52 protein-coding genes (2 of these 52 cut by a window edge) are annotated in these 56,995 nt (G+C 63.7%); 28 read left to right on the top strand and 24 right to left on the bottom strand.

The window, feature by feature from the left end:
* Both ACEN8U_RS00770 and ACEN8U_RS00765 read left to right on the top strand, forming a co-directional pair.
* Positions 1–226 carry the final stretch of a BON domain-containing protein gene (locus tag ACEN8U_RS00770; RefSeq protein WP_013591473.1) on the top strand. Its footprint begins 425 nt before the window's first position, so the window shows 226 of its 651 coding nt (coding positions 426–651); its start codon lies beyond the left edge, outside the window; its stop codon occupies positions 224–226.
* A 90-nt stretch (positions 227–316) separates the two neighbouring features.
* Complete coding sequence (locus ACEN8U_RS00765) at positions 317–610, top strand: UDP-glucose 4-epimerase (protein ID WP_310111691.1); 294 nt, start codon at positions 317–319, stop codon at positions 608–610.
* A 90-nt stretch (positions 611–700) separates the two neighbouring features.
* On the opposite strand, the gene adhP is transcribed toward ACEN8U_RS00765, so the two are convergent.
* Complete coding sequence (adhP, locus tag ACEN8U_RS00760; protein WP_310111693.1) at positions 701–1,726, bottom strand: alcohol dehydrogenase AdhP; 1,026 nt, start codon at positions 1,724–1,726, stop codon at positions 701–703.
* A 230-nt stretch (positions 1,727–1,956) separates the two neighbouring features.
* On the opposite strand from adhP, the gene ACEN8U_RS00755 reads away from it, so the two are divergent.
* The 3 genes from ACEN8U_RS00755 (at position 1,957) to ACEN8U_RS00745 (ending at position 5,959) form a co-directional block, all read left to right on the top strand.
* Positions 1,957–2,646 (top strand): CBS domain-containing protein, encoded by a 690-nt coding sequence (locus ACEN8U_RS00755; RefSeq protein ID WP_310111696.1) that lies wholly within the window; start codon positions 1,957–1,959, stop codon positions 2,644–2,646.
* Between the two features lie 51 nt (positions 2,647–2,697).
* A complete protein-coding gene (locus tag ACEN8U_RS00750; protein WP_310111698.1) occupies positions 2,698–3,651 on the top strand; it encodes a universal stress protein in 954 nt (317 codons plus the stop codon).
* 211 nt (positions 3,652–3,862) lie between these two features.
* Positions 3,863–5,959, top strand: a complete 2,097-nt coding sequence (locus ACEN8U_RS00745; RefSeq protein WP_310111700.1) for a TonB-dependent receptor — start codon at positions 3,863–3,865, stop codon at positions 5,957–5,959.
* 37 nt (positions 5,960–5,996) lie between these two features.
* Here ACEN8U_RS00745 and ACEN8U_RS00740 read toward each other — a convergent pair whose 3' ends face one another.
* The 4 genes from ACEN8U_RS00740 to ACEN8U_RS00725 all read right to left on the bottom strand — a co-directional run bounded on the left by ACEN8U_RS00740 (position 5,997) and on the right by ACEN8U_RS00725 (position 7,809).
* Complete coding sequence (locus tag ACEN8U_RS00740; protein WP_309586588.1) at positions 5,997–6,200, bottom strand: CsbD family protein; 204 nt, start codon at positions 6,198–6,200, stop codon at positions 5,997–5,999.
* Between the two features lie 91 nt (positions 6,201–6,291).
* On the bottom strand, positions 6,292–6,528 hold the full coding sequence (locus ACEN8U_RS00735; protein WP_310111843.1) for a hypothetical protein: 237 nt from the start codon (positions 6,526–6,528) through the stop codon (positions 6,292–6,294).
* 5 nt (positions 6,529–6,533) lie between these two features.
* Positions 6,534–6,710, bottom strand: a complete 177-nt coding sequence (locus ACEN8U_RS00730; RefSeq protein WP_310111703.1) for a hypothetical protein — start codon at positions 6,708–6,710, stop codon at positions 6,534–6,536.
* A gap of 367 nt (positions 6,711–7,077) precedes the next feature.
* Positions 7,078–7,809: an IclR family transcriptional regulator gene (locus tag ACEN8U_RS00725; RefSeq protein WP_309586584.1), complete on the bottom strand. Its 732-nt coding sequence runs from the start codon at positions 7,807–7,809 to the stop codon at positions 7,078–7,080.
* Between the two features lie 149 nt (positions 7,810–7,958).
* Here ACEN8U_RS00725 and ACEN8U_RS00720 point away from each other — a divergent pair, with 149 nt between their 5' ends.
* The 9 genes from ACEN8U_RS00720 (at position 7,959) to ACEN8U_RS00680 (ending at position 20,785) form a co-directional block, all read left to right on the top strand.
* Positions 7,959–8,849: an aldo/keto reductase gene (locus tag ACEN8U_RS00720; RefSeq protein WP_368608517.1), complete on the top strand. Its 891-nt coding sequence runs from the start codon at positions 7,959–7,961 to the stop codon at positions 8,847–8,849.
* On the top strand, positions 8,846–10,327 hold the full coding sequence (locus ACEN8U_RS00715; protein WP_310111711.1) for an aminotransferase: 1,482 nt from the start codon (positions 8,846–8,848) through the stop codon (positions 10,325–10,327). The genes ACEN8U_RS00720 and ACEN8U_RS00715 overlap by 4 nt, the downstream gene beginning before the upstream one ends.
* A 72-nt stretch (positions 10,328–10,399) precedes the next feature.
* Positions 10,400–11,734, top strand: a complete 1,335-nt coding sequence (locus tag ACEN8U_RS00710) for an FAD-dependent oxidoreductase (RefSeq protein WP_310111713.1) — start codon at positions 10,400–10,402, stop codon at positions 11,732–11,734.
* 43 nt (positions 11,735–11,777) lie between these two features.
* Positions 11,778–13,817 (top strand): hydantoinase/oxoprolinase family protein, encoded by a 2,040-nt coding sequence (locus tag ACEN8U_RS00705; protein WP_310111715.1) that lies wholly within the window; start codon positions 11,778–11,780, stop codon positions 13,815–13,817.
* A 23-nt stretch (positions 13,818–13,840) separates the two neighbouring features.
* Positions 13,841–15,856, top strand: a complete 2,016-nt coding sequence (locus tag ACEN8U_RS00700) for a hydantoinase B/oxoprolinase family protein (RefSeq protein ID WP_310111716.1) — start codon at positions 13,841–13,843, stop codon at positions 15,854–15,856.
* Positions 15,857–16,073: 217 nt separating this feature from the next.
* The gene (locus ACEN8U_RS00695; protein ID WP_374725953.1) at positions 16,074–17,648 is read left to right on the top strand and encodes an ABC transporter substrate-binding protein; all 1,575 of its coding nucleotides are present in this window, start codon (positions 16,074–16,076) and stop codon (positions 17,646–17,648) included.
* Positions 17,649–17,744: 96 nt separating this feature from the next.
* Positions 17,745–19,022: an FAD-binding oxidoreductase gene (locus ACEN8U_RS00690; RefSeq protein ID WP_310111717.1), complete on the top strand. Its 1,278-nt coding sequence runs from the start codon at positions 17,745–17,747 to the stop codon at positions 19,020–19,022.
* Between the two features lie 84 nt (positions 19,023–19,106).
* Positions 19,107–19,529 (top strand): hypothetical protein, encoded by a 423-nt coding sequence (locus tag ACEN8U_RS00685; RefSeq protein WP_310111718.1) that lies wholly within the window; start codon positions 19,107–19,109, stop codon positions 19,527–19,529.
* Between the two features lie 47 nt (positions 19,530–19,576).
* Positions 19,577–20,785 (top strand): MFS transporter, encoded by a 1,209-nt coding sequence (locus tag ACEN8U_RS00680; protein ID WP_310111720.1) that lies wholly within the window; start codon positions 19,577–19,579, stop codon positions 20,783–20,785.
* A gap of 42 nt (positions 20,786–20,827) precedes the next feature.
* On the opposite strand, the gene ACEN8U_RS00675 is transcribed toward ACEN8U_RS00680, so the two are convergent.
* The 6 genes from ACEN8U_RS00675 to ACEN8U_RS00650 form a co-directional block, all read right to left on the bottom strand.
* A complete protein-coding gene (locus tag ACEN8U_RS00675) occupies positions 20,828–21,019 on the bottom strand; it encodes a hypothetical protein (RefSeq protein WP_013591492.1) in 192 nt (63 codons plus the stop codon).
* A gap of 895 nt (positions 21,020–21,914) precedes the next feature.
* Complete coding sequence (locus tag ACEN8U_RS00670; protein ID WP_310111722.1) at positions 21,915–22,640, bottom strand: aspartate/glutamate racemase family protein; 726 nt, start codon at positions 22,638–22,640, stop codon at positions 21,915–21,917.
* Entirely contained in the window at positions 22,637–23,839 is a 1,203-nt protein-coding gene (locus ACEN8U_RS00665; RefSeq protein WP_310111724.1) for a DUF917 domain-containing protein, read from the bottom strand. The genes ACEN8U_RS00670 and ACEN8U_RS00665 overlap by 4 nt, the downstream gene beginning before the upstream one ends.
* Positions 23,829–26,147 (bottom strand): sigma-54 dependent transcriptional regulator, encoded by a 2,319-nt coding sequence (locus tag ACEN8U_RS00660; RefSeq protein WP_310111725.1) that lies wholly within the window; start codon positions 26,145–26,147, stop codon positions 23,829–23,831. The genes ACEN8U_RS00665 and ACEN8U_RS00660 overlap by 11 nt, the downstream gene beginning before the upstream one ends.
* Before the next feature lie 511 nt (positions 26,148–26,658).
* A complete protein-coding gene (locus tag ACEN8U_RS00655; protein ID WP_310111726.1) occupies positions 26,659–27,066 on the bottom strand; it encodes an RcnB family protein in 408 nt (135 codons plus the stop codon).
* A 60-nt stretch (positions 27,067–27,126) separates the two neighbouring features.
* Positions 27,127–27,381 (bottom strand): hypothetical protein, encoded by a 255-nt coding sequence (locus tag ACEN8U_RS00650; protein ID WP_310111727.1) that lies wholly within the window; start codon positions 27,379–27,381, stop codon positions 27,127–27,129.
* Positions 27,382–27,671: 290 nt separating this feature from the next.
* On the opposite strand from ACEN8U_RS00650, the gene ACEN8U_RS00645 reads away from it, so the two are divergent.
* Positions 27,672–28,835, top strand: a complete 1,164-nt coding sequence (locus ACEN8U_RS00645; RefSeq protein WP_310111728.1) for a DUF4382 domain-containing protein — start codon at positions 27,672–27,674, stop codon at positions 28,833–28,835.
* Between the two features lie 51 nt (positions 28,836–28,886).
* Positions 28,887–29,054 carry a hypothetical protein gene (locus ACEN8U_RS00640; protein ID WP_013591499.1) on the top strand — a complete coding sequence of 56 codons (168 nt, stop codon included), beginning with the start codon at positions 28,887–28,889 and terminating at the stop codon, positions 29,052–29,054.
* Positions 29,055–29,182: 128 nt separating this feature from the next.
* On the opposite strand, the gene ACEN8U_RS00635 is transcribed toward ACEN8U_RS00640, so the two are convergent.
* Positions 29,183–30,103 carry a LysR family transcriptional regulator gene (locus ACEN8U_RS00635; RefSeq protein ID WP_310111730.1) on the bottom strand — a complete coding sequence of 307 codons (921 nt, stop codon included), beginning with the start codon at positions 30,101–30,103 and terminating at the stop codon, positions 29,183–29,185.
* Between the two features lie 151 nt (positions 30,104–30,254).
* Here ACEN8U_RS00635 and ACEN8U_RS00630 point away from each other — a divergent pair, with 151 nt between their 5' ends.
* From ACEN8U_RS00630 to ACEN8U_RS00610, 5 genes are all read left to right on the top strand, one after another.
* Positions 30,255–31,283, top strand: coding sequence for a DUF1338 domain-containing protein (locus ACEN8U_RS00630; RefSeq protein WP_310111732.1), 1,029 nt, complete (start codon positions 30,255–30,257; stop codon positions 31,281–31,283).
* A 25-nt stretch (positions 31,284–31,308) separates the two neighbouring features.
* Positions 31,309–34,305: an FAD-binding and (Fe-S)-binding domain-containing protein gene (locus ACEN8U_RS00625; RefSeq protein ID WP_310111734.1), complete on the top strand. Its 2,997-nt coding sequence runs from the start codon at positions 31,309–31,311 to the stop codon at positions 34,303–34,305.
* A gap of 161 nt (positions 34,306–34,466) precedes the next feature.
* Positions 34,467–35,966, top strand: coding sequence for an aldehyde dehydrogenase family protein (locus tag ACEN8U_RS00620; RefSeq protein WP_310111737.1), 1,500 nt, complete (start codon positions 34,467–34,469; stop codon positions 35,964–35,966).
* 72 nt (positions 35,967–36,038) lie between these two features.
* The gene (locus tag ACEN8U_RS00615) at positions 36,039–37,211 is read left to right on the top strand and encodes an FAD-binding oxidoreductase (RefSeq protein WP_310111739.1); all 1,173 of its coding nucleotides are present in this window, start codon (positions 36,039–36,041) and stop codon (positions 37,209–37,211) included.
* Positions 37,212–37,404: 193 nt separating this feature from the next.
* Entirely contained in the window at positions 37,405–38,613 is a 1,209-nt protein-coding gene (locus tag ACEN8U_RS00610) for a PLP-dependent aminotransferase family protein (protein WP_310111742.1), read from the top strand.
* On the opposite strand, the gene ACEN8U_RS00605 is transcribed toward ACEN8U_RS00610, so the two are convergent.
* The 3 genes from ACEN8U_RS00605 to ACEN8U_RS00595 all read right to left on the bottom strand — a co-directional run bounded on the left by ACEN8U_RS00605 (position 38,610) and on the right by ACEN8U_RS00595 (position 42,117).
* Positions 38,610–39,704, bottom strand: coding sequence for a LacI family DNA-binding transcriptional regulator (locus tag ACEN8U_RS00605; protein ID WP_310111744.1), 1,095 nt, complete (start codon positions 39,702–39,704; stop codon positions 38,610–38,612). The genes ACEN8U_RS00610 and ACEN8U_RS00605 overlap by 4 nt on opposite strands.
* A 93-nt stretch (positions 39,705–39,797) precedes the next feature.
* The gene (locus ACEN8U_RS00600) at positions 39,798–40,751 is read right to left on the bottom strand and encodes a dihydrodipicolinate synthase family protein (protein WP_310111748.1); all 954 of its coding nucleotides are present in this window, start codon (positions 40,749–40,751) and stop codon (positions 39,798–39,800) included.
* A 46-nt stretch (positions 40,752–40,797) separates the two neighbouring features.
* Positions 40,798–42,117, bottom strand: coding sequence for an MFS transporter (locus ACEN8U_RS00595; protein ID WP_310111750.1), 1,320 nt, complete (start codon positions 42,115–42,117; stop codon positions 40,798–40,800).
* Between the two features lie 789 nt (positions 42,118–42,906).
* Between ACEN8U_RS00595 and ACEN8U_RS00590 the strand changes: the two genes are divergently transcribed.
* The gene (locus ACEN8U_RS00590) at positions 42,907–43,077 is read left to right on the top strand and encodes a hypothetical protein (protein WP_309586541.1); all 171 of its coding nucleotides are present in this window, start codon (positions 42,907–42,909) and stop codon (positions 43,075–43,077) included.
* 355 nt (positions 43,078–43,432) lie between these two features.
* Here ACEN8U_RS00590 and ACEN8U_RS00585 read toward each other — a convergent pair whose 3' ends face one another.
* A complete protein-coding gene (locus ACEN8U_RS00585; protein WP_310111751.1) occupies positions 43,433–43,660 on the bottom strand; it encodes a hypothetical protein in 228 nt (75 codons plus the stop codon).
* Between the two features lie 206 nt (positions 43,661–43,866).
* On the opposite strand from ACEN8U_RS00585, the gene ACEN8U_RS00580 reads away from it, so the two are divergent.
* Positions 43,867–45,009, top strand: a complete 1,143-nt coding sequence (locus ACEN8U_RS00580; protein WP_013591511.1) for a porin — start codon at positions 43,867–43,869, stop codon at positions 45,007–45,009.
* 121 nt (positions 45,010–45,130) lie between these two features.
* Here ACEN8U_RS00580 and ACEN8U_RS00575 read toward each other — a convergent pair whose 3' ends face one another.
* From ACEN8U_RS00575 to ACEN8U_RS00560, 4 genes are all read right to left on the bottom strand, one after another.
* The gene (locus ACEN8U_RS00575; RefSeq protein ID WP_310111752.1) at positions 45,131–46,690 is read right to left on the bottom strand and encodes a methyl-accepting chemotaxis protein; all 1,560 of its coding nucleotides are present in this window, start codon (positions 46,688–46,690) and stop codon (positions 45,131–45,133) included.
* Positions 46,691–46,892: 202 nt separating this feature from the next.
* Positions 46,893–47,117 (bottom strand): hypothetical protein, encoded by a 225-nt coding sequence (locus ACEN8U_RS00570; protein ID WP_310111754.1) that lies wholly within the window; start codon positions 47,115–47,117, stop codon positions 46,893–46,895.
* Between the two features lie 290 nt (positions 47,118–47,407).
* Positions 47,408–47,611 carry a cold-shock protein gene (locus ACEN8U_RS00565; RefSeq protein ID WP_013591514.1) on the bottom strand — a complete coding sequence of 68 codons (204 nt, stop codon included), beginning with the start codon at positions 47,609–47,611 and terminating at the stop codon, positions 47,408–47,410.
* 274 nt (positions 47,612–47,885) lie between these two features.
* On the bottom strand, positions 47,886–48,521 hold the full coding sequence (locus ACEN8U_RS00560; RefSeq protein ID WP_310111755.1) for a LysE family translocator: 636 nt from the start codon (positions 48,519–48,521) through the stop codon (positions 47,886–47,888).
* Between the two features lie 487 nt (positions 48,522–49,008).
* Here ACEN8U_RS00560 and ACEN8U_RS00555 point away from each other — a divergent pair, with 487 nt between their 5' ends.
* Both ACEN8U_RS00555 and ACEN8U_RS00550 read left to right on the top strand, forming a co-directional pair.
* Positions 49,009–49,275, top strand: a complete 267-nt coding sequence (locus ACEN8U_RS00555; RefSeq protein ID WP_310111756.1) for an H-NS family nucleoid-associated regulatory protein — start codon at positions 49,009–49,011, stop codon at positions 49,273–49,275.
* Between the two features lie 164 nt (positions 49,276–49,439).
* Positions 49,440–50,684, top strand: a complete 1,245-nt coding sequence (locus tag ACEN8U_RS00550; protein WP_310111759.1) for a serine hydrolase — start codon at positions 49,440–49,442, stop codon at positions 50,682–50,684.
* A 136-nt stretch (positions 50,685–50,820) separates the two neighbouring features.
* On the opposite strand, the gene pcaG is transcribed toward ACEN8U_RS00550, so the two are convergent.
* Both pcaG and pcaH read right to left on the bottom strand, forming a co-directional pair.
* On the bottom strand, positions 50,821–51,408 hold the full coding sequence (gene pcaG / locus ACEN8U_RS00545) for a protocatechuate 3,4-dioxygenase subunit alpha (RefSeq protein ID WP_028361761.1): 588 nt from the start codon (positions 51,406–51,408) through the stop codon (positions 50,821–50,823).
* Between the two features lie 3 nt (positions 51,409–51,411).
* On the bottom strand, positions 51,412–52,116 hold the full coding sequence (pcaH, locus tag ACEN8U_RS00540) for a protocatechuate 3,4-dioxygenase subunit beta (protein WP_013591519.1): 705 nt from the start codon (positions 52,114–52,116) through the stop codon (positions 51,412–51,414).
* A 107-nt stretch (positions 52,117–52,223) separates the two neighbouring features.
* Here pcaH and pcaQ point away from each other — a divergent pair, with 107 nt between their 5' ends.
* Positions 52,224–53,222 carry a pca operon transcription factor PcaQ gene (pcaQ, locus tag ACEN8U_RS00535; protein WP_035483749.1) on the top strand — a complete coding sequence of 333 codons (999 nt, stop codon included), beginning with the start codon at positions 52,224–52,226 and terminating at the stop codon, positions 53,220–53,222.
* Positions 53,223–53,495: 273 nt separating this feature from the next.
* Positions 53,496–54,617 carry a 4-hydroxyphenylpyruvate dioxygenase family protein gene (locus ACEN8U_RS00530; RefSeq protein ID WP_013591521.1) on the top strand — a complete coding sequence of 374 codons (1,122 nt, stop codon included), beginning with the start codon at positions 53,496–53,498 and terminating at the stop codon, positions 54,615–54,617.
* A gap of 15 nt (positions 54,618–54,632) precedes the next feature.
* Here ACEN8U_RS00530 and ACEN8U_RS00525 read toward each other — a convergent pair whose 3' ends face one another.
* Positions 54,633–55,265: an XRE family transcriptional regulator gene (locus ACEN8U_RS00525; RefSeq protein ID WP_310111762.1), complete on the bottom strand. Its 633-nt coding sequence runs from the start codon at positions 55,263–55,265 to the stop codon at positions 54,633–54,635.
* 472 nt (positions 55,266–55,737) lie between these two features.
* On the opposite strand from ACEN8U_RS00525, the gene ACEN8U_RS00520 reads away from it, so the two are divergent.
* Positions 55,738–56,094, top strand: a complete 357-nt coding sequence (locus ACEN8U_RS00520; RefSeq protein ID WP_310111764.1) for a hypothetical protein — start codon at positions 55,738–55,740, stop codon at positions 56,092–56,094.
* A 13-nt stretch (positions 56,095–56,107) separates the two neighbouring features.
* Here ACEN8U_RS00520 and ACEN8U_RS00515 read toward each other — a convergent pair whose 3' ends face one another.
* Positions 56,108–56,995: the 3' portion of a methyl-accepting chemotaxis protein gene (locus ACEN8U_RS00515; protein WP_310111766.1), read on the bottom strand. Its footprint extends 912 nt past the window's final position; the window shows 888 of its 1,800 coding nt (coding positions 913–1,800); the start codon falls outside the window, past its right edge; its stop codon occupies positions 56,108–56,110.

Below are 56,995 nucleotides of genomic sequence, written 5' to 3'. Positions count from 1 at the left end.
CCGGATTGGTGGCGAGGCCGCTGCGCAGGACATCGGCGAGCAGATCGGCAAGGCGCTGCAGCGTCACGCGGAACGCGAAGCGAAGCACATCGAGGTCAAGGTGCACGAAGGAACGGTCACGCTGACGGGCAAGGTCGATTCGCTCGCCGAACGCTCGGCGGCGCGCGGCGCGGCGTGGTCGGCGCCGGGCGTGCACGCGGTCGTCGACAATCTGACGGTGGCCTAGCCGCGCGTTCGCCTGCCTGAGCACGGCCGGTGCCGCCCCTGCGGCGCCGGCCTGTCAGTTTGCGACGCGTGCGGCAACGAGGAGAGACTCATGACAATTTCGGGCAACGTGGGCGACGGCGACTGGTCGGTCGTCGCCACCACTCATCGCGCGGCGGGCGGATTTGACTGTCTGGTCAAGCTCAGTCATCACACGCCGCAAGGCGTGTTCAAACACGAGTTCATGCACAGCGGGACTTTTCCCACCGAACACCAGGCGATCCTCGCGGGTCTCGGCGAGGGAATGGACTGGGTTCGGCTCAAGATGTCGAATACGCTTTCCATCCAGCCTTGCGCGCTGCCGGCCGAGCCCGCTGCGCCTGGCCAGCCGGCTCAGCCTGATTGAATGAGCAGGGCGTGAGCCGGGCGGATTTCACATCCAGTCCCGGCTTCATTCGCCACATTCGCCACGCTCGACACGCCGCCGCTCAGTCGATCAGTCGAGCTTCAGCACGATGCGGCCATCCACCTGGCCGCTCTTCAGTTGCCCAAAGACATGGTTGATGTTCTCGAGCCGGTCGAGGTGAATGCGCGCCCGGACACGGCCTTGCGCGGCAAACTCGAGCGATTCCTGCAAGTCCCTGCGCGTGCCGACAATCGAACCGCGCACGGTGATGCCGTTGAGCACCGTCGAAAAAATCGGCAACGGAAAGTCGCCCGGCGGCAATCCGTTCAGCGCGACCGTGCCGCCACGGCGCACCATGCCGAGGGCCTGCGCAAACGCGCTGCGCGACACGGCGGTCACGAGCACACCGTGGGTGCCGCCGATTTCCTTCTGAATCGCGGCGGCCGGGTCGCCGTCCAGCGCGTTGAACGTGAGTTCGGCGCCGAGCTCACGCGCAAGCGCGAGCTTGTCGTCGGCTATGTCGACGGCCGCGACGCGCAGACCCATGGCAATCGCATATTGAACCGCGACATGACCCAGACCGCCGATTCCGGAGATGGTGATCCACTGGCCCGGCCGCGTATCCGTCACGCGAATGCCTTTGTAGACGGTCACGCCGGCGCAAAGAATCGGCGCGATAGCTTCGAATGACACGGAGGCAGGCAGATGACCGACATAGTTCGGGTCGGCCAGCACGTATTCGGCATAGGCCCCGTTGACCGAATAGCCTGTGTTCTGCTGCTCGTGGCAGAGCGTTTCCCAACCGCCGAGGCAATGCTCGCAGTGACCGCACGCCGTGTACAGCCACGGTACGCCGACGCGATCGCCTTCCTTGATATGCGTGACGCCTTCGCCGACTGCCGCGACATAGCCGACGCCTTCGTGCCCGGGAATGAACGGCAGCGCCGGTTTGACCGGCCAGTCGCCATCGGCGGCGTGCAAATCCGTATGACACACGCCGGACGCTTTCACGTTGACGAGAATCTGGCCGCGCCCAGGCCGCGGGACGGGGACTTCCTCGATCTGCAGCGGCGCGCCGAATTCGCGAACGACAGCGGCTTTCATCATTTGAGCCATGAGCTTTCTCCAGACGATGGTTGGACCGCGATCAGTATCGGCTGCATGCCACGCGCGGAATTGACCTGAGTCAGCCAGGGCCCACGCCGGCGGCGCACAGTGGCCGCGTCGGGGTCGTGCGCGGGTCCCAGTTGCGCCCAACCCGCGCCGGCATGATCCACGTCAAACGGGCGTGCGCGGCGCCGCCTAATCTGAAATCACGCCATCACCTAACAGCCAGGAGGCTTGCCATGCGCGCATCCGATGTCATGACCGGCAAGGTCATTTCGGTCACACCCGACATGACCATTCGCGAGGTCGCCAGACTATTCGTCGAGAACCATATAAGCGGCGCGCCGGTGCTCGATTCGGACGGCAGCGTCGCCGGCATGATCAGCGAGGGTGACCTGCTTCGCCGCAGCGAGATCGGCACCGACGAGCGCAAGCGCACGTCGTGGCTCGATTTCTGGTCCGCGAGCCATGAGGCGCGCGATTACGTCAAGACCCATGCGGCAAAAGTGGGCGACGTGATGACCACGGACGTGGTCACCGTCGGCCCCGACACGCCGCTCGGCGAAGTGGCCGGTGTTCTCGAGACGCGGCATATCAAGCGCGTGCCCGTGACGAAGGCGGGACGGCTCGTCGGCATTGTGAGCCGCGCCAATCTCGTGCAGGCGCTCGCGAGCGTGCCGGATGAGCCGGTATCGGACGCCACGCTCTCGGACGCCGAAATTCGCGCGATCCTGATGGGTGAACTGGCGGGGCGCAAATGGGCGTTCGCCGGCCGCAACATCGTCGTGACCGACGGCGTCGTGCATCTGTGGGGTGTGTTTCAGTCCGCCGAGGCCGTGGATGCGCTCCGCGTGGCGGCGCAGAACATACCCGGCGTCAAACGGGTGGAGGACCACACCGAGCCGTATCAGGTCATGCCGGGCATCTGAAGACCGACGGGCGGCGCGGCGGCGCGATCGGAACCCAATGGAGACGGGATCATGAATTCAACGGAGCGCGGTGCCCACGCCGCGGACGCGATCAGGCGGATTCTCGTTGCCGTGGATGCTTCGCCCGAGTCGGCGCGCGCAGCGGACTACGTGTGTCACTTGACGTTGCCCGGCGCGCTGATTCGCATTGTGAGCGTGGCGGAAAATCCTCGCGTCCTTCTGCCGCTCGGATCCATGACGGACGCCGAGTTGCAGCTTGCGCGCGACGAGCTGGCCCGCGATGCCGAACAGGCCGTGGCGCGTGCAAGAAAGATGTTCGCCGACGTGGGCATCGAGGTGGAGTCCGGCGTCATCGACATTTCGAGGCAAGGCGGCTACACGGCCAATGCGCTGATCGACGCTGCGGCCGAATGGAAGGCGGATCTGCTCGTCCTCGGCGCGCGTCAGCATCACGGCATGTTGCGCTGGGTGGAAGGCACCGTGTCCGAGTTCGTCACCACGCGCGCGCTCTGTTCGATCCTGATCGTGCCTGCCGGTTATGAAGCCGACATCGGGCCCTCTCCGCAGCGGATTCTTTTTGCACTCGACGGCAGCACGGCGTCGCTGGATGCGCTGCGTGCAGGTCTTCGGCTGGCTCTGCCGGAATCGCGCTTGCGCGCCATCTATGTGATCGACCGTGCCGTGCGTTTGACGGACTTCGTGCCGATTCATGTTCTCGAAGAGGCTTTCGTCGAAGAGGGGCACGTCGCTCTGGCGCGCGCCGCGGACGCCTTCGCGGAGGTCGCGAACCGGGCCGAGACGGCACTCGTCAAGACCGAGCCCGTTAGCGATGACGTGCCGCACGCCATCGTGCGCGAGGCCGGGCGGTGGCACGCGGACCTGCTCGTTGTCGGCACGCATGGCCGGCGCGGCGTCGCGCGCTGGTTGCTCGGCAGTGTCGCCGCGCGCACGGCGCGGCTGGGCTGCACGCCCGTGTTGCTCGCGCGGCCGGCGCGCGATGCGTGAACCGGCGGACGGCATCGCGCCGTCGCTTTACCGAGTCAATGTTACGTTATATCATTGCGTCGTCATTGAGCGGATGAGGCGTTTGCCGGCACGTATCGGCAATGGTTTCGATCGTCGATGCGAGCCCGGGTTGGTTTGTTTGCTGCGTGAGACGTTATAACATTGCGCTCATAGAACAAAACCGGCATTACAGCGAATCCTATAAAAGACCGTGAATAAAAATCCTCCGCGCACGTCCGCGCGCGCGCTTCGGCTGTCGCCACTTTCACTCGCGCTCGTCGCCGCATTGGCGCATGCGCAATCGGATAACGTTCGTCCTGCCGGGAATGCGACGCAGGCGCCGGGCGGCTCGCTCGCACCGGTTTTCGTCACCGCCAATCCGCTCGGCGATACCGACCTGATCGCGCCCGCCACCGCGCTGTACGGCGACGCCCTGACGCGCCGCCAGACCAACTCGCTCGGCGAGACGCTCAACGGTCTGCCCGGCGTGTCGACCACAACCTATGGCCCGATGGTCGGCCGCCCGATCATTCGCGGTATGGATGGCGACCGCATCCGCATTCTGCAGAACGGCGTGGCCGCCTGGGACGCCTCGTCGCTCTCCTACGATCACGCGGTGCCGCAAGAGCCGCTCACCATCGAGCGCGTCGAGATCGTGCGCGGACCGGCGGCGCTGCTGTACGGCGGCAACGCAATCGGCGGCGTGGTGAACACCATCGACAACCGGATTCCGCGCGAGCCGATCAACGGACTCACCGGCGGCGTCGATGCGAGCTACGGCGGCGCGAACGACGCGCGCGCCGGCGCGGCTCAGGTCGAAGGCGGCAACGGGCAATTTGCGTTTCATGTCGACGCGTTCGATCGCGAGACGAGCAAGGAGCGTATTCCCGGCTTTGCGCACTCGGAGCGCCAGCGCGCGCTCGACGGTCCGGATACCAGCGAAGCCTACGGCAGCCTGCCCAACAGCGACGGCCGCTGGCATGGCGGCGCGCTCGGCGGCGCCTATACGTGGGCCGACGGTTACGCGGGCCTCTCGTACAACGGCTACGAGGCGAACTACGGCTCGGTCGCCGAGGACGACGTGCGTCTGCGCATGCATCAGGACCACGCGGCGTTTGCATCCGAAGTGCGTAACCTGCGCGGACCCTTCTCCCAACTCAAATTCGACGTCGGCTATACGGACTACGAGCACAAGGAAATCGACAACGGCGAGACCAGCACCACGTTCCGCAATCATGGTTATGAGGCGCGTATCGAGGCACGTCATCGCAAGATGGGTCCGCTTGAAGGCGCGCTCGGCGTTCAGCTCAGTCAGAACACCTTCTCAGCGCTCGGCGACGAGGCGCTCGTGCCGACGACGCAAACCACCAACGTCGCGCTCTTCGGCCTCGAAGAGTGGAACGTCACGGATGCACTCAAGCTGAGCGCCGGCGCCCGCTACGAGCACGTCAAACAGCAGCCGGCGGCAACCGGCAACGGCAAGTTCGCAAGCGCGCGCGAGCGCGACTTCAATGCGGCGAGCGCGTCGCTCGGCGCGTTGTACAAGCTGACGCCGCTCTGGTCCGTGGCGGGCAACGCCGCCTACACGGAGCGCGCGCCCGCGCTGTACGAACTCTATGCAAACGGTCCGCATGACGCGACCGGTCAGTATCTGATCGGCAATCCCGATGCGCAGAAGGAAAAGGCGCTCTCGAGCGATCTCTCTCTGCGTTTCGCGAGCGGTCCGAACAAGGGCAGCGTCGGCGTGTTCTACAGCCGTTTCAAAAACTATCTGACGGAATTCAACACAGGGCGGCTCGTGGACGACGCGGACCAGCTCGTCGCGCCGGGCACCGACGGCGCGCTGAACGAAGCCGTGTATCGCGGCGTGCGAGCAGAGTTTTACGGCGTCGAACTCGACGGCAAGTGGCGCGTGTTGCAAAAGGGCGCGCATCGCGTGGACGTGGAACTCGGCGGCGACTACACGCATGCGCGCAACATGGACAACGATCAGCCGCTGCCGCGCATTGCGCCGCTGCGGGCCACGCTCGCGGTCGATTACGGCTATGGGCCCTTCGGCGCGCGTGCTCAACTGGAGCACGCGTGGGGCCAGCACCGCGTGCCCGAAAACGATCTGCCGACGGCGAGTTACACGAAGCTCGGCGTGCTTCTCACCTACGCGTTTCGCGTCGGCGCGACGAACTGGCTCGCCTATCTTCGCGGCGATAACCTGACGAACCAGGACATCCGCTACGCGAGCTCCGTGGTCCGCGACATTGCACCCGAGGGCGGCCGCAGCGTGATGGCCGGATTGCGCACGAGGTTCTGACGTGCAGCGGCGTCGGGCAACCGGGCGGGCAGCATATTCAAAGATTCGACGGATTGCCCGGGTCGACCTTGCCCTTCTCCGCATTTTCGCGCTGATCGCCGAGGTCTTTGCGGTTATCGCCTTCGGTGATTTGCGCTTCGCCTTCGGCCTTTTTCGCTTCGTTACCGGTGATCGAGCCGATGCCCTTGTTGACCATGCCCTTCAGTTCTTCCTTGATTCCTTCGGTCTTGTCGTTTGCCATCCATGCCTCCCAAAGTTGAGCGATGATTGCGCGACGCAGCCGCCGCCCTCTGCTGGGCCGCAATCGGCATGCCGGTGCAATGCCGGTCCAATCACGGACGGCGTTTTTTCCAGGCGTAGTCCGGACGCGGATCGGCAACGCCCGGCAGTCCTACGGAATTGGGATTTTCCGAGCAGAGCGTGACAAAGGACACGGATTCGCCGCTCGAGCGGCGCCGCCGCAAGGTTTCGGCGAACGAAAGCGCATCCGCCATAGCGCCGGCCGGAAAGGAAGCGGAGCGCGGCACCATGGCGTCGTCTACGGTCTCGCACCAATAGACCATGAACACCGGATTCACGGAGAAGGCGACGGACTGCCGGGTGCCCCCACGCCCGGTATGTCGCGCACCGCCTGCTGATCCGGCTGGAGATCCGTTTCGGGGAGCGACTCGGGCGTGCGGGCGGGCGGCGTTCCGCGACTGACTTCGGACTGCTGCGGATCGGGTTTTTGAGGCGCAGGCGTTTCGGTCATGGGTGGCTCCTGTGCGTGGCGGTGAATGAGGCGGCTATCGTATGCGCAGCATCGCCTGTGCCGACGGCAGTTCGGCTGGGCCGCCGTGCGTGCGAATCACGCCGCTTAGCCGTGCGCGCCGGTTATTACAACGGCTTGTAAATGGCGCGCCCGCCGCGGGGCGGGCACCGCGCACCGCGCGTGGCGCGAGCCAGGCCGGCAGCGCACGACAGGCCCGCAGCGCACGACAGGCCCGCAGCGCACGACAGGCCCGCAGCGCACGACAGGCCCGCAGCGCATGACAGGCCCGCAGCGCATGACAGGCCCGCAGCGCGAGCCAGGCCGGCAGCGCGTGACAGATTCCGCGCGGCCGAGCACGCACCGCTTGTCAGACGCTGATTGCCGCCGCCGCCTTCGCCACCGCCTTGCCCCATTCATCGAGACGTGCCGGGTCGTAGCGCGATTCCGGCATGGAGATGCAGATGCTCGCTGCGGGCGCGCCGTCCGAGTCGATGATCGGTGCGCCGATTGCGCACACCGCTTGACGATACTGCGAAAGATTCACCGAATAGCCGCGCTGACGGATGCGTTCGAGTTCCAGCCGGATCTCGGCGGGATCGCACGGCGTGGTCTCGCTGAACTTCGGCAGATCGCGGCTCAGGATTTCATCCACGTCCGCGTCTTTCATGTACGCCAGCACAGCGAGTCCCGTCGCGGTGGCGTGAAACGGGCTCAGGTCGCCGATGGGGCTGAACGTGCGCACGTTCTGCGTGCAGTCGGCGCGGTCGATCAGCACCATCGAATTGGTGCTGTCCGGGACCGATAGATGAACCGTTTCGTTGGTCAGGTCGCGTAACTCGCGCATCGGCTCGCGCGCGGCCGCGTACAGCGCGCCGCCGCGCAGCGCGGCGGGCCGCACGCCGAGAATGCGCGGACCCACTTCCCAGCGCGTCAGGTCGCCGCTCGTCTGACGCAGCCAGCCGGCCTCGTGAAACGTCAGCAGCACCCGCTGCACGCTCGACTTCGGCATGTCGAGCAGGCGCGCCAGCACGCCGACGCTGACGGGCTGGTTCTGCGAGACAGCCTCCAGAATCTCCAGGCTCTTCAGCAAACTTTTCATGCAGATCTCCGGAAGCGCGCACGGCGCACGAGCGCACACACGCCGCGCTTGCAACGCAAAAAAGCGCGTGTTACTTTTCATGCACTGGATTTGGAACGCCGTGCCGTATTGTGGCACACCTTGGTCAAGCTTGGCAAGCAGTGAGGACGATGACAGCAATGGGACTCTTTTTTCAGTCGTGCGACGCTTTGCCGGTGGTCGAGGCGCATGGCGCCCGCATACCGCGAATTGGCCTCGGCACCTGGCGGTCGACGCACGAAGGCGTGCAGGCGGTGCGCGCGGCGCTCGCGGCGGGTTATCGGCATATCGACACGGCCGCGCGCTACGAGAACGAAGAGGCGGTCGGCCAGGCACTCGCGGCGAGCGGTGTGCCCCGCGACGAGGTGTTCGTCACCACCAAGGTGTGGCACACCGAATTGCGCGCGGCCGATTTCCGGCGCGCCGCGCAGGCGAGCGTCGCGAGACTCGGGCTCGATCACGTCGACCTGTTGCTGGTGCATTGGCCGAATCCCGAAGTGCCGCTCGAGGAGACCATCGGCGCGCTGTGCGACGCGCAGCAGAGCGGCTTGACGCGGCACATCGGCGTCTCGAACTTTCCGGTCGCACTGCTCGATCGCGCGGTCGCACTCGCGTCGGTGCCGCTCGTCGCGAATCAGTGCGAATACCACCCGTATCTGGACCAGACCAAAGTACTCGCCGCGTGCCGGCGTCATGGCATGGCGCTAATCGCGCATACGCCGCTGGGCAGCGGCAAGCTGCTTGCCGATCCGGTTATCGCGGAGATCGCGCGCGAACACGGGCGCAAGCCGGCGCAGATCATCCTGCGCTGGCTCATGCAGCAGCCCGGCGTGGCAGCCATCCCCAAATCGTCGAATCCCGTGCGGATCGCCGAAAACCTGGCCGTATTCGATTTTCAACTGGATGCGGGCGAGATGGCGCGCATCGGCGCGCTGGCGCGTGCCGACGGCCGCGTGAGCCAGGCGGCGTGGCATCCCGAATGGGACGCGCCGGCACATGGACCAGCGGCAGACAAAACATGAACCTCATCGACACCGCCATGAAATCCCTCATGCAACAAGGCGAGCTGACGCTCGAAACCGACCGGCGACATCTGATGCATCCCGGCACGCATGCAGCCGATCACGCGTCCGGCCAGTTGGACGCGCGGCTCATGTCGCGCGCAAAAGGTATTCGTATAGAAGATCACGCGGGGCGCTCCTACATCGATGCATTCGCGGGACTGTATTGCGTGAACATCGGCTACGGACGCGAGGACATGGCAGACGCCATCGCGGAGCAGACGCGTCAGCTGTCGTTCTATCACACGTACGCGGGTTTCTCGAATGACCCTGCGGTTGAACTGTCGCGGCGTCTGATCGAAGACTGGGCCCCGCCTGGCATGAAGAAAGTGTTCTACGGCATGTCGGGCTCGGACGCCAACGAAACGCAGGTCAAGCTCGCCTGGTACTACAACAATGTGCTTGGCCGGCCGCGCAAGAAGAAGATCATCGCGCGGCAGCGCAGTTATCACGGCTCGGGCATCGCGACTGGCAGTTTGACGGGCCAGCCCAAATTTCACGCGGGTTTCGATTTGCCGATGCCGCAGGTGCTGCATACCGCAAGTCCCGACTTCTATCGCGACGCGCGTCGCGGCGCGAGCGAGGCGGAGTTTGTCGCGGATTGCGTCGAGGACCTGGAGCAACTGATCGCGCGTGAAGGCGCCGACACAATCGCCGCATTTTTCGGCGAACCGGTGATGGGCTCCGGCGGCATCGTGCCGCCGCCCGCCGGCTATTGGCCCGCGATCCAGGCGGTGCTCGCGCGCCACGACATCCTGTTCGTCGCCGACGAAGTGGTGTGCGGCTTCGGCCGCCTCGGCTCGCGCACAGGCAGCGAGCATTACGGGCTCAAGCCCGATCTGATGTCGCTGGCGAAGGGCTTGACGAGCGGCTATCTGCCCTTGTCGGCGGTGATGGTCAGCGAGTGCGTGTGGGACGTGATCGAGCGCGGTTCGCGCGCGCACGGCGCGATGAGTCACGGCTGGACCTATTCCGGGCATCCCGTGTGTGCGGCCGCGGCGCTGGCGAACCTCGACATCATCGAGCGCGAGCAACTCGTCGGGCGCGCCGCTGAAGTCGGCGCCTATTTGCAGGCATGTCTGCATGACGCGTTCGACGCGCACCCGCTCGTCGGCAATGTGAGGGGCGTGGGCATGCTCGCCGCGCTCGAATTAATGGCCGACGGCGGCGAGCGCCGGCCGTTTCCCGCCGCAGTCAAGGCGAGCCAGCGCGTCGCGCAGGCCGCACTCGCACGCGGCCTGATCGTGCGCGCGCTCGGCACGCACGACATTGTCGGCTTCGCGCCGCCGCTTGTCGCTACGCGGGCGGACGTCGACGAAATTGTTGCGATTACACGCGATGCCTTGCACGACGTGAGCGACGCGCTGCTTGCTTCGCTTGCTGAAGATCGCAGCGCGGTGACTGAAGAATCGCAGGAGACCGCTCCTTTAAATAGGTAAGCATAGCTAATAGTTTAGCGCCTTGACGCGTCTCGCGAGCAGGGCAGTTCCACTCTAACCAGGGACTCAACCGTGTCCACGCGCAATCAGGTTTTTTCCTCCGACTTCTTCGACACACCGTACTGGTGGAAAGACTGGCGTCCGCACGACGAACTCATGTCGGACGTGCCTCGCGAGGTCGACGTGGCCATCGTCGGCGCCGGGTATGCGGGCCTTTCGTGCGCGCTCGAACTGGCGAAGCAGGGGTTGCTGGTTGTCGTGCTGGAGGCCGATGTGCCGGGCATCGGCGCAAGCACGCTGAGCGGCGGTCAGGTATCCGGCGGCGTCAACGTGGGCAAGGCGCCGTCTGGAAAGAAGCTGGATAGTTCGGCATCCGAAGAAAGACAGCGCGCGTTGCTCACCGAAGCGTCGGTTTCGTATGACGTTTTCGAGAGCATCCTGCGCGAGAACGCCATCGAGTGCAGCTATGTGAAAGCAGGGCGCATCAACGCGATGTGGACCGACGCGCATATGGCCGCGTGGCGCAAGCGCATCGTCAATCTCAACACGTATGCGCGCGCCGGCGCGCACATGCTTTCGCGCGATGAACTGCGCGCCGAACTCGCGAGCGACATCTACACCGGCGGCGTACTGCTCGAACGCGCGGGCCAGGTGCATCCGTCGATGATGTTCGCAGGGCTCCTCGCCGCGGCACGCGGCGCGGGCGTCACCGTCTGCAGCCGCGCGGCGGTTAAAAGCGTCACGCGGGTAGGGGCGCAGTATGGCATCGAGACGTCGCGCGGCGCACTCGTCAGCCGGCATGTGGTGATCTGCACGAATGGCTACACGGGTGCCGCGATGCCCGATTTGCAACGCCGCGTGGTGCCGGTCGTATCACATCAGATCGCCACAGAAGAATTGCCCGCCGACCTGCAGCGCTCGCTGATACCGAAGCGGCGCGGCATTTCGGAAACACGCCGTGTCGTCAACTATTACCGCTATTCGCCGGACGGCAAGCGTCTGCTGTTCGGCGGCCGCGCGCGTTTCTACAACCTCGATCGCCGGCAGTCGGCCGCGATTCTGCATGCACAGATGGTCGAACGCTTTCCACAGATGGCCGACGTCAAGGTGGCGTATAGCTGGGGCGGTACGGTCGCGCTCACGCTCGACTTCCTCCCGCATCTCGGCCGTACCGCCGACGGCATGTACTACGCGCTCGGCTGCAACGGCAGCGGCGTCGTGATGATGACGTACCTCGGCTACAAGGTCGCGCGCCTGATCGTCGAAGGACAGGCACCGGAGACGAGCGCCTATGGCACGCCGATGGTCACGCATCCGCTTTACGCAGGCAAGCCGTGGTTCATGCCGGCGCTCGGCAGTTACTACCAGATTCGCGATGTCATCGACAAACGCAGACAGCACGCGTAAGCCGCCGACGCGCATCTCACTTTAGACAGGCAAGGACACGACAATGGGGTTGAGAATCGGAGTGGATATTGGCGGCTCGTTCACCGATTTCGCGGTGCTGGACGAGGACACGCGGAGTATCCGCACGCTGAAGGTTTTCTCGCGGCCTGACAGTCCCGGCAGCGAAGTGCTGGCGGGTGTCGAAGGATTGCGCGAACGCTATGGCATCGAGCCGCATGAGGTGACGTATTTCACGCATGGCACGACAGTGGGCGTGAATGCGGTTGTGCAGCGCCGTGGGCTCAAGCTCGGGCTCATCACCACGCGAAATTTCGAAGACGTGCTCGATATCGCGCGTCTGAAGATTCCGGACATGTATCACCTGATGTCGAGCCGTCCCGCACCGCTGATTCCGCGTGACCGCGTGTTCGGTGTGATCGGGCGTCTCGGCGCGGACGGCGAGGAAGAAACGCCCGTCGACGAAGAAAGCGTGCTGCACGCCGTGCGCGGTTTGCAGGCGGCGGGCTGCGAAGGCGCGGTGGTGTCGCTGCTGCACGCCTATCGCAACCCGGCGCATGAACAGCAGGTGAAGGCGCTGATCGAGGCCGCGCTGCCGGGCTTTTTCGTATCGTGTTCGCACGAGGTGTGGCCGATCATCCGCGAATACGAGCGGACGGTGACGGCGACCATCGGCGCATATGTGCAGCCGCGCGTGTCCAACTATCTGACGCAGTTGCAGGCCGCGCTGGCCGAAAGCGGCGTCGCCGCGGACCTGAAGGTGACGAAGTCGAATGGCGGCGTGATGAGCGCCGAACACGGCAAACAGAACTGCGTGCAAATGATTTTGTCCGGCACCGCCTCGGGCGTGATCGGCGCGGCCTATCTCGCGAAGCTGTGCAAGCTGAAAGACTGCATGAGCCTCGACATTGGCGGTACGACTGCGGATATCGCGCTGATTGTCGACGGCAAGCCGCAATACGCGACCGGCGAATACATCGGCGAATTTCAGATTCATATTCCTTCGGTGTCCGTATCGTCAGTCGGCGACGGCGGCGGATCGATTGCGTGGGTCGACGAATTCGGCGTGCTGAAGGTCGGACCCGAAAGTGCGGGATCGAGCCCGGGTCCTGTGTGTTACGGACGCGGCGGCACCCGCCCGACCATTACCGACGCTTTCGCCGTGATCGGCGTGCTTGGCAGCGCCGCGCTCGGCTACAACGCAGTGAAGGTGGATGTGGACGCGTCGCGCCGGGCAATCGAGCCGCTCGCACGACGTCTCGGCCTCGATGTCTATCAAACCGCCGCGGCCATTATCGAGGTGTCCATTTCCGGCATGTATGCAGGCGTGAGCCGGCTGAGTTCGCGCTTCGGGATCGATCCGCGCACCTTCGCGCTCATGCCGTTCGGCGGCGCGGGCCCGATGCTCGGCTGTTTTCTCGCGCGTGCGCTCAACGTGCGCAATCTGTTGGTGCCGACCACGCCCGGTGTGCTCAGCGCGCTCGGCGGGTTGATCGCGGATACAAAAAACGACTTTGTTCGGACGACATACTATCCGCTCAACCGCGCGTCGCTCGAACTGCTCGCGCAAGACCTCGCGCATCTGGAAGCGGACGCGCGCGCGTGGGTGATCCGCGAGCGCGGAACGGACGCGAGCGCCGACATTGTCGTGTCGGCCGATATGCGCTATCGCGGGCAATCGTTCGAGATCGACACGCCGCTGTCCACGCAGGCGATTACCGGCGGCGACATCGAGGCGATTGCGCAGGCGTTTCACCGCGAGCACGCGCGTCTTTTTGGACACAGCGACGAGAGGTCGCCGATCCAGGTGGTGGCGCTGCGGCTTGTCATCACCGCGCCTACACCGAAGCCGGAGCTGCCGCAGATTGCCGTGGGCGAGGGCGTGCCGCGCGTCGAGTCCGAGATCGACGTCTATCTGGACGGAGCGTGGCGGCGCGTGCCGCTTTACCGACGCTCCGCGCTGCTGGCGGGACACCGCTTTGTCGGGCCGGCAATTGTCGCGCAGGACGACACCACGACCTGCGTGCTGCCGGGCTTCGACGGACGCGTGGACGAGTACGGCAACCTCTTTCTCGAAGCCGTCTGACCGGCCGACCCAGGAAACGCACCATGACATTCGATAAAGCCGTCCTTCAGATCTTCGCGAACTATTGCGTCGCCGCCGCGGAAAGCATGGCATACACGCTCGTGCGAACTGCGCATTCCGCCTTCGTGAAAGAAACCGAAGACTTCTCCTGCACGCTGATGAACCCCCGCGGGCTGACCTTCGCGTCGCCGAAAACGCTCGGCGCCACGTGGTATCCGGGCCTCGATTTCGGCGCGGTGATCGACATGATCGATCACTACGAGCCCGGCGACATCTGCATGACGAACGACGCCTATAGCGGCTATGTGGCGACTCACACGCCGGACGTCATGATGTGGAAGCCGGTCTTTTACGAGGGCGAAGTCGTCTGCTATGTCGGCGGGCATATTCATAACACTGACATGGGCGGCGCGGTGCCGGCTTCGCTGTCGCGCACGCTCACCGAGATCTATCAGGAAGGCATTCGTTTCGCGCCGACCAAGATTGTCCGCGCGGGCGTGCTCGACGAAACGCTGCTCGAGCACATGGCGCTCAACGTGCGCGCGGCCGAACAGAATCGCGGTGACTTGAAAGCGCAAATCGCCATGTTGATGACCGGCGAGCGGCGCGTGCTCGAGATCATCGAACGCTTCGGCATCGAGCAGTTTCGCGCAGGCATGGACGCATTGCTCGACTATTCGGAAGAGCAGGCCCGCACGATCGTGCGGAGCATGCCGGACGGCGAATACTTCTTTGCGGAGTACGCCGACGAGGATTCCGTTAACGGCAAGCCGCTGCGTGTCGCGCTGACGCTGACTGTGAAGGACGACTCGCTCGTATTCGACTTCACCGGCAGCGACCCGCAGTTGAATTCGTCGCTGAATATGCCGACGGGCGGCAAGGAGCGGCATGTGCTTGCGCTCGTCGGCCTGAACTATGTGCTGTATTCGCTCAATCCCGATCTGCTGCTGAATGCGGGCATGCTGAAAGTGGCGCGCTGCATCCTGCCCGAAGGCACGATCATGAACTGCGTGCCGCCGGCAGCGGTCGGCATGCGCAGCCTGACCGCGAAGGTCGCACAGTATGTGAGCTTCGGTGCGTTCTCCATGGTTTGCCCCGAGCGCTTGCCGGCGTGTCCGGCCGGCGGCATGTCGATCCTCAACGTGAAGACGGTGGATCGCAACGGCCGCACGGTGATCGCGTCGATCGGACCCGTGGGTGGCGGCGCGGGCGGCATGGCGTCGGCCGACGGCTCGGACGCTTCGGGCGCGAACGTGGCATTCCTGCGCAATACGCCGGTTGAGATCAACGAAGCCGAAGTGCCGATTCGCATCACACGCTATGGCGTGGTACCGGGCAGCGCGGGCGCCGGCAAATACCGCGGGGGCCTCGGCACGGTGATGGAGTTTCGCGTGTCGTCGCCGGGCACGCTCGTGACGGCGCGCAATCGCGACCGCTCGCGCTTTGCTTCGTGGGGCGTGTTGGGCGGGAAAGCGGGTGCCGTATCGCGGTTTACCCGCAATCCCGGCACAGAGAGCGAAGAAAATCTCGGCGTGACGGACCTCGTGATCTGCGGTCCCGGCGACGTGATCCGCCTCGAGGGATGCGGCGGCGGCGGCTATGGGCATCCTTACGAACGGGATACACAGAAGGTGCTGGAAGATGTGCGGCGCGGCTACGTGTCCGTCGAGGAGGCGCGCGAGCTGTACAGCGTAGTGCTGACCGACGGCGCCGTCGATATGGACTCGACCGCGCGTCTGCGCGACGCCGCGAGAGAAGCGGCGCGGCAGAAGCCCGTCACTCACTTCGACTACGGCGCCGAGCGCAACGCATACGAAGCGAGATGGACGCGCGAGCGCTACGACGTGCTGACCGGCATTCTCGCGCGTGCGCCGGTGGTGTGGCGGCATTTCCTCAAGCACAAGATATTCGACGCGCTCGACGCAAAAGAAGCGGCCGGCACCTTGACGCCTGGGCCGCAGGTCATCGCGCAACTGTATGAGGAAGTGCTGCAACGCTATCCGCAGTTGCTCGAAAACACAGCGTCGGCGAGCGCCTGACATGGCTCGCGGGGACATGGTCGCGAGCCCAAAACCGGCGACCATGCAAATTGCCGCGTTAGCGGCGCAAGAACAGTCTGTTTATGCCGTCTGCCTTTTTTTGTCGGCGCTTTACGCGCTTTCTGCCGGCATACGATGCTGTTAACGAGACCTCGGAAATCGTCTCGCCGCATACGGCATGTTGCCTGGATCACTCACTTCTGCGGAGTCAATTGACGTGAACGACGATACGATTAACCGCGGCATCAGCCGCCGCGACATGATGCGCATGTTGGCCGGGACCGGCATGATGGTCGCGGGCGGAGGGCTTCTCACAGCCGCGCCCGCTGTGCTTGCCGCGGAGGTTCCGAAGAAGGGCGGCAGTATCCGCGTCGCCTACGACGCCGGTTCGGTGTCGGATACGCTCGACCCCGCGGCAGGTTCCACCGGCGGCGATTACATCCGCTTCTTCATGTTTTACAGCGGCCTGACGCAGCTCGACGAGAGCCTGACGCCGCGTATGAACATTGCGGAATCCGTGTCCAGCACGGACGCGAAGACGTGGATCATCAAGCTGCGTCAGGGCGTGACCTTTCACGACGGTAAGCCGCTTGCGCCGGCCGATGTCGTCTATTCGCTGATGCGTCACAAGAATCCGCAGACGGCATCGCGCGTGAAGACGCTCGCCGATCAGTTCGCGAGCGTGACGGCGAGCGGGCCTAACGAAGTGACGCTGACGCTGCAGGTGCCGAACGCGGACCTGCCGGTGATTCTCGCCACGCCGCAACTCGTCATCGTCAAGGACGGCACGACCAACTTCAATTCGGCGATCGGCACGGGTCCCTACAAGCTGAAGAGCTTCAAGCCGGGCGCGGGCACCGTCGGGGTGCGCAACGACAACTACTGGAAGTCGGGGCAGCCTTATCTCGATCAGATCGAGCTCATCAGCATCAGCGACAACGCGGCGCGCGTGAGCGCGCTGCTCGCGGGCGACGTGCACCTCATTAACTCGGTCGACCCGCGTGCCACGCGCCGCATTGCCGCAACGCCGGGCTACGAGGTCAAGGAAACCAAGTCGGGTCTCTACACCGACCTGATCATGCGCCGCGACAATACGCTGACAGGCAACCCGGATTTCGTGAAAGGCATGAAGTACATGTTCGATCGCGACCAGATCCGCTCGGCGGTCTTTCTCGGCTACGCGGTGATCGGCAACGATCAGCCGATTCCGCCGGGGCATCGGTACTTCAATGCTTCGCTGCCGCAACGCAAGTTCGACCTCGACAAGGCGAAGTTCTATCTGCAGAAGGCCGGCGCGGTCGGCACCGGCGCATTGCCGCCGATCTACGCGACTTCGGACGCGAACGGCTCGATCGAAATGGCGCAGCTGATCCAGCAAACGGCCGCGAAGATCGGTGTCAACCTGACTGTGAATCGCGTGCCGGCCGACGGCTACTGGTCCAATCACTGGATGAAGCATCCGCTGGGATTCGGCAGCATCAATCCGCGGCCGAGCGCCGATGTGCTGTTCACGCAGTTCTTCAAATCGGACGCGCCGTGGAACGAGTCCGCGTGGAAGGACCCGAAGTTCGATCAGCTGCTCGTCAGCGCACGTGCCGAGACCGACGACGCGAAGCGCAAGCAGATGTACGGCGAAATGCAGGCGCTCGTCGCCGACGAGGGCGGCATCGGCATTCCCGCGTTCATCAGCCTGCTCGATGCAAACGACAAGCGCCTGAAAGGCCTCGGTTCGATTCCGACCGGCGCGATGATGGGCTTTTCTTTTGCCGAGTATGCGTGGTGGTCCGCCTGACGTAAGCTGTACGCCGTCGAGCGTTCCGGTGACCGGCTCGTCGCGAGAACTTCGCGGCGAGGCCGGTCTTCGTCGTGGCAATCAATCGAAAAATCAATGAAGCTAGATTCGTACTGGCTGGACACGGCCCCCGAATTCAAGGACGGCGCGCAAGGACCGGTGGAGGGGCACAGTGATGTCGTGGTGATCGGCGGCGGTTTTACCGGTTTGTCCGCTGCGCTGGAGCTTGCAACGCGCGGCGTGTCGGTCACCGTGCTGGAGGCGGGCGGCATTGCGGCTCAGGCGTCGGGCAGAAACGGCGGGCAGTGCAACACCGGTGTGGCGCAAGACTTTGCTTCGCTCGCGGCTAGCGTCGGGCTCGAACAGGCTCGCGCGTTTTACCGCGCGTATGAAAGTGCGGTGCGGACGGTGGAATCGGTCGTGACGCAACATAAGATCGACTGTGATTTCATGCGTTGCGGCAAGCTGAAACTCGCGGCAAAGCAGAAGCACTTCGACAAGCTCGCGCGGACCTATGACGTACTGTATCGCGAAGTCGATCAGGACATCGAACTGATCGAGCCGGCCCGCGTGCGCAGCGAAGTCGGCTCGGATGGCTTTTATGGCGGGCTGCTGCAGCGCAACGGCGCGCAAATGCATATGGGCAAGTTCGGCGTGGGGCTCGCGCAGAGCGCCGCGCGTCACGGCGCGCGCATTTTCCCGAACGCGGCCGTGACGCAAATCAAGCGTATGGACGGCGGCCGCTACGAGATCACCTCGGCGCGCGGCGTTGTTCGGGCGGACAACGTGCTGGTGGCGACGGGCCCGTCGCGGCAAGGGCCGCTGCAATGGTTCCAGCAACGGATGGCGCCGGTCGGCAGTTTCATCGTCGTGACGGAGCCGCTATCGAAGGGGCAGCTCGACGCGCTTTTTCCGCATCGACGCAATTATGTGACGTCGCTCAATATCGGCAACTACTTTCGTGTGACGCCGGATAACCGGCTGCTGTGGGGCGGGCGAGCCCGGTTCGCGATGTCCGATCCGCGCTCGGACGCGAAGAGCGGGCAGGTGCTGCAGGCCAATCTCGCGAAGTACTTTCCCGAGCTGGGGGCGACGAGAATCGACTATTGCTGGGGCGGTCTTGTCGACATCACCGTGGACCGCCTTCCGCGCGCCGGGCAGCATGACGGGCTTTACTATTCCATGGGCTACAGCGGCCACGGCGTGCAGATGTCCACGCATATGGGGCGCGTGATGGCAGACGTCATGTATGGTTCCGCCGATGCCAACCCGTGGCGCGCGCTGCCCTGGCCTCCGGTGCCGGCCCATGCCGCGCGCCGCTGGATGCTGCCGCTCGTCGGCGCCTACTATCGCATGCAGGACATTCTCCATTGACATGCCGCGCGGCTCGCTGGCGAGCCGGTCGGGCGAGGTGCCTTTACAATTCAGCACTTCAGCCCGACAAACGTGACGTGCGCGATGAGATATCCCCCAGCATTGACCCTTGCATTGGCCGCTGCATTGACCCTTGCCGCTGCCCTCGCGGCGAGCACGGCCGCTCACGCTCAAACCTCCGCCAGCGGCGACACCGGCGCACTGCAATGTGCGATCGGCAAGGTGACCGGCGTGGGCGGCTCCGAACAAAGCGTTCGCGAATACCTCGCGACGCCTGCGCGGGACCAATATCGCTATCTGGCCGACAATCCGATCCAATGCCGGATCTCCGATGAAGGCCGCGCGTCCGCGTGCACCGGCATCACAACGCTCAGGCGCGAACAGGTCAGCGTGTACGACCAGATCGACAGCACGTTGACCGAGGTGGTGGCGCGCGTAGAGCTCGACCATGGCACCTACCCCGTGCTGATCGTCGTGCCGAGGAAGGACGTGCAGTGCCAGCAGTGAGTGGCCTCGGTCTTCCGTTCATCTTTCTCTTCTGAATGCGCCCACCCATGCGAGTCCGATCCCGCATCAACGTGCTCGAAAGTATTCCGCGCAGCGTCTGGATACTCGGCTGTGTGAGCCTCTTCATGGACGTCTCGTCGGAGATCATCCACAGCCTTTTGCCGATGTTCCTGATGGTCAGCCTCGGCGCGAGCGCGGCGACCATCGGTCTGATTGAAGGCATCGCCGAAGCGACCGCGCCGATCGTCAAGGTGTTTTCTGGCGCGCTCAGCGATTATCTCGGCAACAGGAAGTGGCTCGCCGTGGCCGGCTATGCGCTCGGCGCGCTGAGCAAGCCGCTCTTCGCGATTGCGCCGACGGTCGGCGTGGTGGTGAGCGCACGGGTGATCGACAGAGTGGGCAAGGGAATCCGCGGCGCGCCGCGCGACGCGCTCGTTGCGGACGTCACGCCCGTGCATCTGAGAGGCGCCGCATTCGGCTTGCGTCAGTCGCTCGATACGGTGGGCGCCGTGCTGGGGCCGCTCTTCGCGGTCATCATCATGTCGGTGTGGGCGGACAACTTCCGGCTGGCGTTCTGGCTCGCGGTCATACCGGGCTTGCTGGCCGTCGCGCTGTTGACGGTCGGCATCCACGAACCGGCGCGCGAGCCGGGCACGAAACGCGTCAATCCGATCCGGCTCGAGAACCTGAAGAAGCTCGGTGCGAGCTACTGGTGGGTCGTCGCAATTGGCGGCGTGTTTGCGCTCGCGCGCTTCAGCGAGGCATTCCTGGTGTTGCGCGCGATGGGCAGCGGCGTGCCCGTCGCGCTCGTGCCGCTCGTCATGGTGGCGATGAATGTCGTGTATACGTTGTCGGCGTATCCATTCGGCAAGCTCGCTGACACGATGAGCCACACCAGGCTGCTGATCGCGGGGCTTGTCGTGCTGATTGCCGCCGACCTCGTGCTTGCGCGAGGCAGCCACTGGAGCGTCGTGTTGCTGGGCGTCGCAGTGTGGGGCTTGCACATGGGAATGACGCAGGGTCTGCTTGCGACCATGGTCTCGTACACCGCGCCGGCGCAACTGCGCGGCACGGCATTCGGGTTTTTCAACCTGCTGAGCGGCGCCGTCACGCTGCTCTCGAGCGTGATTGCCGGCGAGCTATGGGACAAGCTGGGCGCCGCCACCACCTTCCATGCCGGGGCGGTGTTCTGCATCGCGACGATCGTGCTGCTCGTCGCCGGCAAGGCGCCCGACACGCGCGCTGGGACACGCTGACCACGTCGGGCTAACTACGCCACGCGGGCACCGACTGCGGCGTCACTCGTCCAGTTCGGCGACGAGGCGCGACAGCCGCGCAATGCGATTGAGGTACATGGTCGCTTGCGGCGAGGTTTTCAGATGTTCGACGCGGTCGCGCCAATAGGTTGGCGGAAAAGGCTTTTGCGATGCCGATGCGATGACGCGCTCGAGATGAACGAGCTCGCTTTCGAGAATGTGGCGATGCATCATTGAACCCCCGTAGGTGGCCAGTCTGGTCTGCTCGCAGCGTCGCTCACTGTCTGACGCCGCGTAGAACTGGTCATGCAGCTTGTTCTTTTGCGCCTCACTACAACGGACGAGCCGCCGTTGCCGCCCCGGCAAGGGCACGCAACGGCGGCCAGACCTACCCCGTAGCGGATCGTCTGGTACATAGCCAAAAGATTTTCCGCCATTCAGTGCCTCGCGCCGCGAGCCGCTTCTCTGTGGAAGCCTTCCCTCGCGACGTTCCGACACTGTCACTGCTACAGCACAGCCCTCTCTCAGTCTGCTGCCGGCAACATCTCGTCGTCGGCTTGATCGGCGCTTTCGCATTCGTTCGTATAACTAATCGAGGCATTGCGCTCATGAACGGCGATCGTTTGATCGGCGGCGTCGATTCAGGCAGACGCCGATGCCTCGAAAACGGTGCGGCGCACGATCGTTGTTTGGTCTCTCAGGCCCCCGGCATTTCGGACAGATTCGGTCGCGGCGCGCGAACTCAACGCCGCGAGTCTTCGTAAAAGCAACGACCGTGCCATATGTTGAGATCGCGTGTGCGCGGGCCAACCCGTGGACGCGCTTGGGCGCAAATGGTCAATCCCGTCCAGGATCGGGGTGAAATGTGGACGTTTTCGTCCAGGTCGGCATGCGCGGCGCGTAGAGGGGCGATTTCGTCCGGTCCGGACAGCGCGGAGCCGCGCAGAACAACGCACAAGAGCGCAGAACAGCGCGGACACAACGCGGAAACAACGCAGAAACAGCGCGGAAACAGCGCGGAAACAACGCGGTCGGAAGCCCTTGGGCGCGAATGGCCAAGGCGGAAGGTCCGGCGCGGCGCAGCATCGCGCGCCGCGCCGGACGGACAGGGACAGGCAGATGGGGAAACTTACGACTGCAGGCTGACCTTGCTGTACGTCAGCCGGCTCGGCCGCACCTGCATGCGCACCAGCGACACCAGGAAGCTAAAGCCGGCCTGGTTCGGATCGATGACCGGCACGTAGCCGCCCATTTCGTCGCTGAGCATCCTGGAGACGCGGCTCGCGACATCCACGAAACCCGTGCAGCCGAGCAGAATGGACTGTGCGCCGTCCTCCTTGATCGCCTTCAGCGCTGCGTCGAAGGTGCGGATGATCACGACCTCCATGTCGTCGAGTTGCGCGACCGGGCAGTTGATCGCGCGGATCGACGCAAACGTGTCCTGAATGCCGTAAGTTTGCGGATGACCGCGCTGCATCGCGAGCGTGCTCGGCAGGATCGTGATGATCGAGAAACGCTGGCTGAGCGCGAGCGCCGAAAACGCCGCAGCCGGAAATCCGCCGATGATCGGAATGTCGATCACTTCGCGCGCTGCCTCGACGCCGCACATATCGAAGTCGGTCAGCCAGATGCCGTCGAAGCCGTCGTTGGCAATCGCCTGCGCGAGTTCGACCACCGGCATGGCGTTTTGCAGCCAGTTCGTGCGATTCTCGATGTCGGGGTGCCCTTGCGTGATGTTGCGAATCTCGACCTGCACGTCCGGCGGCACCACCGGCGCAATGGCTTTCATGATGCGCTCGTTGTACTGCGACGTGGCGACCGGCACCAGCACGCAGATTCGGATTGGCGAATTCAAGAGGCGTCTCCTTTGGATGCCAGCGGCACATACGGGCCGAGATAATTGAGGGAGTTCAGTAACTGCATGAAGCTGTCGAGAATCAAACCGGGCTTGCGTAGTTCCGCTTCGGCGCGCCAGGCGATCAGCGTGACCGGGCGCTTGCCGATGGCCGGATTCAGCGAGCCGTCGGCGTTCACGAGGTCGCCGTTGCTGAACACCGACTGGCCTTCGCCGCCGACGTAGTACGCCACGCTATCGGGCGCGAGCACGATCGGCTGCGCACACGCGCTGTCCCATACGAGCAGCGACTCGTTCTGGTACATGACGGTATAGGTGCGCTCCTGCGCCTGAATGCGGATCTTGCCGACGTCGAAGCCACCGCTAGTATCCACTTCCGCCGACACCAGCTGGCCCGGCTCCGACACCGCCCGCGCTGCGAGCCCGCAACGTTCGACGAGATAGTCGACCATCTGCCGGGCGCTGCTTATTCCTCCCGCCTGCAACACGCGCCCGAGTTCGAGCGCGCGCGTCAGCGTGCCGCGAATCGGCGTGGCCCGGCCGATATCGGCCGGCTTCATGACCCACATGGCGAGTCCGCCGAACTGACCGAATTCCGGGTCGGCCACGACAGGGCGCATCATCTGCTCGACGATCGCCGACACGTCGCGTTGATGAGTCGGTGCACCGAGCTTGCCCTGACGCGGCGTCACGTCGAGTTCCACGCACAGGCCGCCCTGGCTCACGAGGAACGCCGGCCGCGGGTCGATTTCCGCGGCGGCGAACGTGAGCATCGGCAGGGAAGGCACCGCCCGGCCGGCGCCGTCGGCGTCGATCACCGCGAGGCCGAGTTTTGCCGCCACCAGCGCCGCCACCGTGAAGCCGAGCGCGCCGCTTTCCGGCGGCATCACGTAAGCGAGTTTCGGGGATTGTCCGTCGAGCCGCGTCTTCACGTTTTGCACGGCGGTGACCGGGCCGAGCGGGTAGGTCGCCGAATTGATCGCTTTGGGCGCGCCGAGGTAGGCGACCATGACGGCGGCGCCTTCGGTGGCTTCTTCAACCGACACCACCTTCACCGTGTCGGTCGGATAGTAGTCGCCGGCAACGAAATGCGCGGCCAGATGCCGGGCGGATTCGATCGTGCCGCCGCCGCCGCTGCCAAAAAAAGCCGCGCCCAGTAGCAGCGGTTCCAGATCTTCCCGGCGTAGGTCAAATGCCATTGACGATTCCTTTAGTGTAGTTGTCGAAAGAAGTCTGCTGCTGAAGTTCGGCAAGCAGTTTTGCCGCGCGCGCGACGCGCGGCGTTGCATCCACGGGCAACGAGCGCAAGCCGCGCTCAAGCGTCTCGATCGCTTCCGCGACACGGCGAGTGGAACGCAAGAGGTCCGCGAGGTAGCGCGCGGCGTCCACGCGCGCGGGCACCGCGCCGAACGCAAGCGCTGTCGACAGCGCGGTGCGCAGGCCCAGTTCCGCCGCGTTCACGTCGCCGAGCGCCCACTGCGCGCGAGCGCGGGTGACGAGCAGCTTGCCGAGGTAGACGCGCTCCTGACGCGCCAGCGTTTCGTCGATCGCGGCCGCGAGCAGTGCTTCGCATTCCTTCGCACGTCCGGCGCGCAACAGCAATTCCCCGTGCTGCCACGCCTTGAACGAATAGAACAGCGCGCCGCCGTTGCACACCACATGGTTATCGTAGCCGTCGAGCATGACAGTTTCTGCTTCGTCGGATTGACCCATCGCGCTGAGATGACAGGCGCGCAGCACCTGGCCGACTCCTCGATAAAACGCGAAGCCATACGCAATGGACACCGATTCAAGTTCGCTCGACAGGCGCCCGAGCCGGTCGACGTCGTCGAAGAGCGCGGCGAGCCACGCGGCGCCCTGCAGATTGACGACGTGCGCGAGCGCATGCACGCCCGGCTCGGACGCGCGCAGAATCAGCATCTCCATCGCGCGGCGTGCCTGTGCGAAGGCGCCGATCTGATACGCGGCGAGTCCTTCGAAAGTGAGCGCGAGGCTCGCCAGGTCGATGCCTTGCGAGCCGGTGCGGATGTCGTTGCACCCCACGCCCAGCAGATTGCCGCGCGCGAGACAGGCCAGCGCTTCCTCGCTGTCGCCGAGCCAGAACAACGTGTTGGTCATCGCCACATGCGCTTCGTCGAGCGACACGCGATCGCCGCCGTTCTGCGCGCGCTCCAGCATGTTCTGCGCGGTCGCGCGCGCCTGCTTCAGTTGCAGCGTGGTCAACTGCGTGGTCCAGATGCCGAACTGGATCGCGGCGATTTCTGAGGGCGCGCACACGCCTTCGCCAATCGCGAGGGCCGCGGCGTAGCACGCCGTGGCCTCGGCATAGAGCCAGCCGTGCACGCTGCGCAAGCTCATGCCGAGCAGGCGATAGGCGTCGAACTGCAGCCGGCGCACGGCGTCCTGTTCGTTCGGCGTTTGCAGCACGTCGAGGCAGCGGCGCAGTTGCGGAATGGCTTCGGCGAACTTCGATTCCTCGATCAGCGCCCTCGCATGTTCGAGGCACTTGTGCGCCTCCCGGTGATGTTCCTCGCGCGACTTCAGACGCCGTTCGATGGTCTTGCGGCCCACGCCGAGCAGCGCGGCCGCCGCGCTCTTGTTGCCGCTCGTGCGTTCGAGCGCGCGGTCGATCAGGAGGTCTTCGGCGGCGCTCAGCTTGTCGCGGCCTTCCAGTTGCAGCAGCATGTCCGCAAGGCTCGCTCGCGAGACCGGCCCGCTCGCCTCGTTAGCGAGAAACGGCTCGAGCGTGTCCACGTCGATGTGCGTGTTTTCGGCGAGCACGCTCAGCTGGCTGATCAGATTGCGCAATTGCCGGATATGGCCCGGCCACGGGTGCTGCGCAAGACGCCGAAGCGCAGGCGGCGAAAACTCGAGGCGGCGCGCATGCTGCGAGGCGAAGTGGTTGACGAGCGCGGGAATGTCCTCGACCCGCTGCTCGAGTCCCGGCACGGCGAGCACGAACACCGCGAGGCGGTAGAACAGGTCCTCGCGAAAGAGGCCTTCGCGTGCAAGCTCGCGCAGGTCGCGATGGGTCGCGGCCACGACGCGTCCTGCAAAGTGCAGACTGGTCGTCGATCCAAGCGGGCGGAAGGTTCGCGTCTCGAGTACGCGCAGCAGCTTCGGCTGCAGCGCGAGCGGCAATTCGCCGATTTCGTCGAGCAGCAGCGTGCCTTTGCCGACCTGCTGAAAAAGCCCTTGGCGGTTTTCGGCAGCGCCGGTGAAGGCGCCTTTCACGTGCCCGAAAAGTTCAGCTTCGACGAGATGGTCGGGAATCGCGCCGCAATTGACGTCGACAAAAGGTTGATCCTGGCGCTGGCTGTGCGCGTGTACACGGCGCGCCACCAGCTCCTTGCCGGAGCCGGTCGGCCCGAAAATGAGCAGCGGATGATCGGTCGGCGCGACTCGATCGATCATCCGGACCAGTTGGCGAAACGCCGGCGCGCTGCCCACGAATGAGCCGGATCCGGGCTTGTCGTGGGCGAACGGAACGACAGGGGTAGAACTCATTTAACAGGTACGCTCCACATGATCCGCGTGCGGCGCAGCGCGGAAATGGCCGTCCAGCGACGGCGGTCATGCATCGATCGGGTGTGCAGCGAAACTTCCAATTCCGCTGTCGGAAGGTTTCGCCCTAGGAGAGACAGAGTATGACGGCTTGCTGCCGGTGTTGTCTTTCGAAATTAATCCTTGCGCTGGTGCCTTGCGCCTTTTATCCAGGCGTCGTGCGGCTCATAAAGGGCATGGTGAAAAGTGGCGCGGCCGCGACCCCCATCGCGTCGATCGAAGCGAGGCGTGAACGCGCGGGACAGGTTCGCGCGGCCGCGCAAGCATCCACCGGCCGCTCGCTATGCGTAACGGATATAACGGCGGCATGCCGATGATTCTTTAACAGTCAGGCAGGATTGGGCGAAGGGCGGCCGCTATGCTGCGTGGATGGCCTTGGGGGCCGGGCTGCCCGTGCGCCGGGAACGAGGACCGAAGGTGGACGGCCGCGCGAGGCGGCCGGATGTCGTGGCGCTTACGGTCCGACGCGCAGAATCACGCCCGTGGATAGTTGCACCATCAAATAGTCGCCGCCGATACCGACCCACGAATAACCGCGCGGCGGTGGAGCGAGCCGGTACGCGCGCCAGTCGTCGATGACATATTGACGGTCGCGGTATTCGGGCGGCAGGCGGTCGCCCTTGCGCCAATGTCCCGGCGCGTTCGCGGAATTGCCGGGACCGTCGGGACCATGCCCGGGCGGCATTGATTTGTGCCCGTGGCCATTCGGTCCTTTATCGTGATCGGCGTGACCGGGTCCTGGGCCGTGCCCATGGTCTCCCCCGTGACCGGGGTTGTCATGCGGCGGCTGGGCGAGTGCGACTGACGATGCCAGCATAGCGGCGGCCATGACGGACGCGACCAATAGGCGGGACTTGTTCATTGCGGGGCTCCTGTGAAACTGGCGGCTGAAGTTATTCTCATTGTGCCGTATTGCGGCTCGTTAGCTCGCGCCGATTGCAACGCGGCGTGCGCTGCCGGCGCTATTCGCGGCTTGCGCTTCGAGTTCATCCAGTTGTAGCAGAAGCACGTCGATAGAACGCAATTGCGCATTCGTGAGGTGCTGCGAATCGAGCAGTTGATGAAGCCGCTCCCGCCAGTAGGCGGCCGGCAGAATGGGCCCCGCAAGGTCGCCCGCCATTGATGCGCTCATGACTCGCGCGAGATGCGCGATCTCCTGGTCGATTAACGTGAGCATGCCCCACCTCGCAACGTTCGTTCTTGTTGTGTAACGAAGAGCTACTAAACCTTAGTCCAAATGCGGCAAATAACCAATCAGGTTGATTATTGGCCTAGCCGCGAAAGCCGTGAATGCTTCTTTTGAGCCTATTCATCCAGCATCATATGCAAATCGGGACTCTGAGTCTCTCCCGTCATGATAAAGAATGTTAAATCGCTCTAGTTACGGCCGGTTTCAAATCGCGAGTTCTGCTTACAGGGAAATTCCATATCCTTCAGCGCACAACAATGATGATGGAGGAATCACCCATGAAAACCCTGTTTAAAACGCTCACGTGCGCGCTCGCATTGCCGCTCGCTCTTGCCGCATGTGGAGGCGGCGGGAACGGCGGCAGCACGCCGACCGGCACGCTCCGCGTGCAGATGACCGACGCTCCGGCGTGCGGTTTCGATCACGTGTACGTCACCGTGAACAAGGTGCGCGTGAACATGAACGCGCAGGCAGGCGATGGCGACAGCGGCTGGAGCGACATCGCATTGACGACGCCGCAACGAATCGACCTGCTTTCGCTCACCAACGGCGTGCTCGCCGACCTCGGGCAGACGGCCTTGCCAGCTGGCCAGTATCAGCAGGTTCGGCTGGTGCTCGCGCAGAACCAGGGCAATTCGCTGGCGAATTCGGTCGTCCCCACGGGCGGCAGCGAGCAGGCGCTCGACACGCCCAGCGCCGCGCAAAGCGGCTACAAGATCGTCCGGCCTTTCACGGTGCAGGCCAATACGCTCGTCGATCTCGTGCTCGACTTCAACGCCTGCAAGTCGATCGTGCAGAAGGGCAACGGCTCGTACAGTCTGAAGCCGGTGGTGACGGCGACGCCCACGGTGGTCAGCGGCACGATTTCGGGCTACGTCGCGCCGGCGGAAGCGGGGGCTGCGGTTTTTGCCGAGCAGAACGGCAACATCATCAAGGGCACCGTGGCGGACAGCAGCGGCCATTTCGTCCTGACGCCGCTCGAGCAAAGCTCGACCAGCGGCAACTATGACGTGGTCATCGTGCAGAACAATGTCGCAACCGGCGTGGTGCGCTCGGTCCCGGTCGTTGTGAACGCATCGACCGTGGTGTCGACCTCGGCCGCGCCGATCGCGCTGCCGGCATCGATCCTGCGCGTTGCGAGCGGCACGGTTGTGCCGGTGAGCGCCCAGGCCATCGTGCGGGCGTTGCAAACCGTGAGCGGCGTCAACTATGAAATCACGAGCTCGAACGCCAATCTGGATACCGGCGCCTATTCGCTCAGCTTGCCGGCTGCCGCGCCGCTCGTGGGTACGTATTCGGGTACGCTGCCGGTTTCGCTGACGCCGGTCGCGAGCGTGGCGGGTCAGTACACGGCGCAGGCCGTCAGCGCGAGCGGGGCGACCCAGCAGTCGGCGGTCAATGTCTCGACTACCGATCAAACCGGCGTCAACTTCAGTTTCTAATCAACCATTACGTGATGACGGAAGGGCGCAAGCCCTTCCTCGGGGAACCTCATGAAAAAGATTGTTTGTCTGCTTGCTACGGGTGCCGTGCTGTTGAGCGGCTGTGCGCTGTATGTGCCGGATGCGCCGGGTGTCGTGGTGGTGCCGCAAGGCCACCCTCAGGGCGGACCGGGCAACGGCTTCTGTCCGCCAGGACAGGCGAAGAAGGGCAACTGCTGAGCGCAGGCCCGCTTAACTGAAGCCGCGCCCCGCAGACGGCGCGGCGGTGTGCCGCTTCGGCCGGGCTTGCGCGGGCGCGGGGTCAGGCCTCGCGCCGAACGCCTGCGCCCGCATCGGCCTTGCGCCGATCAGTGAGTGCGCGCGTTATACGCGGTGGCTTCGTCCAGCAACCATGACCTGAACAGTTCCAGTGGTTTGCCGTGGCTCAGCTCGGTCGGATAGACGAGGTAGTACGCGGATTCCTCGACGGTGGCGGCAGGGGCGGCAGGGGCGGCGAACGGAATCACGAGACCCAGCTGCGCGAGTTGTTCGTCGACGAAAAATTTGGGCACGAGCGCCATGCCGAGTCCTGCCGCGGCGGCGCTGATCAGCATGGAATGCAGTTCGTAGCGCACGCCCTGCATGGTCGCGTTGTCTTCCACGCCGACATTCGAGAACCAGCGGGACCAGGCGTCGGGGCGCGTGGTCGAATGAAGCAGCGGGTATCTCAGCAGTTCGTGCGGCTTTCTGATGCGCCTTTCAAGCAGCGAGGGCGAGCACACGGGCACCACTTCCTCGCCGAACAGATAGTCGGAAGACGTGCCAGGCCACGTCGGTTTGCCATAGTGAATGGCGGCTTCAAAATGCGATTCCTCGAACGAGAACAGGTCCGTGCGAATGCCCATGTTGATCCGGACATCCGGGTTGCGGTCGTTGAAGTCCTTCATTCTCGGAATCAACCATTGCGACGCGAAGGTGGGCAGCACGGCGAGTTCGAGATAGCCGCCGCCGCTGCCGTGCGCGATGATGGACAGCGTGTCGCGATCCAGATTTTCGAGCGCGCGGCGCACCTGCGTGCCGTACAGACGGCCCGCGCGAGTCAGCATCACGCGCTGTTTCGAGCGAACAAAAAGACGCACGCCCAGATTCGACTCCAGCGTCGCGATCTGCCGCGAAACCGCGCTCTCCGTCAAAAACAGCTCTTTGGCCGCATGAGTGAAGCTTTCGTGCCGCGCGGCGGCTTCGAAAGCGAGCAGCGCACTCATGTTGGGAATCTTGAACTTGCGCATGTTAGTTCCAAAAAATCATCAAGTAACAATTTAATCTCGCTTTACGCACCGCGCAACAGTTTGAATAATGCGGTCCACGTAAGGTTGGCTGCCATGGGCGGTCCGTCAGATGAACACTCCCGTTGCGGCGCGGTGCCGCGAGAGAAAAGAAATGCGCAATTCGAACGTTGAACGCCTGTTATTGAAGCTGCTGGGTCCGGCAAAAACCGAGTCGTTGTTCTCGACGTTGACATTCCCCACGGCGCTGCAAGATTGGGAAGACGGCACCGTCACGCGTGCCGAACTCGCCCAGGCCATGAACATGGCGTTGTTCGAAGATCTGCTGGAGCGCTCGCCAAATGGGCGCGCTTACACGACCGAGGCCATTGCGAACGGCGGCTCGGTCTACTTCGATCACGGCGCGTTGCGTACCGTGCGTTGGGCGCACAACGGCGCGCTGCCTCCCGGTGAGGCGGCGTTCACCCGCATTCTCCGGCCACTCGGGTTCAGACTGAACGGCCGCTATCCGCTCGACAAGCTGGGCATGACGGGCCGCGCGTACGCGCACGACGATGCGCCGGACGAAATCGCACAGTTCTTCGTGAGCGAGCTGCATCCCGAGCGCTTTTCGACCGAGTTCCAGCAGGCGGTGACGAATGTCGTGAGTTCGTCGAAAGACCCGTTGACGCCGCTCGCCGTTTCGCAACTGTGGGAGCTGGAGCGCGAAGGCGCGCTGCCTATCGACGCCGCTCACCAGCTGTTGCCCGTGATTGTCGGTGCATTCGCGCGTCAGCACGACGTGCCGAGCGAGGCGGATTACGACGTGCTGTTGCGCGAATCCGCGGAAATGGCATGGATTTCGACCGAGGGCAACGCGTTCAATCATGCGACGGACCGCGTGGAAGACGTCTTCACGCTGTCCGACGAAGAAAAGAGCAAGGGCCGGCCGATGAAGCCTGAGGTCGAGCGTTCCCGCTCGGGCCGCGTGTTTCAGACGGCGTATCGCGCGGATACCGTCGAGCGGCAATTCCGGTCGGCGGGCGGCAAGCTCGTCACGCGCCCTGTTCCGGGCTCGTTCTACGAGTTCATTACGCGCAAGCGCACGTTCGATCAGGCGTCGCGCAGCTGGGTCACCGACCTGCGTTTCGACGCCGGCAACGCGCAAGGCATTTTCAAAATGACCGCGAACGCGGCGCAATAGTGCTAGAGACGCCGGGAGAAAAGCGGTGAGCGACGCGCGAGAACATGCAGCGAAACCCGCCGCGCCTTTCGAGGCAAGCGCACGGCTGCTGCAACAGGTCGAAACCGATTTGCGCGCCGCGCTGCGCGGCGAGGTTCGCTTCGATGCGGGATCGAAGGCTTTGTACGCATCGGATGCGTCGAACTATCGGCAGGTTCCATTGGGCGTCGTCGTGCCCGCGGACGTGGACGATCTCGTTGCAGCGCTCGACGTGTGCCGCCGCAACGACGTGCCGTTTCTGACGCGAGGCGGCGGTACCTCGCAAAACGGGCAGTGCGTGAACGTCGCGGTGGTGGCGGACGCGAGCAAGTATGTGAATCGCGTCGTCAGCGTCGATCCACAAAACCGAACCGCTATCGTCGAGCCGGGCGTGATCTGCGACACGCTGCGCGATGCGGCCGAAGCGCACGGCCTCACGTTTGCACCCGACCCGGCCACGCACAGCCGTTGCACGCTCGGCGGCATGATTGCGAACAACTCGTGCGGCGCGCACTCGGTGATGGGCGGCAAGACCGTCGAGAACATCGAGGCGCTGGAAATCGCGACGTATGACGGCGCACGCTTCTGGGTCGGACCGACCGGGGACGCGGAGCTGGAACGGATCATCGCGCGAGGCGGCCGCCAGGGCGAGATCTACGCGAAGCTGCGCGACTTGCGTGACCGCTACGCCGAGCGCATCCGCTGCGAGTTTTCGCAAATCAGGCGCCGCGTGTCCGGGTTCAATCTCGATCAGTTGTTGCCGGAAAACGGTTTTAACGTCGCACGTGCGCTGGTCGGCACTGAAGGAACCTGCGCGGTCACGCTGCAGGCGAAGGTGCGCCTCGTGCACAGCCCGGCGTGCCGCGTGTTGCTCGTGCTCGGTTTCAGCGACATTTACACCGCCGCGGATGCCGTCCCTCACTTCAACCGTTTTTCGCCGATCGCTATTGAAGGCCTCGACCGCGCGATCATCCGCGGCCTGCAGGCGCGCGGTTTGAAGCGCGACGAGATCGCGCTGCTGCCGGACGGCGACGCATGGGTCGTGCTGGAATTCGGCGCCGACACGGTGGCCGAGGCGCTCGCGCAAGCGCATGAAGCCGAGCTGTACTTCAAGTCAGCCGCGGCGGGCGCGGGCATCAGCGGGTTGGTCGTCGAGGACAGGCAGAAGCAGCAAAAGATCTGGTCGATTCGCGAAACGGGCGCGTCGGCGGTTGCGCTGTCGGTCGATCCGTCAAAGCCCGATCCGATGGTCGGCTGGGAAGATGCGGCAGTCGATCCGCTGCGCCTCGGCGATTATCTGCGCCAGTTTAAGGCGCTCGTGGACCGCTTCGGTTACGAGACCTGCCTGTACGGCCATTTCGGCGACGGCTGTGTGCACGCGCGCATCACGTTCGATGTGCGGAGCGCCGAAGGCGTCGGCAAATGGCGCAGCTTTTTGCGCGAGGCGGCGCAACTCGTGGTTGATTTCGGCGGCTCCTTGTCGGGCGAACATGGCGACGGCCAGGCCAAAGCCGAATTCCTGCCCATCATGTATGGGCCCGAGATCATGCGGGCGATGGAGGAGTTCAAGGCGATCTGGGATCCGCTGAACCGCATGAATCCCGGCAAGGTGGTTCATGCCTATCGTGCCGATGAAAACCTCCGCATGGGACCCGCCTACAAGCCGGTCACGCTCACGACGAAGCTTACGTTCGCGAGCCCCGAGGGCGACGGCATGCAGCGCGCGGTGGAACGTTGCATCGGCATGGGCAAGTGCCGTTCGCTCGATGGCGGCACGATGTGCCCCAGCTTTCGCGCAACGCGCGAGGAAAAGTTCTCGACGCGCGGGCGCGCGCATCTGTTCTGGGAAATGCTGCAGGGCGAAGTGATCAAGGACGGCTGGAACAGCGTCGAAGTCAAGGAGGCGCTCGACGCATGCCTCGCGTGCAAGGGCTGCAAATCCGATTGCCCGACGCATACCGACATGGCCTCGTACAAGGCCGAATTCCTGTCGCATTACTACGAGCGGCACAGTCGGCCACGTCAGGCGATGTTCATGGGCCGCATCGGTCAGTGGGCGCCGTTTGCGAGCCGCTTCGCGCGCGTGACCAATTTCATGACCTCGGCCAAGCCGTTCGCGCCGATCAGCAAGTGGCTCGCGGGCGTGGCGCCCAAGCGGCACCTGCCGGTGTTTGCGCCGCGCAGTTTCCGGGCGATGTCGAAGCGTCGGGTTAGCGCCGGTACCGCGAGCGCGAATCAGCCTTCGCGCAAGGTCATTCTGTGGGTCGACACGTTCAACGACCACTTTTCGCCCGAGATTGCGACGGCCGCGTTCGATGTACTGACTCGCATCGGCTATCAGGTCGTATTGCCGCGCAAACGCCTTTGCTGTGGGCGTCCGTTGTACGACTACGGCCTGCTGGACGAAGCGCGCGCCTTGCTGCGCAGCGCCGTGAACGAACTCGCCGACGACATCCGCGCGGGCGTGCCGGTCGTCGGACTGGAACCAGGATGCCTGTCGGTCTTCAAGGACGAACTGCTCAAGCAGCTTCCCGGCGATCCCATTGCAAAGAAGCTCTCGGACCAGACCTTCCTGTTCTCCGATTTCGTTGCGCGCGCGGATTTCGAATGGCCGCAGTTCGACGCGAACGTCGTCGTGCATGGGCATTGTCATCAGAAATCGATCTTCGGCATGAAGGGCGATACGGCCCTGCTCGACAAGCTCGGCGTGCGCTGGACGCTGCTCGATACCGGCTGTTGCGGCATGGCCGGCTCATTCGGTTTCAGTGCGGACCATTACGAACTGTCGATGAAAATCGCCGAACACAAGCTCCTGCCGCTCGTGCGGCAAGCGCCTTCCGAAGCGATTGTCGTGACCAACGGTTTCAGCTGTCGCGAGCAGATCCAGCAAGGAGCCGCAAGGCAGTCGCTGCATATCGCGCAGCTGGCCATGCAGGCGCTGGCCTATCCTGTATCAAACCAGAAACGGAGCGCGGAGCCGGTGACGGCGACAGCTCCCAGCTGATCCGCCCAGGAAAGCACCAAACGGGCATTTCGGATCAGAAATCCCCGCCTGCGTCACGCGCAATCAAAGCCGCGCGGTTGAGGTTGCCGCCGAAAATCCAGGCGTGTATAGTTTCCGAACGTACCAAAATTTCGTATTGGAAATTCAAAGAGGTCTCAATCGTGAAAGCATCGACCATTCTCTCCGAACTCGGCATTGCCCACCTCGCTGAAGCGGGCGATATCGCCGTTCACTCGCCGATCAACGGCGAACTCATCGGCTGCGTCGCGAGCAAGACGGTTGCCGACGTCGACGCCGCGCTCGCCAACGCGCAGCAGGCTTTCGCAAGCTGGCGCAACGTGCCGGCGCCGCGCCGCGGGGAGTTGGTGCGCCTGCTCGGCAACAAGTTGCGCGAGCAGAAGCACGCGCTAGGCAGCATCATCACGCTCGAGACCGGCAAGATTCTTCAGGAAGGTCTAGGCGAAGTGCAGGAAATGATCGACATCTGCGACTTCGCGGTCGGCATGTCGCGGCAGCTTTACGGTCTGACCATTGCGTCTGAGCGTCCGGGGCACCGCATGGCTGAAACGTGGCATCCCATGGGCGTGTGCACGGTCATCTCGGCGTTCAACTTTCCGGCGGCCGTGTGGTCGTGGAATGCGGCGCTCGCGCTCGTGTGCGGCAATGCGGTGATCTGGAAGCCGTCGGAAAAGACGCCGCTCACCGCGCTCGCCGTCGACAAGATCCTGCAAGACGCGTTGAAGGAATTCGGCGATGCGCCGGCTGGCCTGACGTGCGTCGTCAACGGCGGCCGCGACGTCGGCGCGAAGCTGGTTGCCGATCCGCGCTCCAATATCGTGAGCGCGACGGGCAGCACGGAAATGGGCCGCACGGTCGGCGTGGAAGTGGCGCGCCGCTTTGGCCGCTCGATTCTCGAACTCGGCGGCAATAACGCGGGCATCGTTTCCGGCACGGCGGATCTGGAACTGGCGCTGCGCGGCATCGTGTTTTCGGCGGTCGGCACGGCGGGGCAGCGCTGCACGACGCTGCGCCGCCTGTTCGTGCACGAAAGCGTCTACGATAAGGCCGTCGAGCGTTTAAAGACGCTGTACAGCAAGGTCGTGATCGGCAATCCGCTCGAGCAGGGCGTGCTGATGGGACCGCTGATCGACGAGCAGTCGTTCAACCGCATGCAGGCTGCGCTCGAGCAGGCGAAGAGCGAAGGCGGCAAGGTGTTCGGCGGCGAGCGCCACACGGTGGCGGGCAACGAGAAGGCGTTCTATGTGCGCCCGGCTATCGTCGAAATGCCCTCGCAGACGCCCGTCGTGCTGAAGGAAACCTTCGCGCCGATCCTTTATGTGCTGAAGTACAGCGATTTCAACGATGCGATCAATGGCAACAACGCCGCCGTTCACGGCCTTTCGTCGTGCGTGTTCACCACGGACCTGCGTGAAGCGGAGCGATTCCTCTCGGCATCGGGCAGCGACTGCGGTATCGCGAACGTGAACATCGGCCCGAGCGGCGCGGAGATCGGCGGCGCGTTCGGCGGCGAAAAGGAAACCGGCGGCGGGCGCGAATCGGGCTCGGATTCGTGGAAGGCCTATATGCGCCGCGCGACCAACACGGTCAACTATTCGTCGGCGCTGCCGCTTGCGCAAGGCATCGATTTCAACATCGGTTAAGCGTATTGCGCTGCGTATCCACGGCCGTTGCAAGACGGCCGTTTTTTTAAGGCGTGCAATCTGGAGCAAGTCGTGAGTTCTCAAGTCGTTATTGTTGGCGGCGGTGTGATCGGCAGTTCTATTGCTTATTTCTTGCGGGGTTCCGACCCGACGGTTTCCGTGACCGTGATCGAGCGCGATCCGAGTTACGCGAAGTCGTCGTCGGCGTTATCGGCCGCTTCCATCCGGCAGCAATTTTCCACGCCGCTGTCGATTCAGATGTCGCTGTACGGTATCGAATTCCTGCGCAATATCGGCGAGCTTCTCGAAGTGGACGGCAACAAGCCGTCAATCGATCTGCACGAAGGGGGCTACCTCTTTCTCGCCACGCCCGCCGGCGACGCCACGTTGCGCGAGAATCACGCTTTGCAGAAGAGTCTCGGCGCGCACATCAATCTGCTGGATCAACAGGCGCTGAAGGCGAAATTCCCGTGGCTGAATGTCGAGGACCTCGTGTCCGGCGCATTCGGGGAAAGCGGCGAAGGCTGGTTCGACGGCTATGGGCTCGTGCAGGCGCTTCGCAAGAAGGCGCAGTCGCTCGGCGCGCGCTATGTGGCGGCCGACGTAACAGGCCTGGTTCGCGAAGGCCGCAAGGTCACGCACGTGATCGCCGGCAACGGCGAGCGCTATGCCTGCGATACGGTGGTGAACGCCGCCGGTGCCTGGGCGCGCAAGATCGCTGCGATGATGGACATCGACATTCCGGTGTTTGCGCGCCGCCGCAGCATTTTCAATGTGTCGTCGCCGGCTCGGCTCGAGGCTTGTCCGCTCCTGATCGATCCGACCGGCGTGTACTTCCGCCCTGAAGGAAAGACCTATATTTGCGGCACCTCGCCGAGCGCGGACAACGATCCGGACGACCTGCCGCTCGACGAAGTGGACCACGCTCTTTTCGACGACGTCATCTGGCCGACGCTTGCTCACCGCGTGCCGGAGTTCGAGGCGCTGCGCGTCGAGAACTGCTGGTCGGGGTACTACGAATACAACGTGTTCGACCACAACGCGATCATCGGCTATCACCCGCAGATCGAGAACTGCGTGTTTGCGAACGGTTATAGCGGCCACGGCCTTCAGCAAGGTCCGGCGACCGGGCGCGGCGTAAGCGAGCTGATTCTGAACGGACGCTATGTGTCGCTCGATCTCTCGTCATTGAGTTGGGAACGCGTGCTGGAAGATCGTCCTATTGTGGAAAAGAACGTGGTGTAGCGCGCCGCTTATCCAGGCGGTTCTTTTGGGTGAAAACGGCCCGGCAATTCGAACTGCCGGGCCTTTTTTATTCGGCGGAGTATTGAGCTTGATGATAAAAGCTCACTACGTAGTGCATAGATATCGTTTGCCGCGCAAGTGGCGACTGACCACAATGCCTGTCTGAACGCCCTGTTCCTTGCCAACGACAAACATGTACGAATTCACCGCACCTTTTCAGCATCCCTCGGGCTCTCCCATTCGCGAGCTGTTCAAGTATCTCGGCGAGCCGGGCATGATTTCGTTTGCCGGCGGCTATCCCGCGAGCGATCTGTTCGACGTGGAAGGTCTGCAACAGGCTGAGGCGCGCGCCTATCGCGATGCAAATCTCTGTCTGCAGTACGGACCGACCGATGGTTTGCCGGGCCTCAAGCGTGAGCTCGTGAATCTGATGGCGCGTCGCGGCGTGGCTTGTGCGCCAAGCGAAATGCTTGTCACGACGGGATCGCAGCAGGGACTCGATCTGTTGCTTCGCGTGCTGGTCAATCCTGGCGATGTCGCGCTGACCGAACAGCCGGCGTATCCCGCAACGCTGCAGGCACTCAGGCTTCAGCAGGCCAAAGTGGTGACCCTTCCTGTCGATGCCCACGGCCTCGACGTCGACCATCTCGCCACGCTTCTCGGGTCCGGCACGCTCGCGCGACCGAAGCTGCTCTACACGGTGCCCACCTTTGCGAATCCGACTGGCGCCACGCTGGCGCGCGAACGCCGCATTGCGTTGCTCAAGCTGGCGGTGCAATACAGGTTCGTTATCGTCGAAGACGACCCCTACGGCGACCTGCGTTTCTCCGGGGAAGCCGTCCCCTCGATCCTCGCTCTCACCGAAGAAGTCCAGGGTTCACGCGACTGGGTGGTTCATTTCGCGAGCCTGTCGAAGATCGTCGCGCCAGGCTTGCGCGTGGGCTGGACCATCGCACCTGCGGAGATCGCACGGCGTTGTGTGATCGCAAAACAGACAGTGGACCTGTGCAGCGCGCCGTGGACGCAGGCTATTGCCGCCGAGTATCTGGCCGACGGCGCGCTTGAACGACACCTGCCGCGTATTACTGCGATGTACGGCCGCAAATGCGAGGCGCTATGCAATGCACTGCACGCGCAACTCGGCGACGTGCTGCAGTTTCATCGGCCCGAAGGCGGAATGTTCGTCTGGGCGCGTCTCACCGGAAGCGGCGCCGACTCATCCGAGCTCTTGCAGCGTGCAATTGGCAACAAGATCCTGTTTGTGCCGGGCAAGGCGTTTTTCGCGGACAACGTCGATGCCGCGTCGCTGCGGCTGTCGTTTGCGGCGCCGGGCATGGCCGACATCGAAGAGGGCGTGAGGCGGTTAAAGCGCGCAGGGTCGCTGCCGGCTGCCGGTGCTTAGCCGCCCGCGGAGGCTGCTCCGCGCGCCGGTCCTGACGACTCCCTGACGTGCAACACGGCCCGCACTTCGTGGCCGTGTTGCGGCCGCTTGCCGTCGAGCACATCAAGCAGATGTTGCGCGGCGAGCTTGCCGATTTCGTAGGTGTCCACGCGCATCGTCGTGAGCGTGGGGCGCATGGCCTTGCCTATCTCGAGATCGTCGAAGCCCGTCACCGACAGTTCACCCGGAATCGCAATGCCGAGTTCTTGCGCTTCGCGCAGCACGCCGAGCGCGATGTGATCGTTGCCGCACATGATCGCACTCGGGCGTTCGCATGACGCTTGCCAGATGGAGCGCAGACTGCGGCGCCCGAACGCGATGGTGGATTCGCCTTCGCACAGGTGCTCCGGCCGCACCGCGAGCCCGTGCCGTTCAAGCGTTGCCCGAATGCCTGCAAGGCGCGCCTGCACGCGGTCGTTGTCGCGCGTGGGTTGGATGCACACGGCGAACGAGCGGTGGCCGAGTCCGATCAGATGCTCGGTCATCTGCACATAGGCGGCGAAATTATCGAAACCGATGCAATCATGCGGACTGTCTTTGCGATACGCGTACGTCACCGCATACGGCACGCGATAAAGCCGCAATGCGTCGAAGAGCTCGGGCGGATGCGCCTCGCCTACCACGGCCATCGCCTCGACGCCGCGCGCGAGCATCGCGCGCACCTGCACGAGCGCCTGCGCCGGATCGTAGTTCGAACAGCCCAGCACGAGCGTGATGCCACGTGCGGCGAACGCGGCCTGCATGCCGCTTACCTGTGAAGCGAACACCTGGTCGTCGAGCGTGGGAATGATGATGCCGGCGATGTGGCTGCGTGTGGACGCGAGTGCGCGGCCGGCGGCGTTGGGAAACCAGTTGAGCGCGACTGCCGCCTGCTCGACGCGTTCGCGCACGGCCGCGGACACTTTGTCCGGCTCGTTATAGACGCGCGATACCGTCGCCGTCGACACGCCCGCCAGCTTGGCGACGTCGGAAAGCACCGTGCGGCCCGTGCCGCGACGCACACGGCTGGTCTGGGTTCGAGCGGCGGCAGGCGAGTCGGGCGTGTCTGACATGAGTTCGAAAAGCAAACGCGAAACGGGAAGCCTGACATCTTACCGCCGCGGGCTTCACCGCGTCATCGCGACGACGAAACGCCGAGGCAGTTGCTACGCACCCAGCGCCGCGATGCGCGCGCGAAAATGCTCGGTGCCTGCGACGATCTTGTCGAGAATCGCATCGAGCGCCCAGAATCGTTCGCGCACGTCGTAGTCGATCACGCGGCAGCGAATCGAGTGGAAGGTGCCGATGCGCTGGTGGTACATCTTGGCGAGCGCCGGGTAGCCGAGCGATTCGGAGACCGCGGCAAGCACGAGGAAGGTGGCGAGTTCTTCGGCGAGCGCCGGGTCCTGTGCAGCGTGGTTGCGCAGCCAGTGGTACAGGTCCGGATGAAAGTTCGTGAACACGCCGTTAAAGCCTGCCGAACCGGCTTTCATCGCGTCCCACGCAATGGCCGCGTTGGCGTTCAGAATCTTGAGCGACGAGCCCTGCGCGAGCGCGACGCGGCGTTTGACGGTCGGCAGATCGCAACTCACGTCCTTTAACATGATGAAGCGGCCTGTGTCGATGCATAGCTTTAGTTCGTCATCCGAAAGAAGCCGGCGATACGGCGCTGGGCATTCATAGAGGCCAAGCGGCACATCCGCGGGAAGACGCGCGAGCAGCCGCTCGAGATTCGCGGCGAACGCGCGTGTTCCCTCGCGGGCGGGATCCAGCCGGTTAGTCACGAGCACCACGCCTTGCGCGCCCGTGGCCGCAGCGACGTTCAGCTCTTCGGCTTGCGCGGCGGGGTCGTCGCTGATGTGGCCGGACACCACGACGGGAATTCTGCCCGCCACTTTTTCGACGACGAAGCGTCCCAGCGCGCCGCGCTCGGCGAGCGTGAGGAACTGCATTTCGCTCGACTGCGCGACCGCGAAGAGTGCGTCCGATCCGTGCGCGATGTACCACTCGATCAGACGTTCGAGGCCGGCGTAGTCGATTGCGCCCGAGTCGTCGAACGGCGTCAGCATCACCGGGACGATGCCTTCAATGGACGGACAGGCTTGCTGCGCGATTGTCATGTTCAGTGCTCCTGAAGAGAGTGCGTGAGGCGGGCGGGCCATGTGTTCATGCCGGCGCCTGCATGGGTTCGTTGGCGGCGGGTTCGTCGGCGATCGGTTTGCGCACCAGCAGCAGGTAGCTCATTGCGCCGACGAAGGCGATGCCCGCGGCGGTCAGCAGCGCCGGCACAAAGGACCACGTCTGCGCGATATAGCCGGTGAAGATGGGCGCGAGCGCGCCGCCGAGAAACCCGCCGAAATTCTGGATCGCGCCGAGCGAGCCGACGCGGTTCGGCGGTGCGGCGGCCGTGGCGAGCGCCCACGAACTCGCGGACGCCGCGTTGGCCAGAAAGATCACAACGGAGATGCACACGATCGCGAGCGTATTGCTTTCGACGAGCGCCGCCGGAATCGTGAACGCGACCATGCCGAGCATCGCAATCACCACGGCATTGCGGCGGCTCGCGACCGGGCTCGCGCTGCGGCTCGTGATCAGATCCGAAAACCAGCCGGCCGTGAGCGCACCGAGAAAGCCACAAAAGAACGGCACCGATGCCGCGACGCCCGTGTGCATCAGGCTCATGTGACGCTCCATCGTCAGATAGCCGGGCAGCCACGTGAGGTAGACCCAGTTCAGGTAGACGGAGCCGAAAAAGCCGATCAGCATGCCCCATGTGGTGGCGTGCGAAAAGAGCGAGCGCCAGTCGGCGAAAGTGACGGCGGGCGCCGGCTTGCGGTCGGCTTCATCGCCTGCCAGATAGCGGCGTTCGGCTTCGCTCATGGTCGCCTTGGCCGGGTCGCGGTAGAGCGCGAACCACACGGCCGCCACGACGAGGCCCGTGATGCCCGTCACGATGAAGGCCCAGCGCCAGTGGAAATTCACGACGAGCACCGAGAGGCAGAGCGGCGCGAGCGCGGTCCCGAGCGGCGACGCGGAGTTGAAGACGCCGGTCGGCTTGCCGCGTTCGCGCAGCGGAAACCAGTTGCTCACCACGCGAGCCGCCGAGGGAAACTGCGGCGCTTCGCCGATCCCGAGCAGAATTCGCGCGAGCACGAACCAGCCGAAGGTGGACACGAAGCCGCCGGCCGCCTGCGCAAGCGACCACAGGATCAGGCCCATGCCGAGCAGCTTGCGCGGCCCGATCCTGTCGACGAGCCCGCCGACCGGCAGCTGAAAGAGCGCATAGCTCCACGAGAACGCCGAGAGCAGCACGCCCATCTGCCCGAGCGTCAGGCCCATGTCGTGACGGATCAACGGATTGGCGACGGCGAGCGTGCCGCGGTCCAGGTAATTGACGATGCCGCTCACCATCAGGAGCGTGAGCGCCACGACCTGCGCGCGGCGGATTTTGGGCGGGGCCTGCTCGTGACTGGGGGTTGCGCTCATGATCGTTGTCTCCGTTTCATGTTTGCGGTTCGGCTAGGGCGGCCGCGCCGATGCGATGCCGGGCGGCCAGAAATCGCGCGTTGCCGGGAACGCGCGGTGGGGCAGGGTCTTTGCCCTTTTTGCTGCGATGTCTACCGCACTGGTGCAGGCCCGCGGTTATGGTAGCGCTTACATTTACACGCGATGCTGAGCTGGTACTTCCGAAGGAGGGGGTGCCAAGCTGCCACGGTCGAATGATAGCGCTTACATTCTGTGTCGCGTTTTGCCCGTGTGCAAGTACGAACAACGGGTTAGCGGGTAAACACCGACCGACGAACCGGCCGCCGACTCGCAGCGAGCACGACAACATTCGCCGCGCCACGCCTGGCACGCGCGTTGCTAGAGCTCCGCGTCCCGACAAGATCAATAACACTCCCACCATGCGACACAACCAGACCGCTACTGACTTTTCGCAGCCCGAATCCATGCTGGCCGCGCCGCTTTCGGGCGTCGTCGAACGCGCGCGACGGCGGCCGCTCAGCCTGCTTGCGCGCATCACCTTCTGCTTTGCATGGCTCTTCGGCCTCGAGCCTTTTCTGGTTGGCACGGCGGACAATCGGCCCGCTCGCGCCGACGATCCTTGCTGCACTGTAGTCCGGTACACCGACGACGCTTGAAATTCAGCATCGACTGTGGGCAGTTTCTACATTGGCGAGCCAGGCTGGTAGGGCGCGGAAGGAAGCAGCCTACAGCGGGTATAGCCGTTGCGCCCCTTGGGATGGGAGACGTTCCCTTCCACAGGAGCCCATCATGCAAACCGACCCCACGATAGACCCCGTCGCCGACCCGTCGAATGAGCCGCTCGATGCGCCTGACGAGCAGCCGCGCCCGCTGCCCGGCACGCCGCAAACCGATCCGCTCGCGCCCGGCAGCTCTCCCGAGGACGAAGATGCGCTCGGCGAGGCCGAGGACGAGTCCTAGGCAGGAGCACAACGTTACGCAGACCGGTGTTGGAATTAGGGAAACTACGGCGTCAAAAGACGAACGGCCGTGCCGTTAATGTAGATGGAAGGCTGTTCGATGCATTGCCGTCCGCTTTCAGCACCGGGTAAGTCACGCGGCGGTCGGCGCCGCAGTTCACCTCCGGACACGCCCGTGCTGAGGGCTTCACTGATTAAATAGAGAGAAATAAGCCCAATACGGCGTCTTCGCCGTGATCGCGCGAGAGCCGCCTGAGAGGCGGCTTTTCATTTGCCGCGCGGAAGGTGGCATTAAGTGCCGAGATGAATATGCGGTGTTTAGCGGACAATATCGATTGAACTAAGTTCCCAATCTCTTAAAATAAAATGATGGGGTCTTTCTGCGCGTTCCAGTTGCTCAATTCATAAGCAGCGCTTGCAGTTTTTAATGGGCTTTTCATCTCGCTGATTACTTCGTGGGTATTACAACCTGTTGCATTTGCGCAACTTGGTTTATTGAAAAGTTGCCAATAGTTTTTGTCTAGCGCTGGCGGCATGCGCGCCAGTTTCCCTGCTTTACCATATAAAAACAAGCACTTAGCCAAGACCCCTGTTGGATTATTGCCGATCCGGCAAGACCGTGTTGCGTGAATTGTCCGCGCCGGTATTAGGGTGTCCCCCTACACTCACGCTTCGTTTAAAGGGTGCCCGGCCGTTCCACGAGGGTTCGGCTAAGGGCGGCGGCGCCTTGCTGCGCTGTCGAGGCCGGTCTCGCTCCCCTTGCGAAATTTATCGAACAGGAGTCCCACGCATGAAAAAGAGTCTTATCGTCGTTGCGGTTGCCGCATCGTTCGCTTCCGTCGCTCACGCACAGAGCAGCGTCACCCTGTACGGCCTGCTGGACGCCGGCGTGACCTACACGAGCAACGTTGCTCACAATTCGAAGTGGGCAGCCGGCAGCGGCGGCATCGACCAAAGCCGCTTCGGTCTGCGCGGCTCGGAAGACCTGGGCAACGGCCTGAAGGCGATCTTCACGTTGGAAAGCGGTTTTAACGTCAACAACGGCCGCTTCGCGAACAACAACGGCATGTTCAACCGTCAGGCCTTCGTCGGTCTGTCGAGCGCACAATTCGGTACCGTCACGCTGGGCCGTCAATACGACGCAGCGCAAGACTTCCTCGCACCGCTGACCGCAACCGGCAGCTGGGGCGGCACGTACTTCGCGCATCCGTTCAACAACGACAACCTGAACACGAACGGCGGCTTCGCGGTCAACAACTCGGTCAAGTACACGAGCGCGAACTACGCTGGCTTCACGTTCGGCGGCACGTACGGCTTCTCGAACCAGGCTGGCGCATTCGCGAACAACCGCGAATACAGCTTGGGCGCTGCCTACCAGTGGCAAGGTCTGCGTTTGGGCGCTGCTTACGCACAGCAGAACAACCCGGGCGCGACGAACGCAGCAGGCACGGCAACGAACGGCGGCGCTTCGGACGGCGCGTTCCTGGGTCTCGCCGGCAACTTCCGTCAGCGTGAATTCGGCGCAGCGGGTTCGTACTCGTTCGGCCCGGCTACGGTCGGTCTGGCGTGGACGCAATCGCGCATCGACAACGTGGCAGGCGTTCAGCAATCGCTGCGTGCCAACAACTACGAAGTCAACGGCAAGTACAACCTGACCCCGGCTCTGGGCCTGGGCGTTGCCTACACGTTCACGGACGGCAAGGGCTACGGCGTTGCTGCAAACGGCGGCTCGAGCTCGGTGCGTTACCACCAGATCGGCCTGCAGGCTGACTACGCGCTGTCGCGTCGTACGGACGTCTACGCTCAAGCCGTGTACCAGCACGCAATGGGCGACGGCGGTGTCGCTTCGATCTACAGCGGCGACATTACGCAAGCTCCGTCGTCGTCGAAGAACCAGACGGCTGCTACGGTCGGTCTGCGTCACCGCTTCTAAGCTTCCGCAGAAGCTGCTTGTTGTACAAAAAGGTGCCGTTCGCGGCACCTTTTTTTATGCCTGCGAGAAACCCGTGCGACGCAATCGCAACCCGCGGCTTCTCGTCAGTCGGCTCCCGCGATCAGGCGGGCTGTCCGACCTTGAACACGGCGACGGCTTCGCGCAACTGCTCGGTCTGCTCGTCGAGCGACCCTGCGGCGGCCGCGGCCTGCTCGACTAGCGCCGCGTTGCGCTGCGTAACGTCGTCCATCTGGCGAATCGCGAGGTTCACTTCGCCGATGCCGGAGCTTTGTTCCTTCGAAGCCGCCGAGATCTCGTTCATGATCGCCGTGACCCGGCGCACGGCCTCGACCACCTCGCCGATCGTGCTGCCCGCCTTGCCGGCCAGCGTCGAACCTTCGCCGACCTGTTCGACGGACTGATCGATCAGCACCTTGATCTCTTTGGCTGCCGTCGCGCTGCGTTGCGCGAGATTGCGAACCTCGCCCGCCACGACCGCGAAGCCGCGGCCTTCCTCACCGGCGCGTGCGGCTTCCACGGCGGCATTGAGCGCAAGAATGTTCGTCTGGAACGCAATGCCTTCGATCACGTTGATGATTTCGCCGATCTTGCGCGAACTTTCCGTAATGCCGGCCATTTTCTCGACCACATCGTTGACGACTTCGCCGCCGCGCGCAGCGACGCTCGACGCGTCCTTCGCCAGCTCGGACGCGGTTGCCGCGTTGTCGGCGTTCTGCGTGACGGTCTTGGTGAGTTCGTCCATGCTGGCGGCGGTTTGCTGCAACGACGCGGCCTGTTCTTCGGTGCGGCTCGACAGGTCGAGGTTGCCTGCGGCGATTTCCTTCGACGCCACCGTGATCGTCTCCGCCGAACTCTTGATGCGCGCGACGGTGGCCGCGAGTTGATCGCGCATTTCGCGCAACGAGAAGAGCAGGCTCGACGAGTCGTCGCGGCGCAAGTCGATAGGCGTGGCCAGGTCGCCGCGCGCGATGCGCATGGCGATGTGCGCCGCCGCGGACGGCTCGCCGCCGATCGAGCGCGACACGTTGCGCACCACGCGCGACGCGACGAACGACACCAGCACCCCCAGCACCAGCAGCATGGCGCCGGAGCGCAGCAGCGTCCTGTAGAACTGCGCCTGGATGTCGTCCATATAGGCACCGGCGATAAAGTCCCAGTTCCACGGAGCGAAGCGCTTCACATAGCCGATTTTTTCGCTCGGCTTCGTCTCGCCGGGTTTCGGCCACCAGTAGCGCAGGTAGCCGGAGCCTTCGGCGGAACCGCCTGCCGCGGCGATGTCGTGGTACAGCGCGTTACCCTTGGCGTCGCGAAAGCCGCTCATGTCCTTGCCGTTGAGCTGCGGGCTCATCGGGTGAGCGACCATCACCGAGTCGCTGCGCACGATCGTCACGTAGCCGGACGTGCCGTAGCGCTGTGCGACGACGCGGGCGATGGCCTGCTGCCTGGCGTCGTCGACGGAAAGCTTGCCGGCGTCGGCCTGCTTCGCGTAATCGGCGACGATCGACGCCGCCATGTCGGTGACATCGGCAAGCGCCGAGCGGCGTGCGTCCATCTGCGCGCTACGCGCTTCGAACGCGTTGACTACGGTGACGATCAGCAGCGCCGCCCAGCAAAGCAGCAGCGGCACCCACAACTTCTGTTTCAGTGTCAGTCGGTTCATTATTGGATTCGACAGTGCGTTGAGCGCGAAATGGGAGAGGCGCGGGCGAGGCCGCGCCATAGTTCGCATAACGGCTGTCGAAGCGGATTCTTTATCCGCGTGCCGCAGAATTGGGCAGGCAAGGCGCGGCTGTTGCGAAGCCGTGCCTCTTCAGAAAGCGGTAAAAAGTCAGAACGCCGAACTTTGCGCGCTCATTGTTACGTCAACCGCGCGTATCGACCCACTCGTGCGCCCAGCGTGCGGAATGCTGGAGGGCCTCTTCTTCGTCGGCGAAATAATCGAGTGAATAGAACTGATACAAGCCTTCGTTGCGCGCACTGTCGGCGCGTTCGAGCAGCAGGTTGGACGAGAAACTACCGTCGGGCAGACGATGCGCCGAAGGTTTGACGGCATAGCCGTTGTAATGATGAATATGTTTGTTTTGCATTTATATTTTAATAATGTGCGAGTGCGCGCCCGCCGTGCGAACTTCCATTGAGTCGCGCGGACGAGCCGATTCGAAGCCATTGCGAGCCGAATCAGAACGCAGCCGAAAAGCTAAAAGGCGTTGAAGCCGAACGGGGAATGAGGTGCAACGAGGCGTTTGGCGCTCAGGCGAGTTGCCGGTACGGCTGCAACTCCAAAGCGATCGCGCGCCAACTGTGGGAGATGAAGCTCCGCGAGGATGTCGCTGCAGCCCGGTGTCCGATGCGGGACACCGAGCCCTTCAAACTTGACTTAGAGCGGCTTGATGTTGGCCGCTTGCAGACCCTTGGGGCCTTGCTTCGTTTCGAAGCTCACCTTCTGATTTTCAGCGAGCGTCTTGAAGCCGTCGGCACGGATTTCGGAGAAGTGCGCGAACAGGTCGTCGCCGCCCTTGTCCGGAGTGATGAAGCCAAAGCCTTTGCTGTCGTTGAACCACTTAACGGTACCGGTATCCATGAAGAATCCTTGAGAAAAGAAAATAGAAAATATGCCCTGCGAAAGAGCGGGAGAAGCGTCAAGGAGGGAGAGGACAACGAATACCGCTGAGGGAGCGAGACATTGATGAACAGCAATCGAACTTCTTGAACTTCGGGTGCCACAGTAACCGCTGTGGCACACCAGCGTCAACATTTAACTTGTAACTGTTCTCTGTGTTCGCGCTCACCTATGTGACCCTGTTTGCGGCCGGCTTGCCGCGGCCACCGGCCAAGCCGCTTTTCTGGACGCAGTGTCAGATGCCCACTTTGTGCGCCGTCACGATGAGACGCAAGCCGAGAGCGGCGACCGCACTCGCGGCGATGCGATCGATCCAGGCCTTCCACTGCAGATAGATTTCGCGCGGACGCTTGCTCGAAAAGCACAGGGCGACAACGGTGTACCAGCCCGCCTCGATACCGAAGATCGCGGGCGGCAACGCGAAATAACACCACAGCGGCGGATGCTGCGGCAAAAGCGCGGCGAAGATACTGCCGTAGTACACCGCTGTTTTCGGATTGCTGAGTTGCGTGCTGAGGCCAATCCAGAACGATTTGCGTGGATTGGTCGAGGCGCGTTGGGCCGCGTCGAATGCAAGCGGTTGGGCGGCGCCGCGCCAGATCTTCGAGGCCAGATAAACCAGGTAGAGCCCGCCGGCCACTTTAAGGCCGATATAAAGCCATTCGACGGTGGCCAGCAACGTGTATAAGCCGAGCAACGCGATACCGCTAAAAAACACGCCGCCGATTCCCATGCCGAGGGCCGTTGCAAGACCGTCGCCGCGCGACAGACCGATTGCATTGCGCGCGACGATGACGAAGCTCGGTCCCGGACTCATCGCGCCTAATAGCAGCGCAGCGAGGATGGTGAGGACGGCAGTTGAGGCTGGCATGGCGATGTCTCCTTCCCGAGTTTTCGTACGTTTTCCTGTGCGTGGGTTTTGAATGCGCAGTGTCGCACAGTGTCGTCGGAACATAGCACGGACGCTGGGCTGATGCTCTCTGCTTTACTGCATCGCCTTCACGTCGACGATACGCATAATGCAATAACCAATAAGAAGCCCTACTGAATACAAGGGCGTCCACGCTGGCTGCAAGCAAAATTATTTGAATGCTAGAATCGCCTTCCATACGCTGAAGCTGCTTCGGGGCACCGGGGCACGCGGGCGCGGTTCGAGCAATGGCGGCGGATCCCCCAAATCCAGGATTTTATATGCATGATTTCCAGATGCGATTTTTGCGCATCGGGAGAGGCGTTGCAAGTTTCGCTTGCACGCAGTGCATGTCCATCATGCGTGAATAGCGCGCAGGCTTCGCGTTCTTTTAGCCAAGCCCATTTTATTTCCACCGCGAGCATTATTAGCTGCGATATCGGTACTCATGAAAGAGCGAGAAGAACAACAACGGCTGTTCGAGCAGGACGGAAATGCGCGTGAACGCCTCGTCGTGTGGATACGCCGGCGCATGGACGAATACGGCATCACAATTGAAGCGCTCGCCGAGTCGATCGAGGCGGACGCCAATGCGAAACGCGCAGTCATGTATCGCGACGCGTTCGGCAATACGTGGGACGGACATGGCGACAAGCCGGACTGGCTCGCGCGCGCTATTTACGCGGGACAGAACATCGACCACTTCCGCTGCTGAGCGCGAGCGGAGCGACTGCAGTCTGCGGGCCGGTTGCAGAGCCGCCGGCGTGTGCCCTGGTCGTTGATCGTGCAGGCGATCTCCCTTAACATCCCCGGGTCGTTGCCGGCGGCGCGCTATTTCCTTTCTCCCCGATGGGCGCGCGGCACAGAACTGGAAGCTGCATGCCGTACCGTCAATCCACGCCTTCATCGCCATTTCCACATTTTCATTTCGCTGTCTGGCTTCGTTATGTCGCCGTAATCGGCTTGTTGTGGCTGAACGTCGGCTGGACGTTCGGCGCGACACACGAGCCGGTCCGGCATGCGTCGGTGGGCGCAAACCGTCATGTCTCGCCGCCCGCGCGACCTGTATCGAAGGTGAAAGCGCATAACGGCGGCAAAGCGAAAAAAGCCGTTGCGCGCAAGGCACGGCAGCGCGTCGCACACAAGCGCAGGCATGGTGTCCAACATGAGCATTCGCTGCATGCAAGCAAGCTCGCGCCCAAATCGCGCCGGCAGGCCGCGCGCATCGCACGCGAGCCGCGCAGTCCGAGGCGCGCGGCGGGCATGCAAGTGCAGGGCAACCGGCAGCCGGCGGCTTCACGCAATGGGATAAACGCCGCAGGAACGGCGCACGCGGGCCTGCGCCTGTTGCCGCGCTGCGGCTATACGCCAAGGTCGCGCGCATTGTTGCGTGCGCGCTCCGTGTTTGTCGTCGACGAGCGAACGCAGACCGTGCTCACCGAAAAAGAGGCCGATCGCGTGATGCCGATTGCTTCGGTATCCAAATTAATGACGGCGGTCGTGTCGCTCGATGCGCGCCATGCGCTCGATGCGCCGCTTCGCGTCACGGTTCAGGATCAGGATTTCGACAAGTTCACCGGTTCGCGTCTGAGCGTGGGCTCGGTGCTGTCTCGCCACGACATGCTGCATATTGCGCTGATGTCGTCGGAGAATCGCGCGGCGGCCGCGTTGAGCCGCGACTACGCCGGCGGCCGACCCGGCTTTGTCGCCGCGATGAACGCCAAGGCGCGCGCGCTCGGCATGCGCCGCACGTCGTTCGTGAATGGCACCGGCTTGTCGCCGCGTAACGTATCGACGGCGCGCGACCTCGCTCGGCTCGTGGCTGCGGCGAGCCGCTATCCGCTGATTCGCGCGTATTCGACGGACCGCGATCAGATGGTCTTTCCTGGCGGCCCGCGCGCGAGCCTGAGCTATCACAACTCCAATGCACTCGTGAGAAGCGGCGACCGGTCGATCGTGCTGCAGAAAACCGGCTTTATCAATGAGGCGGGGCACTGCGTGGTCGTCAGAATGAGGGTGCACGGCAGACCCATCGACATTGTCGTGCTGGGCGCACCGGGTCCGCGCGACCATATTGCGGACGTAATCCGAATCCGCCGCTGGCTGCGCTGCTCGTTACAGTGAAGCGCGGCGGTCTTAAGCAGGCGCGAAAAAAAGCCCGCGCAAGGCGGGCTTAACTACTCGGAGTTTCGTGATCCAGTCGCAGGACGGATCGCCTTCAGTGTAGGTGAAAGCTGAATGAAAGTATAGAAAATCCGCGTTACAGGTCGAAAAATACCGTTTCCTTGTCGCCCTGCATGTGGATGTCGAAGCGATACACGTTGGCCGTGTTCGGATCGCGGCGCGCAATCAAGGTGTCGCGGCGATCGGCGGGAACGGCCGTCAATACCGGATCGCGCGCGTTTGCTTCGGCTTCGTCCTCGAAATAGATGCGCGTGAACGTGTGCAGCAGCATGCCGCGCATCGTGACGATTACATTCAGATGCGGCGCCTCGTCCGCGCTCACGCGGCCGGGCTTGATGGTTTCCACGACAAAGCGCTTGTGCGGATCCGTGCCCGTGCCGACCCGCGCAAAGCCGCGAAAACCGCTCTTCAGGATTTCTTCGCGCGACTCCGGATAGCGGCCGTTCGCGTCCACTTGCGACACTTCGAGCATGGCGTCGCCGATTGCGTTGCCGTCGCCGTCGAACACCTGGCCGACCAGCGTGATGTGTTCGCCGGCGGCCTCGCGGTCCGCCAGGACCGGCGTGAACAGGCTCTTGAAGTCGAAGTCGTATTGCTGCGGGCACAGGCCGTACGCGAAGTACGGTCCCACCGTCTGGGAGGGCGTTTGCTTGAGAGTGGTCATGGCTTAGCGCTCCATCGGAGTTTCGTTGCGGCCGCGCAGCACGATGTCGAAGTCGTAGCCGAGCGCGTAGGCCTCTTGCGTGGTGTCGAGCGAGAAGTTCGCGATCAGACGGTCGCGCGCGTGCTCGGGCGTGCCTTGAAAGATCGGATCGAACGCGAGCAGCGGGTCGCCCGGGAAATACATTTGCGTGACGAGGCGCGAGCCGAAGTGCTCGCCGAACAGCGAAAAGTGAATGTGATTCGGACGCCACGCGTTCGGGTGATTGCCCCACGGGTAGGCGCCGGGTTTGATCGTCAGAAAACGATAACGGCCTTCGTTGTCCGTGATGCAGCGGCCCGCGCCGAGGAAGTTCGGATCGAGCGGCGCGTCGTGCTGATCGACCTTGTGCACATAGCGGCCCGCCGCGTTGGCCTGCCAGATTTCGACGAGCGTGTTGCGCACCGGGCGGCCGCCCTCGTCGAGCACGCGGCCCGTCACGATGATGCGTTCGCCAAGCGGTTCGCCGTTGCGCACCGCATTGCGTGTGAGATCGTTGTCGAGCGCGCCGAGGTCTTCCGCGCCGTACACGGGCACGCGCTGGTCGCGCAGCCTTTCCTTCAGCGGAATCAGCGGGCGAGTCGGGCCGCGTTTCACCGACGAACCGTAGCTCGGATAGATGTACTCGGGATGCGACGCGAAATCGCGCGCGCTCAAAAAGGAATCGTCCATCAGTGTCTCCTTCGGGGATTGTGAGATACGACGTTGTGGAGTCACTTTATCCAAACTGTCCGGTTATGAAAAATGACGTTTTGGCGCTTTTCGTATAACCTTCTGTTATGCAACGAAGTCTCGCGGACAGCCGCGTCAAATTCCGTCATCTGCAGTGCTTTCTGGCCGTGGCCCAGTTCGGGAGCGTCCAGCGGGCGGCTGACAGCCTGTCAATCACGCAACCCGCCGTCTCGAAGACGGTCGCCGAACTCGAAGCCATGCTCGGCGTGAAACTGTTCGAGCGCGGCCGTCACGGCGCCGTGCCGACGCGCGAGGGGCAACTCTTCATGCCGCACGCGAGCGCCTGCGTGAGCGCGCTGCGCCAGGGCGTCGATCTGCTGGCGCGCGCGGAAGGCGCGGCTGCGGCCACGCTCGAAGTCGGCATTCTGCCGACCGTCGCCGGCGCGCTGATGCCGCCTGTCCTCAAGCGCTTCGGGTCGCTGTGGCCGCGCGTGATAGTGCGTCTCGCAACCGGCGCGAATCCGGAACTGCTCGAGCGCCTGAAAGCAGGCACGATCGAATTCGCGGTCGGCCGGCTCGCCGATCCCGAGCGAATGGTCGGCCTCAGTTTCGAGCAGTTGTTCAGCGAGCCGTTGATCGCCGTCGTGCGGGCAGGGCATCCGCTCGATGCCGCGCCGGGCCTGCCGTCCGCTGCCCTGCAGGATTTTCCGGTGGTATTGCCGCCGTTCGGCACGCTGATCCGGCAGTCGGCGGACAGTCTGTTGAGCGCATGGGGCGTGCTGCCGTTGTCCGCGTTTGTCGAAGTATTGTCGGTTTCGACGGGCCGTGCATTGACGCTCGAGAACGACGCCGTCTGGTTCGTGCCGCTGAGCGCGGTGGAATACGAACTCGCGCACGGCATGTTCGTGCGCCTGCCGCTGCCGTTTGCGGGCACCGACGAACCCGTCGGCCTGATCCGGCGCTCCGACACGCAGCCTTCGCCGGTGGGGCGAGCGTTTATCGACGCCGTGCGGGAAGTCGCGCAATTGAGGATGGCGGCGAGCGGCGGCGTGGCGGCGAGCAAAGTGCCACGCAAGCGGGTGCGCCGCACGGCGCCCGCAAGCTGACAGGTTCGGCGCGTGGCTTGAACGCGCGCGCAATGCGCCGCCGTGGTGAACCATTCAGTACAAAATGAAGTTGCGAAGCGGGCGCGAGCCGGTGTAAAAACACGGGCATAAACCGCCGACGACCGAGCGACGTCGCGTCACATCGCTCGGGCAGTGTCACACTGCGAGTTCAGCGCGGTTTGCACGCGATCAGCAATATGTGAAACAGCGCGGAAGACAGCGTCGAAAGTCAGCCTCGAAAGTCAGCCTCGAAAGACAGTAAAGGAGATTGCCATGCCCAGCGACTTGCCCACTCCCGAGGCCGCGCTTCGCGCCGTGTCCGCGCCCGAGCACAATCCGCTCGGCACGGCCGGCTTGGAATTCGTGGAATTCGCCTCGCGCGATCCGCAGGCGCTTGGCGACACGTTCACCCGGCTCGGCTTCAAGGCGATTGCGCGCCACATCAGCAAAGACGTCACGCTCTACCGGCAGGGCGAAATGAATTTCCTCATCAACGCGGAGCCGGATTCATTCGCCGCGCGCTACGCCGAGGAATATGGCGCGGGCATTTGCGCGATCGGCATTCGCGTGGCCGACGCGCAGCGCGCTTTCGACCGCGCAATCGAACTGGGCGCGTGGGCGTTCGAAGGCGAGCGCATCGGCGCTGGCGAGCTGCTGATTCCGGCGATTCAGGGCATTGGCGACTCGCACATCTACTTCGTCGACCGTTGGCGCGGGCGCGGGGGCCAGCGCGGCGGACTCGGCGATATCTCCATCTTCGACATCGACTTCCGTCCGATACAGATCGATACCGCACACGCGGACCTGAGCCACGCGGGCACCGGCCTTATCGCTGTGGATCATCTGACGCAAACGGTCGGGCAGGGTCGCATGCAGGAGTGGCTCGACTTCTATCGCGATCTGCTGAATTTCCGCGAGATCCACGAACTGCACGCCAACTGGCACGTGTCGGCGGAATCGCGCGTGATGGTGTCGCCGTGCGGCGCGATCCGCATTCCGCTCTATGAAGAGGGCACGCGCCGGACCGATTTGATGCACCAGTACTTGCCCGATCATCCGGGCGAGGGCGTGCAGCACATTGCGCTGGCAACGGACGATATCTTCAGTTGCGTCGAGCAGCTGCTGGCCAACGGCGTCGAGTTCGTGGAGCCGCCGCCGCGCTACTACGAGCAGTTGGACGCGCGTTTGCCGGGACATGGTCTCGACGTCGCGCGGCTGAAGCGCACGCACGTTCTCGTGGATGGCGAGATCGGCGCCGACGGCGTACCGCAATTGTTCTTCCAGACCTTCGTGCGTCGCCGCGCCGGCGAGATTTTCTTCGAGATCGTGCAACGCCAGGGGCACCATGGATTCGGCGAGGGCAATCTTAACGCGCTTGCCCAGGCCCGCGCGTGACGCGCGGAAATCGCGCTATGTCTTCGACGATTCGCTGACGGCCGGCGCTTGCGGGAGATCGGCGCTCGTCGCCATCCATAATACTTCGGCGTCCTCTTCACTTGTCGACACCGCGGCGTGGCCCGTGCGGCTGTCGAAGTAGAGACTGTCCCCGGCATTCAGATGCGTCGGCGCATACAGCTCGGAATAGAGGCACACGCTGCCGCTGATCACATACAGAAATTCTTCGCCTTCGTGACGGCCCCAGTCGTCGAAGGCGTCGAGCGTATGCGCTGAAATGCGGATGCGAAACGGCAGCATCGCCTTGTGCGCGAGTTCGGTGGCGAGCAATTCCATTTGATAGCCGCGATAGGCGTGGCGCTGGCCCTCGCCTTTGCGCGTCAACGCGCGGCGTCCGCTTGCGCTGACCTTCGGCGTCGAGCCGAACAACTCGCCGATTTCGATTTTCAGACCCAGAACGATTTTCTGCAGCACGTCGAAAGTCGGGGACATGAGGCCGTTTTCGACCTTGGAGAGCGTCGAGCGCGACACGCCGCACAGGCGGCTCGCGGTTTCGAGCGTCAGGTCCTGCGACTGACGGGCGGCGCGCACGCGCCGGCCGAGGTCGGCGGTGGAAGGTTCTGCGGGCTTGGTGGTATGGGTGTCCATAAGCTGCTGCGTGGGTTGCGACTGACGGCGGGTGTATTCAGTGTTTCCGATAATAACATTGGGAGTCGCGCGACTAGCCTCCGGCGCGATGCTCGCCCGAGCGGCCTCGACTCACGCAGCGGCGAGGCCGGGCAAGCAGTTTTTCTGATTGGAAACGCCTGGGCGGCCCACGCAATCTGCTTAATAGATTTTTGATTTCCGCGCATCGGATTATCTCCGCATTCAGGCGCGACCCGACATAAAATAGCCATCTTGAAAGCCATATGCTGAAGGCATAGTGATTAATTCTGTTAAAACTCGCGCGCCGCGATTGATTTATCGTTCCGATGCATTACGATGCTGAAACTAAAAAATAGCGTCAAGAACATAAAATCGATCCATGTCGCAGAATCGGAAAAAAAGGCCATCGGGAAATCAGACGCGCAGAAAACCGCTTGGCAAAGCGCAGCTGTTGCCGCACACGGTCGCGTACGTGCGCGAGCAGTCGCTCGGCTGGCATCTGGCATTGGCCGCCTTTAAAGCGGGCAAGGGTAACGGCGAATTGCTGGCTAAACTCGTTAAGGTGCTTTATCTCGCCTGGTATCTTCAGGAGGCGGGTTTTGGGGCGGTGGAGCGCGAGGTTTATCTCGACGCCGAGCATATTCTCGATGCCGCGGCTCGCGGCGCGAGCCGCGATGTCTGGATAATTGAAACCGCCGACTGTTTCCCGATTATCGCCATTCTCGATTTGCATGAGCGGCAGTTGCTTGGCGCGCCCGTGTGTGCCGTAGATAAAGCCGAAGCGCGCGTCGTGCGGTTCGGCAGGAGCGAAAGCAGGGCGCCGTGGTGACGCCCCCTGCGGGCTAGAAGGTCTCCCAATCCGAATCGGACGCTTTGCCGGACGGCTTCTCAGCGACCGCCGGCATGGCGACGGCCGCCGCTACCGGCTCATTCTTGCGAGGCGCAGCCGGCTCACTCGCGGCAGACGATCCGCTTGGCCGCGGCGCGGCGGCCCGGCTCGCCGGCGTCTTCCTGACAGCCGGTGCGGCTGCGGCACGCGCGCGCGGCGCCATGGCGGGCGCGGCGGGCGCAGCGCCCTGCTGAGCGCCCGCGACGCGGAAGATCGAGACCGCGCCGTTCAGTTTGACGGCCTGCTCTTCGAGCGACTGCGCAGCGGCGGCTGCCTCCTCGACGAGCGCGGCGTTCTGCTGCGTCACCGCGTCCATCTGCACGACGGCGCGATTCACCTGTTCGATGCCGTGGCTTTGCTCCTCGGAAGCCGCCGCAATTTCGCCGACGATGTCCGACACCTGCTTGATGGCCTGCTTGACTTCGTCCATCGTTGCGCCGACTTCCGTGGCCTGCTTTGCGCCGTCCTGAATCATGGCGACCGACGAGCCGATCAACTCCTTGATCTCCTTCGCCGCCGATGCCGAACGTTGCGCGAGGCTGCGAACCTCGCTCGCGACCACGGCGAAACCGCGGCCCTGCTCGCCGGCGCGGGCCGCCTCGACGGCGGCATTCAACGCGAGGATATTGGTCTGGAACGCGATGCCTTCGATCGTGCCCGTGATGTCGGAAATCTTGCTCGAGCTGCTGCTGATCTGGCCGATCGTATCCACCATTCCGTGCACTGCGTCATTGCCGGCATCGGCGATGTCGGTCGCTCGCGTCGCGAGGGCGTTGGCCTGGCGGGCATTGTCGGCGTTCTGTTTGACGGTCTCGGTGAGCTGCGTCATGCTCGACGCGGT

The sequence above is a fragment of the Paraburkholderia phenoliruptrix genome (assembly GCF_047325075.1).
Taxonomy (GTDB): Bacteria; Pseudomonadota; Gammaproteobacteria; order Burkholderiales; family Burkholderiaceae; genus Paraburkholderia; species Paraburkholderia phenoliruptrix.
Note: the sequence above shows the minus strand (reverse complement) of the source record. Positions and strands in the feature narration are given on the sequence as shown.

Bases quoted from the DNA above. Each gene is read 5' to 3' on its own strand.
- ACEN8U_RS00740 (WP_309586588.1), bottom strand. From the start codon at position 6,200: ATGGCAAACGACAAGACCGAAGGAATCAAGGAAGAACTGAAGGGCATG.
- ACEN8U_RS00700 (WP_310111716.1), top strand. From the start codon at position 13,841: ATGACATTCGATAAAGCCGTCCTTCAGATCTTCGCGAACTATTGCGTC.
- ACEN8U_RS00605 (WP_310111744.1), bottom strand. From the start codon at position 39,704: ATGTCAGACACGCCCGACTCGCCTGCCGCCGCTCGAACCCAGACCAGC.
- ACEN8U_RS00690 (WP_310111717.1), top strand. From the start codon at position 17,745: ATGAAGCTAGATTCGTACTGGCTGGACACGGCCCCCGAATTCAAGGAC.
- pcaQ (WP_035483749.1), top strand. From the start codon at position 52,224: ATGCAACGAAGTCTCGCGGACAGCCGCGTCAAATTCCGTCATCTGCAG.
- ACEN8U_RS00705 (WP_310111715.1), top strand. From the start codon at position 11,778: ATGGGGTTGAGAATCGGAGTGGATATTGGCGGCTCGTTCACCGATTTC.
- ACEN8U_RS00600 (WP_310111748.1), bottom strand. From the start codon at position 40,751: ATGACAATCGCGCAGCAAGCCTGTCCGTCCATTGAAGGCATCGTCCCG.
- ACEN8U_RS00665 (WP_310111724.1), bottom strand. From the start codon at position 23,839: ATGGCATTTGACCTACGCCGGGAAGATCTGGAACCGCTGCTACTGGGC.
- ACEN8U_RS00720 (WP_368608517.1), top strand. From the start codon at position 7,959: ATGACAGCAATGGGACTCTTTTTTCAGTCGTGCGACGCTTTGCCGGTG.
- pcaH (WP_013591519.1), bottom strand. From the start codon at position 52,116: ATGGACGATTCCTTTTTGAGCGCGCGCGATTTCGCGTCGCATCCCGAG.
- ACEN8U_RS00755 (WP_310111696.1), top strand. From the start codon at position 1,957: ATGCGCGCATCCGATGTCATGACCGGCAAGGTCATTTCGGTCACACCC.
- ACEN8U_RS00610 (WP_310111742.1), top strand. From the start codon at position 37,405: ATGTACGAATTCACCGCACCTTTTCAGCATCCCTCGGGCTCTCCCATT.
- ACEN8U_RS00640 (WP_013591499.1), top strand. From the start codon at position 28,887: ATGAAAAAGATTGTTTGTCTGCTTGCTACGGGTGCCGTGCTGTTGAGC.
- ACEN8U_RS00685 (WP_310111718.1), top strand. From the start codon at position 19,107: ATGAGATATCCCCCAGCATTGACCCTTGCATTGGCCGCTGCATTGACC.
- ACEN8U_RS00630 (WP_310111732.1), top strand. From the start codon at position 30,255: ATGCGCAATTCGAACGTTGAACGCCTGTTATTGAAGCTGCTGGGTCCG.
- ACEN8U_RS00580 (WP_013591511.1), top strand. From the start codon at position 43,867: ATGAAAAAGAGTCTTATCGTCGTTGCGGTTGCCGCATCGTTCGCTTCC.
- ACEN8U_RS00645 (WP_310111728.1), top strand. From the start codon at position 27,672: ATGAAAACCCTGTTTAAAACGCTCACGTGCGCGCTCGCATTGCCGCTC.
- ACEN8U_RS00730 (WP_310111703.1), bottom strand. From the start codon at position 6,710: ATGACCGAAACGCCTGCGCCTCAAAAACCCGATCCGCAGCAGTCCGAA.
- ACEN8U_RS00750 (WP_310111698.1), top strand. From the start codon at position 2,698: ATGAATTCAACGGAGCGCGGTGCCCACGCCGCGGACGCGATCAGGCGG.
- ACEN8U_RS00660 (WP_310111725.1), bottom strand. From the start codon at position 26,147: ATGAGTTCTACCCCTGTCGTTCCGTTCGCCCACGACAAGCCCGGATCC.
- ACEN8U_RS00655 (WP_310111726.1), bottom strand. From the start codon at position 27,066: ATGAACAAGTCCCGCCTATTGGTCGCGTCCGTCATGGCCGCCGCTATG.
- ACEN8U_RS00590 (WP_309586541.1), top strand. From the start codon at position 42,907: ATGCAAACCGACCCCACGATAGACCCCGTCGCCGACCCGTCGAATGAG.
- ACEN8U_RS00595 (WP_310111750.1), bottom strand. From the start codon at position 42,117: ATGAGCGCAACCCCCAGTCACGAGCAGGCCCCGCCCAAAATCCGCCGC.
- ACEN8U_RS00550 (WP_310111759.1), top strand. From the start codon at position 49,440: ATGCCGTACCGTCAATCCACGCCTTCATCGCCATTTCCACATTTTCAT.
- adhP (WP_310111693.1), bottom strand. From the start codon at position 1,726: ATGGCTCAAATGATGAAAGCCGCTGTCGTTCGCGAATTCGGCGCGCCG.
- ACEN8U_RS00575 (WP_310111752.1), bottom strand. From the start codon at position 46,690: ATGAACCGACTGACACTGAAACAGAAGTTGTGGGTGCCGCTGCTGCTT.
- ACEN8U_RS00765 (WP_310111691.1), top strand. From the start codon at position 317: ATGACAATTTCGGGCAACGTGGGCGACGGCGACTGGTCGGTCGTCGCC.
- ACEN8U_RS00650 (WP_310111727.1), bottom strand. From the start codon at position 27,381: ATGCTCACGTTAATCGACCAGGAGATCGCGCATCTCGCGCGAGTCATG.
- ACEN8U_RS00635 (WP_310111730.1), bottom strand. From the start codon at position 30,103: ATGCGCAAGTTCAAGATTCCCAACATGAGTGCGCTGCTCGCTTTCGAA.
- ACEN8U_RS00525 (WP_310111762.1), bottom strand. From the start codon at position 55,265: ATGGACACCCATACCACCAAGCCCGCAGAACCTTCCACCGCCGACCTC.
- pcaG (WP_028361761.1), bottom strand. From the start codon at position 51,408: ATGACCACTCTCAAGCAAACGCCCTCCCAGACGGTGGGACCGTACTTC.
- ACEN8U_RS00560 (WP_310111755.1), bottom strand. From the start codon at position 48,521: ATGCCAGCCTCAACTGCCGTCCTCACCATCCTCGCTGCGCTGCTATTA.
- ACEN8U_RS00530 (WP_013591521.1), top strand. From the start codon at position 53,496: ATGCCCAGCGACTTGCCCACTCCCGAGGCCGCGCTTCGCGCCGTGTCC.
- ACEN8U_RS00675 (WP_013591492.1), bottom strand. From the start codon at position 21,019: ATGATGCATCGCCACATTCTCGAAAGCGAGCTCGTTCATCTCGAGCGC.
- ACEN8U_RS00565 (WP_013591514.1), bottom strand. From the start codon at position 47,611: ATGGATACCGGTACCGTTAAGTGGTTCAACGACAGCAAAGGCTTTGGC.
- ACEN8U_RS00570 (WP_310111754.1), bottom strand. From the start codon at position 47,117: ATGCAAAACAAACATATTCATCATTACAACGGCTATGCCGTCAAACCT.
- ACEN8U_RS00725 (WP_309586584.1), bottom strand. From the start codon at position 7,809: ATGAAAAGTTTGCTGAAGAGCCTGGAGATTCTGGAGGCTGTCTCGCAG.
- ACEN8U_RS00715 (WP_310111711.1), top strand. From the start codon at position 8,846: ATGAACCTCATCGACACCGCCATGAAATCCCTCATGCAACAAGGCGAG.
- ACEN8U_RS00555 (WP_310111756.1), top strand. From the start codon at position 49,009: ATGAAAGAGCGAGAAGAACAACAACGGCTGTTCGAGCAGGACGGAAAT.
- ACEN8U_RS00680 (WP_310111720.1), top strand. From the start codon at position 19,577: ATGCGAGTCCGATCCCGCATCAACGTGCTCGAAAGTATTCCGCGCAGC.